Source organism: Dyadobacter luteus (assembly GCF_003383615.1).
GTDB lineage: Bacteria > Bacteroidota > Bacteroidia > Cytophagales > Spirosomataceae > Dyadobacter > Dyadobacter luteus.
The window spans coordinates 1-57,671 of record NZ_QNUL01000010.1 but is presented as its reverse complement, the minus strand read 5'-3'; the positions used below and the strand labels follow the sequence as shown (position 1 = coordinate 57,671).

General features: G+C 43.6%; 47 protein-coding genes and 3 riboswitches. Of the genes, 29 read left to right on the top strand and 18 right to left on the bottom strand.

Annotation, left to right across the window (positions count from 1 at the left end; translation table 11 throughout):
- Positions 1-96: 96 nt before the first annotated feature.
- From hemN to DSL64_RS13940, 9 genes are all read right to left on the bottom strand, one after another.
- Positions 97-1,461, bottom strand: coding sequence for an oxygen-independent coproporphyrinogen III oxidase (hemN, locus tag DSL64_RS13980; RefSeq protein WP_115831531.1), 1,365 nt, complete (start codon positions 1,459-1,461; stop codon positions 97-99).
- 218 nt (positions 1,462-1,679) lie between these two features.
- Positions 1,680-2,387, bottom strand: coding sequence for a sulfite exporter TauE/SafE family protein (locus tag DSL64_RS13975; protein ID WP_229217087.1), 708 nt, complete (start codon positions 2,385-2,387; stop codon positions 1,680-1,682).
- Positions 2,388-2,413: 26 nt separating this feature from the next.
- On the bottom strand, positions 2,414-2,857 hold the full coding sequence (locus DSL64_RS13970; protein WP_115831530.1) for a FixH family protein: 444 nt from the start codon (positions 2,855-2,857) through the stop codon (positions 2,414-2,416).
- 54 nt (positions 2,858-2,911) lie between these two features.
- Positions 2,912-4,318: a cytochrome c oxidase accessory protein CcoG gene (gene ccoG, locus DSL64_RS13965; RefSeq protein WP_115831529.1), complete on the bottom strand. Its 1,407-nt coding sequence runs from the start codon at positions 4,316-4,318 to the stop codon at positions 2,912-2,914.
- Positions 4,319-4,380: 62 nt separating this feature from the next.
- Positions 4,381-5,406, bottom strand: coding sequence for a cbb3-type cytochrome c oxidase N-terminal domain-containing protein (locus tag DSL64_RS13960; protein ID WP_115831528.1), 1,026 nt, complete (start codon positions 5,404-5,406; stop codon positions 4,381-4,383).
- A 39-nt stretch (positions 5,407-5,445) separates the two neighbouring features.
- On the bottom strand, positions 5,446-7,596 hold the full coding sequence (gene ccoN / locus DSL64_RS13955; protein ID WP_115831527.1) for a cytochrome-c oxidase, cbb3-type subunit I: 2,151 nt from the start codon (positions 7,594-7,596) through the stop codon (positions 5,446-5,448).
- 114 nt (positions 7,597-7,710) lie between these two features.
- The gene (gene ccoS, locus DSL64_RS13950) at positions 7,711-7,872 is read right to left on the bottom strand and encodes a cbb3-type cytochrome oxidase assembly protein CcoS (RefSeq protein ID WP_115831526.1); all 162 of its coding nucleotides are present in this window, start codon (positions 7,870-7,872) and stop codon (positions 7,711-7,713) included.
- A gap of 172 nt (positions 7,873-8,044) precedes the next feature.
- Positions 8,045-10,513, bottom strand: coding sequence for a heavy metal translocating P-type ATPase (locus DSL64_RS13945; protein ID WP_115831525.1), 2,469 nt, complete (start codon positions 10,511-10,513; stop codon positions 8,045-8,047).
- Between the two features lie 249 nt (positions 10,514-10,762).
- Entirely contained in the window at positions 10,763-11,359 is a 597-nt protein-coding gene (locus DSL64_RS13940) for an OmpH/Skp family outer membrane protein (RefSeq protein WP_115831524.1), read from the bottom strand.
- 280 nt (positions 11,360-11,639) lie between these two features.
- On the opposite strand from DSL64_RS13940, the gene DSL64_RS13935 reads away from it, so the two are divergent.
- Positions 11,640-12,077: a hypothetical protein gene (locus DSL64_RS13935; RefSeq protein WP_147300367.1), complete on the top strand. Its 438-nt coding sequence runs from the start codon at positions 11,640-11,642 to the stop codon at positions 12,075-12,077.
- A gap of 128 nt (positions 12,078-12,205) precedes the next feature.
- On the opposite strand, the gene DSL64_RS13930 is transcribed toward DSL64_RS13935, so the two are convergent.
- The gene (locus DSL64_RS13930) at positions 12,206-13,456 is read right to left on the bottom strand and encodes an asparagine synthetase B (RefSeq protein ID WP_115831522.1); all 1,251 of its coding nucleotides are present in this window, start codon (positions 13,454-13,456) and stop codon (positions 12,206-12,208) included.
- Between the two features lie 331 nt (positions 13,457-13,787).
- On the opposite strand from DSL64_RS13930, the gene DSL64_RS13925 reads away from it, so the two are divergent.
- On the top strand, positions 13,788-14,375 hold the full coding sequence (locus tag DSL64_RS13925; protein ID WP_115831521.1) for a Crp/Fnr family transcriptional regulator: 588 nt from the start codon (positions 13,788-13,790) through the stop codon (positions 14,373-14,375).
- Positions 14,376-14,398: 23 nt separating this feature from the next.
- On the opposite strand, the gene DSL64_RS13920 is transcribed toward DSL64_RS13925, so the two are convergent.
- Positions 14,399-16,111 (bottom strand): hypothetical protein, encoded by a 1,713-nt coding sequence (locus DSL64_RS13920; RefSeq protein ID WP_115831520.1) that lies wholly within the window; start codon positions 16,109-16,111, stop codon positions 14,399-14,401.
- Positions 16,112-16,189: 78 nt separating this feature from the next.
- Complete coding sequence (locus DSL64_RS29170) at positions 16,190-16,339, bottom strand: hypothetical protein (protein WP_199539395.1); 150 nt, start codon at positions 16,337-16,339, stop codon at positions 16,190-16,192.
- 131 nt (positions 16,340-16,470) lie between these two features.
- On the opposite strand from DSL64_RS29170, the gene DSL64_RS13915 reads away from it, so the two are divergent.
- The 3 genes from DSL64_RS13915 to DSL64_RS13905 all read left to right on the top strand — a co-directional run bounded on the left by DSL64_RS13915 (position 16,471) and on the right by DSL64_RS13905 (position 17,965).
- A complete protein-coding gene (locus DSL64_RS13915; RefSeq protein WP_115831519.1) occupies positions 16,471-16,659 on the top strand; it encodes a hypothetical protein in 189 nt (62 codons plus the stop codon).
- 155 nt (positions 16,660-16,814) lie between these two features.
- Complete coding sequence (locus tag DSL64_RS13910) at positions 16,815-17,192, top strand: ribosomal maturation YjgA family protein (RefSeq protein WP_115831518.1); 378 nt, start codon at positions 16,815-16,817, stop codon at positions 17,190-17,192.
- Positions 17,189-17,965, top strand: a complete 777-nt coding sequence (locus DSL64_RS13905) for an oxygenase MpaB family protein (protein ID WP_115831517.1) — start codon at positions 17,189-17,191, stop codon at positions 17,963-17,965. The genes DSL64_RS13910 and DSL64_RS13905 overlap by 4 nt, the downstream gene beginning before the upstream one ends.
- A 9-nt stretch (positions 17,966-17,974) precedes the next feature.
- On the opposite strand, the gene DSL64_RS13900 is transcribed toward DSL64_RS13905, so the two are convergent.
- Both DSL64_RS13900 and DSL64_RS13895 read right to left on the bottom strand, forming a co-directional pair.
- The gene (locus tag DSL64_RS13900) at positions 17,975-20,158 is read right to left on the bottom strand and encodes a TonB-dependent receptor plug domain-containing protein (RefSeq protein ID WP_115831516.1); all 2,184 of its coding nucleotides are present in this window, start codon (positions 20,156-20,158) and stop codon (positions 17,975-17,977) included.
- 44 nt (positions 20,159-20,202) lie between these two features.
- Complete coding sequence (locus tag DSL64_RS13895) at positions 20,203-20,835, bottom strand: cytochrome c biogenesis protein CcdA (protein WP_115831515.1); 633 nt, start codon at positions 20,833-20,835, stop codon at positions 20,203-20,205.
- Between the two features lie 135 nt (positions 20,836-20,970).
- A riboswitch (cobalamin riboswitch) is annotated at positions 20,971-21,236 on the bottom strand.
- Positions 21,237-21,289: 53 nt separating this feature from the next.
- A riboswitch (cobalamin riboswitch) is annotated at positions 21,290-21,564 on the top strand.
- Between the two features lie 177 nt (positions 21,565-21,741).
- Between DSL64_RS13895 and DSL64_RS13890 the strand changes: the two genes are divergently transcribed.
- The 8 genes from DSL64_RS13890 (at position 21,742) to cbiB (ending at position 36,730) form a co-directional block, all read left to right on the top strand.
- Complete coding sequence (locus tag DSL64_RS13890; RefSeq protein WP_115831514.1) at positions 21,742-24,147, top strand: TonB-dependent receptor; 2,406 nt, start codon at positions 21,742-21,744, stop codon at positions 24,145-24,147.
- Between the two features lie 72 nt (positions 24,148-24,219).
- Positions 24,220-25,719 (top strand): PepSY domain-containing protein, encoded by a 1,500-nt coding sequence (locus tag DSL64_RS13885; protein WP_115831513.1) that lies wholly within the window; start codon positions 24,220-24,222, stop codon positions 25,717-25,719.
- Between the two features lie 4 nt (positions 25,720-25,723).
- Complete coding sequence (locus DSL64_RS13880) at positions 25,724-27,064, top strand: cobyrinic acid a,c-diamide synthase CobB (protein ID WP_115831512.1); 1,341 nt, start codon at positions 25,724-25,726, stop codon at positions 27,062-27,064.
- Positions 27,061-31,347: a cobaltochelatase subunit CobN gene (locus DSL64_RS13875; RefSeq protein WP_115831511.1), complete on the top strand. Its 4,287-nt coding sequence runs from the start codon at positions 27,061-27,063 to the stop codon at positions 31,345-31,347. Before DSL64_RS13880 ends, DSL64_RS13875 begins: the two co-directional genes overlap by 4 nt.
- Positions 31,348-31,359: 12 nt before the next feature.
- The gene (locus DSL64_RS13870; RefSeq protein WP_115831625.1) at positions 31,360-33,234 is read left to right on the top strand and encodes a magnesium chelatase subunit D family protein; all 1,875 of its coding nucleotides are present in this window, start codon (positions 31,360-31,362) and stop codon (positions 33,232-33,234) included.
- A gap of 43 nt (positions 33,235-33,277) precedes the next feature.
- The gene (locus DSL64_RS13865; protein ID WP_199539394.1) at positions 33,278-34,753 is read left to right on the top strand and encodes a cobyric acid synthase; all 1,476 of its coding nucleotides are present in this window, start codon (positions 33,278-33,280) and stop codon (positions 34,751-34,753) included.
- A gap of 13 nt (positions 34,754-34,766) precedes the next feature.
- A complete protein-coding gene (locus DSL64_RS13860; RefSeq protein WP_115831510.1) occupies positions 34,767-35,789 on the top strand; it encodes a pyridoxal phosphate-dependent aminotransferase in 1,023 nt (340 codons plus the stop codon).
- Positions 35,768-36,730 carry an adenosylcobinamide-phosphate synthase CbiB gene (gene cbiB / locus DSL64_RS13855; protein ID WP_115831509.1) on the top strand — a complete coding sequence of 321 codons (963 nt, stop codon included), beginning with the start codon at positions 35,768-35,770 and terminating at the stop codon, positions 36,728-36,730. The genes DSL64_RS13860 and cbiB overlap by 22 nt, the downstream gene beginning before the upstream one ends.
- Here cbiB and DSL64_RS13850 read toward each other — a convergent pair.
- The gene (locus tag DSL64_RS13850; RefSeq protein WP_229217086.1) at positions 36,699-37,283 is read right to left on the bottom strand and encodes a hypothetical protein; all 585 of its coding nucleotides are present in this window, start codon (positions 37,281-37,283) and stop codon (positions 36,699-36,701) included. The two genes, cbiB and DSL64_RS13850, sit on opposite strands and share 32 nt — an antisense overlap.
- Before the next feature lie 122 nt (positions 37,284-37,405).
- Positions 37,406-37,585, bottom strand: a complete 180-nt coding sequence (locus DSL64_RS29285; protein WP_229217085.1) for a hypothetical protein — start codon at positions 37,583-37,585, stop codon at positions 37,406-37,408.
- Between the two features lie 56 nt (positions 37,586-37,641).
- On the opposite strand from DSL64_RS29285, the gene DSL64_RS13845 reads away from it, so the two are divergent.
- The 8 genes from DSL64_RS13845 to DSL64_RS13810 all read left to right on the top strand — a co-directional run bounded on the left by DSL64_RS13845 (position 37,642) and on the right by DSL64_RS13810 (position 43,706).
- A complete protein-coding gene (locus DSL64_RS13845) occupies positions 37,642-38,187 on the top strand; it encodes an AAA family ATPase (RefSeq protein WP_115831508.1) in 546 nt (181 codons plus the stop codon).
- Positions 38,186-38,446: riboswitch (cobalamin riboswitch) on the top strand. Its footprint overlaps the gene before it by 2 nt.
- Before the next feature lie 29 nt (positions 38,447-38,475).
- The gene (locus tag DSL64_RS13840; protein ID WP_115831507.1) at positions 38,476-39,672 is read left to right on the top strand and encodes an ABC transporter substrate-binding protein; all 1,197 of its coding nucleotides are present in this window, start codon (positions 38,476-38,478) and stop codon (positions 39,670-39,672) included.
- Positions 39,673-39,723: 51 nt separating this feature from the next.
- Positions 39,724-40,308, top strand: coding sequence for a cob(I)yrinic acid a,c-diamide adenosyltransferase (locus DSL64_RS13835; protein ID WP_115831506.1), 585 nt, complete (start codon positions 39,724-39,726; stop codon positions 40,306-40,308).
- Positions 40,305-40,805: a bifunctional adenosylcobinamide kinase/adenosylcobinamide-phosphate guanylyltransferase gene (locus tag DSL64_RS13830; protein WP_115831505.1), complete on the top strand. Its 501-nt coding sequence runs from the start codon at positions 40,305-40,307 to the stop codon at positions 40,803-40,805. The genes DSL64_RS13835 and DSL64_RS13830 overlap by 4 nt, the downstream gene beginning before the upstream one ends.
- 24 nt (positions 40,806-40,829) lie before the next feature.
- Positions 40,830-41,852 (top strand): nicotinate-nucleotide--dimethylbenzimidazole phosphoribosyltransferase, encoded by a 1,023-nt coding sequence (gene cobT / locus DSL64_RS13825; protein ID WP_115831504.1) that lies wholly within the window; start codon positions 40,830-40,832, stop codon positions 41,850-41,852.
- Positions 41,849-42,640: an adenosylcobinamide-GDP ribazoletransferase gene (locus tag DSL64_RS13820; protein ID WP_115831503.1), complete on the top strand. Its 792-nt coding sequence runs from the start codon at positions 41,849-41,851 to the stop codon at positions 42,638-42,640. The genes cobT and DSL64_RS13820 overlap by 4 nt, the downstream gene beginning before the upstream one ends.
- Positions 42,625-43,164, top strand: a complete 540-nt coding sequence (gene cobC / locus DSL64_RS13815) for an alpha-ribazole phosphatase (protein WP_115831502.1) — start codon at positions 42,625-42,627, stop codon at positions 43,162-43,164. The genes DSL64_RS13820 and cobC overlap by 16 nt, the downstream gene beginning before the upstream one ends.
- A 98-nt stretch (positions 43,165-43,262) precedes the next feature.
- Entirely contained in the window at positions 43,263-43,706 is a 444-nt protein-coding gene (locus DSL64_RS13810) for a hypothetical protein (protein ID WP_115831501.1), read from the top strand.
- A 167-nt stretch (positions 43,707-43,873) separates the two neighbouring features.
- Here the strand turns inward: DSL64_RS13810 and DSL64_RS13805 are convergent, their stop codons facing one another.
- Positions 43,874-46,321 (bottom strand): TonB-dependent receptor, encoded by a 2,448-nt coding sequence (locus tag DSL64_RS13805; RefSeq protein WP_115831500.1) that lies wholly within the window; start codon positions 46,319-46,321, stop codon positions 43,874-43,876.
- A 491-nt stretch (positions 46,322-46,812) separates the two neighbouring features.
- Between DSL64_RS13805 and DSL64_RS13800 the strand changes: the two genes are divergently transcribed.
- Both DSL64_RS13800 and DSL64_RS13795 read left to right on the top strand, forming a co-directional pair.
- A complete protein-coding gene (locus tag DSL64_RS13800) occupies positions 46,813-50,082 on the top strand; it encodes a SusC/RagA family TonB-linked outer membrane protein (protein WP_115831499.1) in 3,270 nt (1,089 codons plus the stop codon).
- A gap of 26 nt (positions 50,083-50,108) precedes the next feature.
- Positions 50,109-51,608, top strand: coding sequence for a SusD/RagB family nutrient-binding outer membrane lipoprotein (locus DSL64_RS13795; protein WP_115831623.1), 1,500 nt, complete (start codon positions 50,109-50,111; stop codon positions 51,606-51,608).
- A gap of 160 nt (positions 51,609-51,768) precedes the next feature.
- On the opposite strand, the gene DSL64_RS13790 is transcribed toward DSL64_RS13795, so the two are convergent.
- Positions 51,769-52,038 (bottom strand): helix-turn-helix domain-containing protein, encoded by a 270-nt coding sequence (locus DSL64_RS13790; RefSeq protein WP_115831498.1) that lies wholly within the window; start codon positions 52,036-52,038, stop codon positions 51,769-51,771.
- A 582-nt stretch (positions 52,039-52,620) separates the two neighbouring features.
- Between DSL64_RS13790 and DSL64_RS13785 the strand changes: the two genes are divergently transcribed.
- From DSL64_RS13785 to DSL64_RS28955, 6 genes are all read left to right on the top strand, one after another.
- Entirely contained in the window at positions 52,621-52,839 is a 219-nt protein-coding gene (locus DSL64_RS13785) for a hypothetical protein (RefSeq protein ID WP_115831622.1), read from the top strand.
- 167 nt (positions 52,840-53,006) lie between these two features.
- On the top strand, positions 53,007-53,225 hold the full coding sequence (locus tag DSL64_RS13780; protein ID WP_115831497.1) for a hypothetical protein: 219 nt from the start codon (positions 53,007-53,009) through the stop codon (positions 53,223-53,225).
- A gap of 166 nt (positions 53,226-53,391) precedes the next feature.
- Positions 53,392-53,610: a hypothetical protein gene (locus tag DSL64_RS13775; protein WP_115831496.1), complete on the top strand. Its 219-nt coding sequence runs from the start codon at positions 53,392-53,394 to the stop codon at positions 53,608-53,610.
- A 194-nt stretch (positions 53,611-53,804) separates the two neighbouring features.
- Positions 53,805-55,013 (top strand): HlyD family secretion protein, encoded by a 1,209-nt coding sequence (locus tag DSL64_RS13770; protein ID WP_115831495.1) that lies wholly within the window; start codon positions 53,805-53,807, stop codon positions 55,011-55,013.
- A 97-nt stretch (positions 55,014-55,110) separates the two neighbouring features.
- Positions 55,111-57,282: a peptidase domain-containing ABC transporter gene (locus DSL64_RS13765; RefSeq protein WP_115831621.1), complete on the top strand. Its 2,172-nt coding sequence runs from the start codon at positions 55,111-55,113 to the stop codon at positions 57,280-57,282.
- A 203-nt stretch (positions 57,283-57,485) separates the two neighbouring features.
- Positions 57,486-57,650, top strand: a complete 165-nt coding sequence (locus DSL64_RS28955) for a hypothetical protein (RefSeq protein WP_158547923.1) — start codon at positions 57,486-57,488, stop codon at positions 57,648-57,650.
- The last annotated feature ends 21 nt before the right edge of the window (positions 57,651-57,671 follow it).

Genomic DNA, 57,671 nt, shown 5'->3' with positions numbered 1-57,671 from the left:
CACCCATGGTAACTGATTGGTGCTTAAAGGTTAAAAAGTGTCAGAATTTGTTTTGGTTAAATCCTGGTATTCGGGAAGAAAACCAGGACTTGCCGATCATACGGTTTGGCTGAATAATGCTGACTGCGGAACGTCTTCCCACAAGCGCGCATCAAATGCCATACATACATTACGTACGAAAGCCTTTCCGGTTTCAGTGATGCGTAAACGATAGGGTTCTATACTTATGAGCTCGTCCATTTCCATTTCGGCAAGCCGCTCTATCGCCTTATATACTTCATCACAAACCTCTTCAGGCTGTCTCCATGAAGTTTCAAAGTTTGTCATCAGATTCAGAATGTGGCGTCGGAGTACCTGGTCATCTCGGGTTAGTTCGTGTCCTTTTGCAATAGGAAGTTCACCGGTTGCGATTCTTTTGTAATAATCCTCTACCCGTTTTTCATTTTGTATATATCCGTCCCAGGTGTCGCTGATAGAAGAGGCTCCAAGTCCTATCAGCAGTCGCGTGCGCGTGTCGGTATAGCCCATGAAATTCCGGTGAAGGCGCTTTTCGGTTTGAGCGATATACAATTCGTCGGTTTCAAGTGCGAAGTGATCCATGCCAATGTCCTTATAGCCTGCAAGTTCCAGCGCATTTCTACCGGTTTCATAAATTGCCATTTTTTTATCCGCATCCGGCAAATCCAATTCAGTATAACTTCTCTGACCGGGTTTGATCCAAGGCACATGCGCGTAACTGTAAAATGCGATACGATCAGGTTTTAGTTTAATCACCTTAAACATGGTTTCCATCATGTAACAGGTTTTTTGCTGCGGAAGCCCGTATACAATGTCATAATTGACAGAGGTATAGCCAATCTCGCGCGCTTTGTGCGTCAGATGCGCTACCTGCTCGTAGGTCTGGTGGCGGTTGATAATCGCCAGTACGATGGGGTTAAAATCCTGCACACCGATACTTATCCTGCGGAAACCTACTTCATAAAGTGCCATAAGGTGTTCATCCGTGGTGTTGCCGGGATGCGCTTCGAATCCGAATTGTGCTTTGGGGTGAATCTCTGCTTTTTCCGTCAGTCCTTTAATCAACCGCTGCAAGTTTTCCGGACTGAAGAAAGTAGGAGTGCCCCCACCCAGGTGGATTTCCCTTATTACAGGTTTTTCATTCCCAAAAATGGAAAAGTACAGGCTCCATTCTTTCAGAACGGCATTGATATATTTGGTTTCAACCGCATGGTTGATCGTGATACGCGTATTGCATCCGCAATAAGTACACAGACTTTCGCAGAAGGGTAAATGAACATACAGGCTGATTCCTTCTTTTTGATTGGAAATCGAAAAGGCATTTTTTACCAGATTTTGCCAGCTTGCCTGGGTAGGTGGTGTTTTTTGCCAGTAAGGAACCGTGGGATAGCTGGTATAGCGTGGACCCGGCGTGTTATATTTGAACAGCAAATCCTTATCCATAAGAAAAGTTGTTTTGATGTATGTTTATAAAGATCAAAACTAGCGATGTGCCGAACCGGAAAACATGATGCTCGTCATCTGAAAAACTTACTGTTGTGGGTATTGTAATCAGTGTTAAGCCGGTTGCAACAGGCAAGAAGCCCCACCTCCATAATTTTGGAGATGGGACTGATCATGGAGGTAAGGAATTGATTTATAGAGAGTCAGATGAGTAAATTTTATTTACCATGGCAGATCGTAATCTGCGATGATGCAGGGGCTGAGGAAGAAGGATATTGAATCATCACGCCACGAACTACCAGCCACACGCCGGCCACAGCAAGCATAATGGGAGTCAGTTTTCTGATGCGGGTACGAAGCGTGGGTGTAAACCATTGCTTGAAGAAACCTACAGCCATCATCATCGGCATGGTTCCGATTCCAAAAAGCAACATATACAGTCCGCCGCCTACCATACTTCCTGTTGCTACGGAACTGATCAGAGCCAGATAAACCATGCCACAGGGGAGGAGTCCGTTGAAACTTCCCAATAAAAACCAGCTGTACATTTTTCGGCTGCGCAGCATGTCGCCCATTTTCTTTTTTACAAACCCGACTGCTTTTTGCCAGAACAATGGTGGGTGGAAATACTTATCTAACGTGGCAGGCCAGAATACATAGATCAGCATTGCAAAACCTGCCAGTACAGATAAGTAACGTAAATAGCCGATCCAGGCGAGCGAAGCACCTACTGATCCTATCAGCATCCCCAGTAGGGCATAAGTGATTGCCCGTCCTGAATTGTAAACAATAAGTGCTGCGAATTGTTGTAAGCGGTTTCCTTTCTGAACGGGTAGTGCGAGTGCAATGGGCCCGCACATACCGATGCAATGAAAACTGCTCATCAGTCCCATTGTAAATGCCAGATATGGAAGAAAAGTGATCATGGGAATTGTAAACCCTGATTTGTTAACTATGGATTCATGACAATAACATCCTCATTCCAGTAGGTTTCGGTACCATTCTTCCAGTCAATCTGAAGACGGTAACGCCCAACAGGGATTTTAGAGGCAGGTATAAGCTGTTGATGACCACTGGCGATAACATCGAAACTGCGGTCGTTTTTTTCATTAGCCGGACAGTACAGTTTGATCGTTCCTGATAACTGCTGGTCTATGGTATTGTCAGGATAAGTGATGCTGAGTCCTTCCTCTTTCAATTCCCAAACCAATGGTTTTTCAAGCGCGTTGGCGCGATTTGTCTTATTGATCTTTTCCTGAAATTTGGTTTCTTCTTCGTAGTACTGGCTGGTAACGAGATCAATCTTCTGATTTGTACTCATGCTCACAAGTACAAGTATCATGGCTACAAAACCCAGATACAAAACGGCAATTCCGGTACCCCAATTGAATTTCATAATAGTAGTGGCCGTAAGCCTTTATGTTGAATAACTTATTGTGATGTGGTTTAATCAGTTTTGCGGAGCCATGAAGGTCGTTTCGAAGGTCTCCAGTTTTTCATTGTTCTGATAAACCGATAATTTCAGTTTGGTTTTTCTGCTGGTCAATTCTGATTTTGGAATAACAATGAACACGGTCCCCTGCGCCATTCCTGCTCCATCCAGCGTGAGATCTGGTGTTCCGGCAAAAATCAGTTTGCCTTGTGAATTCTCCAATACCAATTTCGGACGCACTACATGATTGGTTTTATTGAAAATCTTGAATGTATACAGATTGCTGATGGAGCCATCTTTATTCTCTACATACTGACTACCAGGAGCGCGGAACATCGTAGTTTGTGTATCTGTGCGCGAAGCGAGCATGAAACCCAGCCCCGACCACAGTAAGATCAGCACCACTACATAGCCGATAACTCTCGGTGTAATCAGTTTACTGGTTTTATTGACGATGGCATTTTCTGAGGTATAGCGGATGAGTCCACGGTCAAAACCGACTCTGTCCATGATCGAATCGCAGGCATCAATACAAGCAGTGCAGTTTACACATTCCATCTGCATACCGTTACGGATGTCGATCCCTGTCGGGCAAACTGCCACACATTGGTTACAGCTGATACAATCACCTTCAGTACGCTCTTTGCCTTTGTGTAATTTTCCTCTGGTTTCGCCACGTTTGTAGTCATATGCCACCACAATAGAGTTTCGATCCATCAGAACGCCTTGCAAACGGCCGTAGGGACAAACTACTGTACAAGCCTGGTCGCGCAGCCATGCAAAATTGAAATAAAAGATAGCCGTAAAACCTACAATACCGGAGAAAAGAGGAATATGTTCTCCAATGGGTTCACTGATGATTTTTCCCAATTCATCCACACCAATAACATAGGCAAGCAGCAAGTTGGCAATCAGAAACGATACCGCAAGAAAGAGAAAATACTTGGATCCTTTTTTGATGATTTTATCGGTATTCCAGGGTGCTTTGTTCAGTAGCTTTTGTTTTCCTGCATCACCCTCAATCGCATATTCAATCTTACGGAAAACCATTTCCATAAAAACAGTTTGAGGACAAGCCCAACCACACCATAATCTGCCGAAAACGGTAGTAAACAGAACAATAAATACCATGAAAGAAAGCATGGTGAGACCGAATAGCCAGTAATCCTGCGGACCTATAAAGATTCCGAAAATGATAAACTTACGTTCGAGAACATTGAACAGGAGAAGTGGCTGTCTGTTTAATTTGATGAAGGGCGCCGCGAAAAGTAAGCCAAGTAACACTACAGTAAACCAGACACGGCGGTTGTGCCAGTTACCTTTTGGTTTTTGAGGATAAAACCAGTTTCTCTTCCCATCCTCCGTTACCGCGTTGAAGTGATCGCGGAAGTACTCGTCCTGCTCGGGAATATCAAAGGTTTTCATTGTATTTGATATTTGTGGAATGCAGAGGCGGGCAATTTGTGCTCACCTCTGCATCCGGTTTACTATTTTGCACTCAACTGATCTCCTTCATAGAGTTCACCTTGTGCTTCTTTTGGTGTAGCTGGTTTGGTTCCTTTCAGCGACAGTACATAACTCGCCACTTTCTGAATATCCGGAGGAGATAGTTGTTTCTCCCATGAGATCATCCCTTTTTCAGGCACACCGTATTTAATTACTTTAAACACATCATGAATACTACCACCATGCAGCCAATAGGCATCGGTGAGGTTTGGTCCTACAGAACCTCCACCGTCAGGTCCATGGCAGGCAGTACATTTTTCCTGAAACAGCGCCTGACCTTCCGCAAGTATAGCAGCGTCTGTCAATGCGGTTACTGAATTTTCATCCAGACTCGCACCCACTTTTTCCATATAGGCTTTCTTCTCAATCTCCGCCTGTGCGATTTCTTTGTCGAGCTCGGCGATTTGCATATCACCCATTCCACTGAAGTAGTAGGCTGAATATCCGATGGCGATTACGATCGTTGCTACAAACAGCGATTGCAACCAGGGCGGCATGCGGTTGTCGAGTTCCTGGATCCCGTCGTAATCGTGTCCGTCGATCAGGATGTGTTTTTCGTCTTTCAGGGATACTCCTGCTCCTACAAACTTTTTCCACCAATGCTCGCTGAATACAGCGGTAGACTCTCCATCTGGTCCCTTTTTGCCCGACATTTGGTTTAGCAGATTAATTGCATTTACCAGAAGGATTACTACCAGAACTGTGATAAAGAACAAGATGCCTAATACAATGTAGAGGATCAGGTCGGTGCCGGTGATCGCTCTCACGGGCTCAGCCTCCTGCGCCATAGCAGAGAAGGAGACGAAACCGATCAGCAATAAGGACAATACTGATTTTTTTACAACGCCGTCGTTCAGCGGCAGACTGCTCATTTTGCCCAGCGATTTTTTATCAATGCGCAATACAAATATGATCAGAGAGGCAAAGAACAGAAAGAATATGACCAGCGAAATCAGAGGGAAGACTTCAATCCCCACAATGTTTTCAAGATATGTTCGAAATTTCATGATGATAAATTATAATGATGGAATACACGGACAGATCAACTATTTCTCGGTCTTGATATCTGTTCCCAATCGTTGCAGGTAAGCAATGAGCGCAATGATTTCTTTCTTCTCATCTGCTTTGATACCGCTTTGTTTGAGTCGCTCCTGAATTTCTTTAGACTGTATTGTCAGCTCCGCATTTGCAATTTTGTCGTAATCCTTTTCATAAGGAACGCCAAGCATTTGCATTGCTCTGATTTTCGCAGCAGTCGTCGTTGTATCCAGATCCTCCTCCAGCAACCATTCGTAGCGAGGCATAATAGAGCCCGGAGACATGCTGGTCGGGTCTTCCATGTGGTTGTAGTGCCATGAGTCGGGGTACTTGCCGCCTACACGGTGCAAATCCGGACCGGTACGTTTCGATCCCCACTGATGCGGGAAGTCATATACAAATTCACCTGATTTAGAATACTCTCCATAACGTTCAATCTCGGCACGGAACGGACGGATCATTTGGGTGTGACAAACGTAGCAGCCCTCACGAACGTAGATGTCGCGTCCTTGTAATTCAAGCGGAGAGTAAGGTTTCACTGCCGCAATGGTCGGAACGTTAGAGTCAATCATAAATGTCGGGATCATCTCAATCATACCACCAATAGCCACAGCGATCAGCGCGAATATTGTCAGTGCCAAAGGCTTGCGTTCAAACAGCCTCCGGTGCCAGTATTCGTTTTTGCTGGCGTGCCAGATTGCGCTCAGAGGCATCGCTTTTGCAGTTTCGTCCGGAACAAGTTTACCTTTTGCAGCGGTCATCCAGAGGTTATAGATCATCACTACAAATCCGATGATGTACAATGTTCCACCCACACTTCTCAGGAAGTACAGCGGTGCAAGTTGGGTAACGGTTTCAAGGAAGTTAGGATATTTCAAAAGGCCCTCTTTTGTGAATTCCTGCCACATTGAGCTTTGTACCCATCCTGCCCAGTACATCGGAACTGTATAGAAAATGATACCTAATGTGCCGATCCAGAAGTGGAAGCTTGCCGCTTTTTGAGAGTACAACGGGCGGTTGTATAAACGAGGGAACAACCAGTACAGTAAACCAAAAGTAAGGAACCCGTTCCAGCCTAACGCTCCTACGTGTACGTGCGCCACGATCCAGTCGGTATAGTGGGCTACGGCGTTCACATTTTTGAATGAAAGCATGGGTCCTTCAAAAGTAGCCATACCGTAAGCAGTGATAGCAACTACAAAGAATTTCAACACGATATCCTCACGAACACGATCCCATGCTCCGCGCAATGTCATCAAGCCGTTGATCATCCCACCCCATGACGGAGCGATCAGCATCACTGAGAAAACAGTTCCCAAAGTCTGCGCCCATTCCGGCAAAGCAGTGTACAGCAAGTGGTGAGGACCAGCCCAGATATAGAGGAAAATCAGTGCCCAAAAGTGTACGATAGAAAGTCTGTAAGAATATATCGGACGATTCGCTGCCTTAGGCAGGAAGTAGTACATCAGACCCAGATAGGGGGTTGTAAGGAAAAATGCAACCGCATTGTGTCCGTACCACCATTGCACAAGGGCATCCTGAACTCCGGCATACACTGAGTAGCTTTTAAATAAAGAGATAGGTAAAGCAATACTATTGACAACATGCAGCATAGCTACAGTGATGAAAGAAGCGAGGTAAAACCAAACAGCCGCGTAGATATGCTCAGTGCGTCGGTTGATGGTGGTCATAATCAGGTTGATGAGTGCAGAAACCCACACAACCGCGATCGCTACGTCCAATGGCCATTCCAGTTCAGCATATTCCTTGGAAGTAGTAAGTCCCATTGGCAGTGTGATAGCTGCTGCAAGAATGATGAACTGCCAGGCCCAGAAATGGAAACGGCTCAGAACAGGGCTCCACATCGGTGTACGCAATACACGTGGTGCAGAATAATACATACCTGTGAAGAAACCATTACCTACAAATGCGAAAATAACCGCGTTGGTATGTAGCGGTCTGATACGGCCGAAAGTCAGATATTGAATATCCATATTCAGATCTGGAAATACGAGCTGAAGTGCGGCCAGCAATCCAACAAGCATTCCGATGAGCCCGAACAAAATTGTCGCGATTGCGAAATTCCGTACAATACGGTTGTCGTATTTAAACTCGTCCAGCTCGACAGATGCAATACCCGGATGTGGAACGTTTGACATAATGTTAAATAAAATTTGGTGAATAGAGTTTTACTGATTTTACTGTGGCACCGGAGATTGAGGTGCCACAGGATTATTTATGGAAGGCAGAGGTTATTTATGCATACAAACGGGTTACTGATTGTTGGATTCATGGGTGGTGTCATCGAGTAAAATGCGGACGGAAGGTGTATAGTCATCGTCAAAATGTCCTTTTCTGACAGACCAGATGAAGGCGCTCAAAAAGCCGATTGCAACGAAAAGGCTGGCGATAATGAGGATATACAGGGCGCTCATGGTTGTATTGAATAAGGTTATATTGATGGGTCAAAACTACCGGGTTCGTGATCCGGGAACGATGATGTTATGCCTGTCGGAAACATGACCTTACTCAGTTTTTTACCCGGAGACAGCGCTAAGAATAAAGGCGAAATGCAATTGTGCAAAATAGGGGCGAAGTGCTTGCAGACTATGGTTTATGCTGACTCCGGGTGGATACCCATTTTCTTGCGGCCGCATTACTGGCAATGGTAGTAAAGGCTACAATCGTAATTGAACTGACCGGCATCAGGATTGCAGCTATCACAGGTGACAGATTTCCTGTAATGGCGAAGGCTAATCCGGTAATGTTATAGAACAGCGAAATCCCGAAACTCCACTTGATAATTTTTTGTCCTGATTTTGCCAGCCTCATATAGGCGGGTAATTTGGTCAGCTCGTTTCCTTCCACAATGGCGTCGCAGGAAGGCGAAAAATTATTGATGTCGTCAGACACGGCGAGTCCCACATTGCTTTGGCGAAGCGCACCGGCATCATTGAGCCCATCACCTACCATTAGCACATTTCTTCCTTCTGCTGTTTGCAGGGTTTCAATGAAGCGTAATTTCTCTTCTGGTTTTTGTTCAAACAGCAAGCTTGCACTGTCGCCGAAGATGGGAGTGAGTAAAGCTTTGTCCGTAGGTTTGTCGCCAGACAGCAGATAGGTGCGATATCCTTCACGTTGCAGAGCAGCAATGGTTTCGGGTAATTCTGAACGGTATTTACTCTTGATTGTGAAGAAACCAATTACCTCATGATTCACTGAGAAGTAGACGTGAGAGGCATCGTTCGCAATTTGATTCGTTGCTGTAGCTCCCACCCATTTGGCAGAACCCAGTCTGATTCGTTTTTTGCCCCACCAGGCTTCAATACCTGCCCCGCCGGTTTCGGAGTATTCACCCAGGCTCCTTTTGCTTGCGGTAGTATCAGCCAGTTTTTTAACAATCATACGGCTCAGCGGATGAGAAGATTGTGAAGCTACTGATTTTACGATAATCAGTTCTTCTTCAGATAAATCTCTTCCTATAAAATCAACTTCAGCATCATTGGCCTGCGTGATGGTTCCGGTTTTGTCAAAAACGACCGTATCGATATGAGAAAGTCTTTCGATGGTGTGCGCATTTTTGGGATAGAACTTGTTCTTGCCAAAAAGGGCGAGCATATTTCCGTTTGTGAAAGTGGACGAAAGCAGCAGCGCACATGGGCAGGCTACCAGCAGGCTGGTTGTAAAGGCGCGGAATGCCGTTTCCGGACTGTTCAGATAAAGAATCCATACAAGGAATGTAATGGTGGCGATGATCAGTACGATCGTTGAGAAATATTTATTGATTCTGGCGGCAAGCGTCTGATTCTGATCTTCCTTTTCTTTGGAGAAAGTGTCGTGATTCCAAAGTTGGGTCAGATAACTCTGAGATACTTTTCTGAGTACTTCCAGCTCAATAGCAGGGCCTGTTTGTTTGCCGCCGGCATAAATAGTATCACCTTTCTTGCGTTCCAGCGGCTCCGATTCGCCTGATACAAAACTGTAATCGATCATTGCAAGCGGGCTCATTAATACGGAGTCGGCCGGAATGAGTTCTTCATTTCTGACAATGATCTGGTCACCGGTGTTGAGTTCTGTGATGGGTGTGCGGATGTCTTTGTTGTCGTTCACCACCGAGACCGCCACCGGAAAATAGGATTTATAATCACGGTCGAAGGAAATGCCAGCGTAGGTTTTATCCTGAAAATAGCGACCGATCAGCATAAAAAACACCGCACCGGCAAGAGAGTCGAGGTAGCCCGGGCCCGTATCACTGAAAATCTGGTATAGACTGATCAGGAAAATGCAGGTCAGCGCCAATGCTATCGGAGCGTCAATATTCAGATATTTTCCTTTTAATGCACCCCAGGCCGATTTGAAAAAGTCTTCAGCACAGTAGAAAAATACCGGCAGGCTCAGTGCCAGATTGAGCATGCTGAACATGAAACGAAGGCTGTTGTCGGATGTAGATTGCCCAAGATCGAAGTATTCGGGAAAACTGAGCATCATGATATTACCAAATGCAAAGCCTGCTATCCCGATTTTGTAGAGACGCGTACGGTTCCATTTTTTGATCTGCTTGCCCTCTACATCATTGAGACTGATATAAGGTTCATAACCTAGTTTTGTAATCAAAGAAGCCAGTTCACTCAGCTTAATCTGATCGGCGTCGTAGGTGATCCGTACCTTTTTCTCCGGGAAATTGACAACCGAGCTACGTATAGCCGGGTTGATGAGGTAGAGTTGTTCGAGCAGCCAGATGCAGGAGCTGCAGTGCATTTTGGGAATCAGCCAGTTTACTCTGGACAAACGTCCGTCAGTAAATTCCAGCAACTTTGTTGAAATTTCGGGGAGATCAAGATAATCGTATTTCCCCTGAAAATAAGTTTTATCAGGTGATATGCCTTGCGCGCCATCAATGGCGTAGTATCGGCAGAGATCGTTTTCTTTCAGAAGGTCGTAGACGACAGCGCAGCCATCGCAACAGAATTCATGCTCATCCTGATGAATGATTTCATCTTTACATTCCTCTCCGCAATGGTAACAGGTTGGTTTGATCTGAATCTCGTTTTCAACGTCAAGTTTGTTTGCACTCATGGCCTCTTCTTCTTGTTTACGACTATCACCTGATGGTTTCTGATGATGATGAAATGCAGTTTGACACGAATGCGAAACTGTGATTCAAAATTGGTGCAATAGGTTGGGTAAGAAGATGACGAATGCCGGGTATGGAAGATGACTTTGGTCAGGAATGAGCGTGGGGAAGTGTTTTTGTTACAGGTGATCATTTAGTTGTTGTGCGCAGTTTTAGAAACTACGCACAACAAGCTGAAATATTTAACATGCTTACCGCTTATTCAACATCTGCGGAATGCCAATTTTTCTGTCGGAAGCGGCCGTACTGTCAACACCCAGATTTTTCAGAATATCCGAAGTTAGCGTGGAAGTCGTATCTCTGGCGTACAAAACAACCGGCCACAGGTCACCACCGTCGGGATTGAGATCCATTCGCAATATAAAGGCGTAACTATTTTTTCTTCCTGCAAATACGATTGCATCGTTTACTTTTTGTTTGATCGGTGTGAATTTTTTGTTGAAATAATTGCGAAGCTCATTCATGGAGCTGTTCTGGAATTCTTCATAGGAAGCTTTCAGGTTTTCGAGTTCGGTGGCTTTGTCTTTTAAAATTGCTTCGCTTGTTTGTGCAGAGGTAAGTTTTTCAAAAGCAATTCTTTTAGTTTCAAAATCATCAAATTTACCTTTCAGTATCTTGTCGTATTGCACACTTTTTTCATTGATTTCCTGATTCAATTTTTTGTATTCCGGAAGTGTGGAAATAATAAATTGCTGGTCTATATGACCAATCTTCATGTCCTGAGCAAAGCTGGCAAATGTGGAGAAGATTAAAGTAACAAATGTGAAAATGGAAGCAGATGTTTTCATTTTGTTTTGTCGGGTTAAAAAGTGGAAAACTGTAAGCCCAACGTAACCTTCTGATTTGTATTGTCTTAAAAAATGTTAAAATAGTTTAATCAGTAAAAGCCACGCATAACAATACATTGAGCGCCAGTTGGATAAATTTTCCCTTTTTGTATAAAGATGGGTGAGAAGTTCAATTGGGTGGGGCAATCTCTAAATCCGGATTTCCATTGATGCACTGCAAAGTGTAACATTCTGATTTAGTTTCCTATTTTTGTAACTCTAAGAAACCATGAAAATATCCATGAAAAAAAATATACAATCTACAGCCTTGATACTTTGTCTGGCAATTTGTTTCTCTTTGTTTGGCTGCTCAGATAAAGATAATGTAAATCCGGAATTACTTGAAATAACAACAGATTCTGTTAGTTACAATGATGGCTGGAACTTTAAAATTGAGGTTGATAAATTGGGCAATATACCCGTTGTTGAACACGGCATATTGCATTTATCCTTTTTTCGTAATTCGTCGGATAGAGATTATGTGCCCAGAATTGAGCATGGAGCTAGAATGAAATTTGACAAACCACTTGTTGCAGGAACAAATACCTATAATTACAAGGGTGATGCATTTGCGGGGAAATACTTTTATTACTACCGCGCTTATGCTATCAAAAGTGATGGTTCGGTAGTGTATGGTGAGGCCCGAAATTACACTTTCCCGCAGTTGCAGGATTTGTAGTAAATTTCGTAAGAACCTGTTGTATGCAGTCTAAAAAGTGCGAATGTTGGTAAATTTCTGTCTGAGATATTAGGCCAAGTTTGCAGTGTGAAAAACTACGAGCAACGTTGGTTTTACCGGAATATAACTCAAGTCTTTCTCTTTTTCTTCCTTGCCGAAGGAAACAACACATTATTCAGTATTAACCGATAGCCCGGAGAGTTGGGGTATAGGTTCAGGTCTGTGGGCAGGCGTCTGCCTCCGCCACGTCCTTCAGGATCATGGCCGCCATAAAAAGTCCATTGACCGCGACCAAGTTCGCCATAGATATATCTGTCCGATTGGCTGCTGGTTCCCATTACCAAAGCGCTGGGTTTGACGGTATGTTTGGAAAATGCGGTTGTTTGTCCGAAAAATTCCCTGACCAGGTTCTCATGGTTCTGTACCAGCATGGCAGGTATCACGTCCCATTTGGCTGAAAAATCGAACAGGGAAAAGTAAGCGTCATTGCCTCCATAGCCGCGAAACCGGCCTGCGGAGGAATTGATATCTGAAAAATTCATCCCATCGTATTCATCCAGTTGCAATTTGAAGTTTTGAAAGGCAAACGTCTTGCTGTAATCCAGCCTGGATTGCGCATCGGGATCTACTCCATCGCCATCCAGATTCTCCACTATGTCGATTCCTTCTGCTGCAAGTGCAATATCAAAGGTTTCGGCACCAGAGCACATGGCAAACAAAAAGCCACCTCCTGCGCAAAACTCTTTGATCAGTTTGGCTACCGCCAATTTCATATGTGATACTTTAGAATAGCCGAAACGATCTGCAATAGCTTCCTGTGCTTTCACATCAGCTGGAGATGTCCTTCTCAGACTTCTTCCATACTGACCCGTGAAATCTTCATGATGTAAGTGAAGCCAATCGTATTTCGGCAGATCTCCTCTCAAAATTTCTTCGTCATAAACGACTTCAAACGGAATTTCGGCATATTTAAGGACAAGCAATACTGCATCGGTATCTTCAAACTCGGCCGGACTGATCTTGATAGGGGAGTAGACTGCAATTTTAGCTGCCTTGTGAAGCTTTACTGCATCCATATTGACATCCGGCTGGCGCAGCTGAGCGAGTAGTCGCTGGTTGTCGGCGTCAGAAAGAATCTCGTATCGTATAGCCCTCAGCTTACATTCCTTTTCGATTGCCTTGCTATATTGTACCATAAAACTGCCTCCGCGGTAATTGAGGAGCCAGTCTACGTCAATCTCCTGCTTCAACAGCATATAGGATAGTCCGTACGCTTTGAGATGATTACTTTGTGCCTTATCCATCGGGATCAGGATGTAGTTGGCGAAACCAGTTTGAGAAGCCAGTAAGGCGAAGAGAAATATAAACCTGATCATCATACATCCGGATAGTTAGAAAGTGCAGGAATGATATTAGGGGTGGTCGGCCGCCGCCGCGCGGTTCCCAAATTTAATCAAATGCTACTGATTATTTACTTGATAATGAGTGATTTTTGAAATATTTTTAGCCGCAAATAATAAAGACCCATATGGCTTTTCTTAACTCATTAGTCATATACTGATCCGTGTATATTCGTGGCATCGGTGGCAAAAATGTGAGTAAGTATTTTGCCACCGATGCCACAGATGTACACGAATTGGAGATTTGATGACTTTTGTCTGGTATCTGTGCTATTCGCGGCAAAACAAAATAGGATTTAACATAATGACTATGACTGAAATTGAAATGCTTGGGCTGGCTTTGGGGGAGTTTGCCGGGATAGACAAGGACGCTTTCGCCAGATCTTACCCGTTCTGGCAGAAAAAGGAATATAAAAAAGGAGAGTTTTACAATGAATACAAGAACGTTTGTAAACATCTGGGCTTCATTCTGGATGGCGTTTTCAGGACCTATTACACCGATGAAGAAACAGCGGAGGAAAAAAATGTCTTCTTCTTTTCTAAGAATCAGATGGTTGTTTCGTATAAAAGTTTTGTGACACAAACTCCATGCAACTATTACACCGAATCCATGACAGAATCAACCATTCTGTATATCCATATCAACCAGTTGAATCAGCTATACCGTGAGTCACACCAATGGGAAAGGTTTGGCAGACTGGTTGCCGAAACCGCTTTCAATTTTGCCATGACCCGGGCAGAGCATTTCATGTTTATGTCGCCGGAAGAACGCTATCTGGAACTGATTCAAAAGCATCCGGATATCTTTAACAATGTTCCGCTTTATCACATCGCTTCTTATCTGGGCATACAGGGACCATCACTCAGCCGGATACGAAAGCGGATGTCAGAGCGGTGATGTAGCAATAGTGGCTTTGCTTTCTAACTAAACCTGATTGTATGTTTGAAAGGTGTAAAGCCTGTCAGGAAAACCGTAGGCGCATCCATAGGGGACAATGCGCCTCTTAAAGCAATGTTTTTATGCAGAGCCAATCCGGGGCCGAATGAGATGGTGTCGCTACCCACAGTGTAAGTGCCGGTATTCGCAGCCAGCAGCCAGGAATCCTTCGTTCCTTCTATCTTTGTTACGCCTTTCAATTCTCCGCCCGGCCGGAAAATAATTTCCAATGCAGCCGGAACACGTTCGGTCCCATTGGTACTGACTTCGATCTCCATGCCTTCCTTTGTCTCACGGATACGAACATTTGTTTCCAGGTGCTGAACTTCACTCTGAGGCCTGTTGGTTCTGGGCATTTTTTCCCAGTCTCCGTCCGGCGCTATGGCATCTTTAGGATACGGTTGCCAGTAAGGGCCTTCCAGTTTTTGTGTCAGTTCAAAATAAGCTCCGTTTGCTTTTACTTCCTCCGTTTGAAATTGCCCTTTACCAAAAAAAGAGGAAGCAAAGCGTACTCCCTGCACTACAGCATTGCCCTTCATGAATGTAAACCAGACCGGATTTTTAGCAATCAATGTGGAATCCCACCTGTTTCTGCGAATGCGAACCAAACCTGAAATCGGGAAGGCTTTTACATAATTCAGCGGAAGCGCTTTTACAGGTGGCAGAGCCTCCCACAAGGTAGAGTCGGCCAATAAATAATCCAGAAATCCACCGATTTTTCCTCCAGCAGTTTCCTCTATCATCTTACACATGGCCGAGTAGGAGCCATTTTTATCAAGCATCGCCAGATAGCGGTAGGGGTAATAGTAATTTTCGAGCGTACCAACCACTGCCTTGTCCTGGCGTCCGGATGCATCGGTCACAATCTCACCATTCGGATGTACATAATACATCGTCATATTCAGGTTTTTGCGAACACTTTCAAGCAGTTCGAGCTTATCCAGACCAGCGGCAATGGTAATGAGCAGCCTATCCGTAAGCGACGAATAAATGAACGTGCTTTTTTCATTGTATTGCCCGTCGGCGTCAATATCAATATGCTCTCCCAACCACTCGTTAGCTCTGTCCACATAGCGGGTATCCGGCCAGAGTCCGTTGAGCCGTGTGAGTGCGGCAGTAACCACCCACCGGTGATTAGGTGTGTGAATTCCACCTTTAACGAGTGCTTCGCCCGCATTGAGCAGAAACTTTTTTAGTTCTGTCAAAACAGATTGTGCGAATGTTGCCTGAGACCTGTCAATTAAAGTGTAGGCAATAGCCAGTCTTTTTACCAGAAATGCAGTGTCCGGTGTCGAATGGAAATTGGTGCTTAGCAAATCAATGGTACCATCGCTGTGCTGGATCTTCAAAAGATACAGAACGGCCAGCTTCATTTTTTCTAACAGCTCGTCGGATTTGTAAAATTTGGAATCAGGAGAAAAAACAGCATTGCCACCGACCTGCACGAGGGCGGAAGTACTATGCGGATTCAGTATCCCGAACCCATCTGCAACCCCTCCGAAATCCGGGCTTTTAGGATCACTTACCTGAAATTTAAGCAGGTTTTCAACACTGTTGTCATTGCGTTTAACCAGCTCTACCAGCCAGGGCGGCATTTTGCTATCATTTTTGTTAATAAATGTGAAAGCAGTAGATGTAAGTATAGGCAGAGCGCATAATGATGTGCCACCAAGCGTTATAAATCGTCGTCTGTGCATGGATATGAATGCAGTATGTTTCAGAACAAAAGAGAATTTGTTTGAAACACTACTCTGAAACGACTGGTTCGCGTAGGTCTAATGAAAGGATTTTAACAGCTCATCCAGGCGTTTGGAAATCCAGCGGAACAATATAAAAGGTCCCATAATCAGGGCGGTGAGTACGGTTGCAACAGAAAGAATGATAGCCATAATCATTCTGAGAATAAATTCGAGGAGTCGGCTCATGGGTCAGTAGATGCCCGAATAGGTTAAAAAACATGACAAAATGGATATTTAACGAATTGTTGAGCCTTGGTACGATCTTTTAAAAGATCATGTAAACAGTTTAATAAATTATTAAACAAAATTTAGAAATCATGAAACTGCTGACAAATATCTCATATAATATTGGTAAAATCTGGCTGGCTGTTATACTATTTTTAGCCATGATCATTTCCACCATAGTGTCACTGCCTTTCATTGTGATCGGTGGATTGATAGATTTCTTTCAAACACATAAGCTGAAGCCTGGTCATGATCATTTCAACGACTATTACAGCGGGTAAATTTAGTTTAACAGACAAAAGAGGGCGATCCCCATCGACAGGTACAAACTGTTGATGGGGATTTTTTATGAGCGTTAGGAGAAATCGTTTTTTTATTATTTACTTTGTATTGCAAAGTACTTTATTGTTAAGATAAGCGAAAACCATTGAACAGCATGCTTAGATTCAACAAGTCTTATTTCGTGAGGGCCATGCTTCTATTCCTGACAGAAATATACATCGCGCTTTGTATCAGTGATGATCTGATTCGTCCCTACGGAGGTGACTTTCTGGTTGTTATTTTTTTGTATTGTCTAGTCAGATCGATGATGAATATCGGTGTCAGGGAGGTTGCAGCAGGGGTTTTGTTATTCTCTTTTGTGATTGAATTCGTGCAATATCTCAATGTAATTGAAATGATAGGTTTGAAAAAATATACAGTAGCAAGGGTTGTACTGGGAACCAGTTTTGAGTGGGGCGACATGCTTGCCTATACATGTGGCATCGCTGCTGTAGTGATGTTTGAAAACAGAAAACGGTTATTAGCAGTATGAAATATTTCGTAAAAAAAGACTCCGTAGTGCGTCAGATTTGGGGAACTGCAGATACCGTACTTTTTATTTTTGCAGGTGCCTCGGCGGAGTTTGCGCTCAATAAGGCTGTAGATTGGCTTTACTTTACCGGTAAACTTCCGGCTGATCCCTTGGGAAGACTGTTTTCCACCGTAGCCTATGCCCGGCGGATCGTTTTTGCTGACGAATACGCTGCCTTTCAATCCATAGATAAAATTGCAGCAATACACCACGCTGTGGAACATGCCCGTGGCAGCCGAATCCCTGAATGGGCTTATCGTGATGTATTATTTATGCTGATTGACTATTCCATCAGATCGTTTGAGTTGCTGGAAAGAAAGCTTTCAGATAAAGAAAAAACCGAGGTTTTTGATGTTTTCTTCCGGGTGGGGGATAGGATGGGCATTGTGGGTTTACCGCAAACTTTTGAGCAGTGGGAGAAAATGCGTGAGGAGCATTTGCGTGAAAACATGTTAAATGGGCATTTCACGGAAGATTTATACAGACAGTACAGAAAGCATCTGGGCGCTTTGCGTTTCGTGATGCTAAAAGAAGTGCAGTCGATGGTGGCACCGGATGGTGTAATAGCGATGTTAGGATTAAAGAAATTCTCCTATCTCACTCCTGTACTTGGCTTATATAAAATATTGCGCTGGATGGGGATAGAGAAGTTTTTCAGGGATGCGTTGCTGCCACCGGATTATAAGCAGCAGGTAGTAGCACTGGATCAGCCGGAGGTATATGCACACGGCTGATCCGGCGAATTAGAATTGGATATTATATCTTACCGAAATCGCCCTTCCAGGCAGATTGTAGCCTCTTTTTTCGTAATAATTTTCGTCAGTCAGGTTGTTCACTCTCAGCGAAATCTGGTGCGCGGCTGACAAGCGGAAAGAAGCTGTAAAATCAGCGACCATGTAAGCAGGATATTCAATTTCAGGGTTGATAGGATCGGTGTAGTCAATATCTGTACGCGTACCAACTGATCTGCCGGAAAGTCTCAACTTCAGCCATTTCAGGTTATCGTATTCCAAACCATAATTGAAAGTATTCTTTGCAACATTCTGGATATTACGTGTTACCGAGGAGGCGTCTGTTCCTACGATTTGTTCTTTAGCATTCAGGATTGAAGTTCCGTTCCAGAAGGCGCGGAGCATATAGCTGTAATTGTTTAGAGCACCAAAATCATAGCTGATCTCTGTTTCCAGTCCGTTGATTTCTGCATCGGCAGCGTTCACAAAGCTGGCTCTTGAAGTAATGACGTCACCATTTGTCAGAGGCTCATTCACGGTAGTAATGATCTTCGCAATACGATTTTCAACCTGTGTAGAGAAATACGTTACACTCGCCGAAAGTCCGGTTTGGGGTTTATTGAAACTCAATCCCAGATCCCAGCTTACACTACTTTCATTTTTCAAGTCGGGGTTTCCTGCTGTTACAGCAATACGTCCGCGTGAATCCCGTATTTCATTATAACCCGCAACACTATAGGCATCTGTAGTTACGAAAGCGCGACCGATAGCTGCTTTTGCACGCAGACCTGTGATTAATTCGTAAGTCAATCCCAAACTTGGACTTGTAAATGCATTTGTTTTTTTGCCTGATTTATAGGTCGGAAGTAATGCCGTTTCCTTCACGTCAAATGTGATATTGTCGTAGCGGATTCCGGGTTGAACTGTCAGTTTTCCAAAATTCAGTAATGCCTGAGCGAAGAAAGCAGATGAAACAATTGCATAAGCAGGCTGCGTAGGCGCACGTTCTGTTGTGTCGTTGGTCCAGCGCCGGCTATTGGTGGAGGCATTCAGATAATCGTATCCGAAAGTAATTGCATGTTGGCCAACTTTCCAGACATCTTTAATCTGCAATCCTTTCCATACATTGTGACCCTGTGCGGAACGGAAGGGTATCACAGGTTTTCCGGAAACATTGAGTGTATAGTTTTTGGTATTTTCTTCTGAACCGAAAACCTTCACAGAAGGGCTGTGATTGCCGATGGAGCCTGTCAATGCCACATCTAACGCGGATCGATCCACATTTTTCTTGCTTGCTTCTGTACTTCCCGAGGAGATTTCTCCCGGTGATTCTACATCCTTTGCCTGGAAGCGTTCACCTCTTACATCCACTCTCCATCTATCTGAAATCTGGTAACCGAGCCTTGCCGATCCGGAAAAATAATGGAGCTGTGTAAAGGGTCTTCGCTGACCATCGTTAATGGTTTCGTCCACTGATTGAACGGGTTGGGCTGTATAGTTTTTCTGAGCGTGGGTATACCCCAATGCATCTCTGAAAACATTATTTTTCCCGATTTTGTAATCTTTTGCTCTTTCGAAATAGGAGAATGAAGCATCATAATCGAGCTTTTTTGTCAGATTTCCTCCCGCGTTGAACCCGGCTTGCAGCGTTTGAAAACTGCCATATTCCAGAAATGCGTTACCTGTAGTCGGGCCTTTGGACCTTTTGGTAATCACGTTGATCACTCCGCCCATGGCCTGTGAACCATATAGCGAAGAGGCAGGGCCCTTCAGTACTTCAATCCTTTCAATTCCGCTGAGGTTGATTTGAGATAAATTGGTAGCTCCGGCAGCACGTCCGTCTATAAGCAATAGCGTGCGCTGATTCAATCCTGAAAACTGAGGACGAAACCCGCGGATACCGATGCCCGAAGAAAGATTGGGGTATTGAATCACATCTACAGCCGCTGTTTTTCTTACAATATCTGTCAGATCTACAGCCGGAGTCATCTGTATATCTTCCTTTGAAATCAGGGTGATTTTCTGGGCTAACTGATCTTTTCTGGTCTCAAATCTGGTGGCTGTAACTACCACGGGATTCAGCAGATTTTCTCTGGTTGAATCAGCAGAAATCTGCTGTGCATTGGAAACAACGGGCACTGCCATCAGGCCGACTAGTCCGTTGATAAAGGTAAATTTGTACAGTTTTATTTTCATAGATTAATTGGTGTTCTTCTGAACGGATAGTAGTGTTTTTATCGCTATCCCTGTATTGCTTCGTACAGTGTGATAAGGCCGATCATAATTGAGAATGAGCCTACTATATAGTTGACGATGGTCAGGAATAACTCTTTTCTTCGCGCAAATTTGTTAATTGAAAAAGCGAAAAAATAACCATAAACTGACATAGACAGAATGATTCCGACACTTTGTAATACAATGATCCATACCGCTGTGGTGGCATCACTGGCCGCGAGCGTAAGTGCTACCGCGCAAGCGCCGCCGGTTCCCGCCAATCCATGAAACATACCTACAAAGAAGGAACGGCTCCAGGTTGTATTGTCTGATGTGGTATGTTCCGGCGTTTCCTTTTTGAAGTTTCTTCTGATCGCCATCACACCCAGCCAGATCATCAGCGGTCCCACCAGCGTCTCCACTTTGTCGGAGATATCAAGGGTAAGCGACGACTTCAGCAATAGTACAAGAATGGCGAAAAGAATCAGCGTAAAAGAATGACCGAGTGCCCAATGCGACGAACGCCATATCAGTTTCCAGCGATGCGTGGGTGTTTTGTTTTCGTCGGTGGCCAGTACGGATACCGCCGCCATATGATCGGGTTCAAAAGAATGCTGAACACCAAGCAACAGGGAGTCTACCAGTAAGAGATTGATCATTTTGATGTAGATAAAATATTACTTGCATTTTGCAAGATGAAATGTTTTATCCGCGAAGCGATAGGGAAACAGAGGAAAAGACCGAGCAGGATATTGCCAGTCTTATGCCACTTGCTTTTCTTCCCGAAAGCAAAACGGAAATATGGTAAACTGGCAGGTCTTCTGGCTCGTTCAGATCATGGCGCCTTCCCGGTAGGGATGATAAATGAAAAATGATGAATGAAGAGTTAAAAGTTTAACTGCTGGCATTCATTCTTAATTCTTCACTTTTAATTCCTTTTCAGTGGCTGTTTATACCAGGATCTTTTTTATGAACTTACAGCAGCGGGTACTGCTCCGGATTTTCACCGGATTCCCTATTAATCGCACCAGAGGTGCAAACCAATCAACGCGCAAAACTAGTCATTTCACAAATTATAATCCTACCTTTGCGCGCTGAAAAGTTCTTTACAATATTTTTCCAACAATCAGGGGTTTTACCTTGCGGTGAATTAATAGGGAATCGTGTGTGAATCACGAACTGTCGCGCAACTGTAAGTAACACCAGGGTTTGCATCAGAAGATGTACACTGGATACAATGAGGGAATGATGAATGAAGAGTTGAGAATGAATAGTTATCCATGTGGATATTCTATCATTGACTCATTCTATCATTCAAAATTAACTCTTCCGGGAAGTACGATGTAAATGTTACAAGTCAGGAGACCTGCCTTTTTTTGTTGACAATGCTTTCGCGGATTAAAGCTGAGTCTGGTATGGAAATGCCGGTGATGGTAAGTGCTGCCATGTGCCACGGAAAACTTACGCCCTTGTAAGTGCTCCGTTCCATTTATTCTTCTGCCTCTTCGTGTCTGCATGTTAAATCTGCAAAGGGCTTTTAACTCATTTATAACTAAGTTAAAAGTATGCAAAACGAACAAAGCTGCTATCCGCGAACTGATAGTGGTAAACAAATCATCCCAACAGTCAATGGTAAATTTTTACTGAATTTTACACTTCTTATCTGTCTTATTTTTTCAACAGCCGGTGCATTTGCTGACGTTCCCGGAAGTGTTTCAGGATTCATCAGAACGGAATCCGGAGAACCGCTGACCGGCATTCACGTACAGCTTGAAAATACCACATTTGCTTCTGTTACCGACGAAAAAGGCCATTTTGAGTTTAGAAATGTACCAGCCGGACGATATACTTTTCTGGCAAGCGGAGTAGGATATGATGCCCGTAAGGAAAACATTGAGGTGCGGAACAACAATGAAACGAATCTGGAATATCAGCTCAACAGCGGCACGAACGAATTGTCGGAAGTGGTGGTGAGTACGGCCAGAGCGCAGGCGTTTTCATCAGTGAATAAAATTGATGTACCGTTGCGTGATATGCCCATCACAACATCGTCAATATCGGTGAAAACCATCGAACAGCGCGGTATTGATGATTTGGGTGAAGCCATGAAAAACACTACCGGTGTGCGTGCCAACAACACTTATGGTGGCTTTCAGCATTTTACAATTCGCGGATTTTCCAACTTCGTCCTTTTGGTGGACGGAGTACGTGACGAGCGCCACAACATTTCAACCAGTGCTCCGAATACGAATCTTGCTAATGTGGAAAGCATAGAAGTACTTAAAGGGCCTGCATCTGTTCTGTTTGGTCACTCGGCGCTGGGAGGTATCATTAATATTGTACGTAAGCGCCCGACGGCAGGTTTGAAAGCCGATTTTTCTGCAAGTTACGGTAGTTTCAATACACGTCGTATTCGTGCCGGAGCTGGTGGTTCTATCAATGATAAATTGCGTTACCGTGTCGATTTTGGTATGTCAGATACGGACGGTTACCGCAAGTCAGGTTCGAATACCAATAATGGTTATCTGGCCCTGGAATACACGCCAACTGAAAAGGATCTTTTTTATCTGACGATCGGTGCCAACAAGGACATTTACGATACAGAAACAGGCATTCCTATGCTGACAGGAAGCAAACTGGCGCCTGGCCTCAATGTGAATACTCGCTACAATGATCCTCAGGATTTTCTGAAACATACCCGTTACGATTTTCAATTGAAGTACGTTCGTCAGATCAATTCGAGGCTGCGACTGTCAAACCAACTTTCGTATTATGATGACAACATCGACTACTTCTCTACAGAGGAACTGACCTTTAACTCAACACTTGATTCGATGACACGTTCCTTCCCATATTACTTTAACCACCTGACTAAGCCTTTGCAGAATCAGCTTGAATTGACTTATGATTTCAATACAGCACGGGTTCAGCATAAACTGCTGGGCGGTTACTCATTGAGCATCATGGATCGCAAAACTTACAATGCCAATGTGTATGGCCCGGGATCTTATGCGACCATTCCTGTGAATAATCCGGTTGAGAATCAGGGATTCCGCGGATACAAAACCACTAACTACCGTGCTACGATGGAAAATGTACATGGTATATATGTACAGGATTTCCTGACGATTTCTGAAAAACTGAAAGCGCTTGCAGGACTTCGTTATGACATTTTTGATGGAAGATATTACACTGATAAAGTGGATGAAAACAGAAATGTAACAGAGGAAGGAGCTGAATCAACGATCTCTAAATCAGCACTGACCTATCGTTTAGGATTGGTGTACCAGCCGATTGAAGTACTGTCCGTATATGCTTCCTACTCAACTTATTTCAAGCCATCCCGCCGTGTGGCTCCAAACGGAGAAACCTTTGATCCTGAAACAGGTTATCAGGGAGAAGTGGGTAGCAGACTGGAAATTTCTAACAAGTGGTCGGGGAACTTGTCGTTCTATTACATGCGCAAAGACAATCAGCTGGAAAGTTTGCCTGGTGGTGTGTTAAAGCGTGTTGGTTCTGCGGAATCGAAAGGATTTGAAGCTGAAATTCACGGAAATCCGGTTGCTGGTCTGGACGTGACGGCAGGCTATACCTTTGCCAATGCCAAATACCTTCCTTTTGCCGGTGGTGAAGTGAACAGTGTAGCAGGAAAACAAACTGCTTTTGCACCTAAAAATCTTGTAAATGTTTGGGTGAATTACGAATTCCAGACTTCAGCATTAAAAGGTCTGAATTTCGGTGCAGGAGCTAATTACATGGACGAAACTTTTACCAACAGTGCCAACACGTTCGTATTGCCTGCCTACACATTGGCGGATCTGGCTGTAGGTTACCGTTTCGGCAAAGTGGGACTGCGTCTGAATGTCAATAACGTATTCAACGAAAAGTATTTTGCAAATGCCATTTTTGCCAATCAGTTCTCGCCTGGGCCAACAAGGAATTTTCTGGTGAGTATCAGATACAGTTTATAAGAGAAACACATCATTGGTGAGCGGGAATTATCTGCTCACCAATTGTTTTTTATCCCATTTGCAGGGAACACCATGAAACAACTCATTAAATTTTTTCTGCTCGTTCACAGGTATCTGGGGTTGGCGTTGAGCCTGCTTTTTGTGATCTGGTTTTTTTCAGGATTTGCGATGATGTATGTCAAATATCCGACCATGCGGCAAAACGAGCGTCTGCAGAATTTGCCTGTTGCTGATTTTCAGCACGTAAAATTCAGTTTGCAACAAGCTGTTGAGCGGGCTGGCGTCACCGATACATTCAGAGTTGTGCGATTGGGTATGATGCTCGACCGCCCTGTGTACAGGCTTACAACGACTAAAGGAGATTACAAAGCTGTTTTGGCAGATACAGGAGAACTGTTTGCAGGGACAGATTCAACGCTTGCAGTTCAGCTGGCAACTGCATTTGAAAAACATAAAAGCAAACCTGCCAAAATTGAAGTATTGACAGAAATTGATCAGTGGATGGCGGCGGCACGGTCGATGGGGTATAGCGTTCCTGTGTATCGCCTCACGATGGACGATCCTGCTGGAACTTACATTTATGTCTCAACCCAAACCGGTGAAGTGGTACAACGTGTGAATGCCAAACAGCGATTCCTGGCCTGGCTCGGCCCGATTCCGCACTGGATTTACCCGACTATTTTATTGAGAAACCGACCACTCTGGAACGACATCATCATCTGGACATCCACACTGGGTTCGATCATGTGTATTGCCGGAATTGTGATGGGATTTGTGCGTTACAGAAGGAAAGATCCAAAATCGCTGGTATTTAGTCCGTACAAAAAACGCTGGTTTCGCTGGCATCATTACACCGGTTTTGTATTCGGGATTTTCGTTTTTACCTGGGTTTTCAGTGGCTTACTTTCTATGACACCCTGGGATTGGGCTCCTTTTACAAAACTTAATCCTGAGGAATCAGAAAAATGGACAGGAGGTATTATGCAGCCCGTTTCTTTTTCAGCATCCATATCACAGGCTGAAATGAAACTCAAAAGTGAATTGGATACCAGGGAATTACACTATACACACATTCTTGGAAAACCCTATTGGCTGGCCTATCAGGATGAATTCAATACCAGATTACTGGCTGCAGATGATTCGCTGGCGACACCGATAACCGCTTTGGAGCCTGATAAATTACTAACCGGGATCAAGAACCTGAATCCGGAAAATGAGGTTCTTGAATCAACCTTACTGACGGAATACGACAATTATTACTATTCCAAAAACAACGAAAAAAGACTACCCGTGCTGAGAGTTAGCATGGATACGCCGGATAATACCTGGTATTATGCTGATCTGAAAACGGGACAAATTGTACTGAAACATGAACGACTAAGCAGACTGGAACGCTGGTTGTATCATGGTCTGCATAGTTTTGATTTCAGGTTTCTATTATATAAACGTCCTTTGTGGGATATTACGGTTATTTTCTTCATGCTTGGAGGACTGCTTGTCAGTGTTACCGGAGTAGTACTCTCCTGGAAGTGGCTGAAAAGATGGAAGAAAAGAAATATTTCAAAAGGTTGATCATATGAAGACTTCTTCGCATTTTCTGATTGCAGCACCGTCGAGTAATTCAGGTAAGACCACACTTACGCTGGGTTTGCTCCGTGCTTTGAAAAATAAGGGAATGCATGTGCAGCCTTTTAAATGTGGTCCTGATTATATTGATCCGATCCACCATACACAGGCAGCAGGAAATGCGAGTGTCAACCTGGATACATTTATGGCTTCGCAAGATCATGTATCAGAGCTGTATTTGAAATATGGAAAAGCTGCCGATGCATGTGTGACAGAAGGTGTAATGGGGCTTTTTGATGGCGCGGACAGAATGCAAGGAAGTAGTGCAGCCATTGCCGGATTGCTGGATATTCCCGTGATACTGGTAATCAATGCCAAATCGATGGCTTACTCTGCTGCGCCTTTGTTATATGGTTTTAAAAATTTTTATCCGGGAATTCGTGTGGTTGGCGCGATTTTCAATTTTGTGAATTCCGAAAGTCATTATCGGTTTTTACAGGAAGCATGTGAAGATGTAGGGATTGAAGCACTGGGTTATTTGCCTAAAAATGAAAACATCGCGATCGCGTCGCGCCATCTCGGATTACATTTTTCCTCTAAAACAGATTATGAATCGATTATTGCAAACCTGGCGCTTGCAGTGTCTGATACGATTGATATCGACAGAGTACTGGAAATTACGCGGAGAAAACAAACCGAAAGTGGAGAATTTAAAAATATTCCTTGTGAGGGAAAACTGAGGATAACTATTGCAAAAGACGAAGCATTTTCATTTACCTATCATCAGAATATTGAAATACTTTCCCGGTTCGGAACGATCACCTGGTTTAGCCCGATACATGACTCTGCTTTACCTGACACCGACTTTCTATACCTTCCCGGCGGTTATCCCGAATTGTTTGCAGAAAAATTAAGTGCGAATCAATCCATGTTGAGTGATATTAAGCGCTATTGTGATGGTGGGGGACTTGCCTATGCTGAATGTGGTGGCATGATGTATCTCGGAAATGAACTTACAGATAAAGAGAATAACACTTTCAAAATGGCTGGTGTGCTCGATTTAGCCACGACAATGTCCGGAGTTAAAATGACTTTGGGATACCGTGTTGCCCGTTGGAACAATTTGGAATTCAGAGGACATGAATTTCACTATTCGGCATTTGCAGAGCAAAATGAAAATGCTGTTGAGATAAAGGTAAGTGGTGCAAAAGGCGTAGAAGTAGCCACGCCTTTTTACAGAAAAAATAACACCTTCGCCACCTACATGCATGTATACTGGGGCGAACAAGCCGGATTTATTGAGGAGTTGATACAAGAGTGTTTTGGGAAACCGGAAACTAAGACTTTATGAAAGAGATTAAAAGACAGCGGGTTACGCGTTCGGATGGTAAAGCGATTAACCTTGTACAGCGACGCGGACATTTGTCGTATTGCTACAACGCTTGTTGCTGCGGACGGGTGGATCGCGGTTATGCTGCGATTCCTGTTGAGCTATACAAAAATGAATGGCTGAGGCGAAAGCTGCGAAACGTGGTGCATATGACCAAAGGCGGTTGTCTGGGGCCTTGCACGCTGGCAAATGTAGTTACGCTTTTGTTTGATGGGCATTCGGTTTGGTTTCATTCCATCAATGCCGACTGGCAGATCATCGCCATTTTCGATTATATTGAAAGTATGGTCAAGGCGAATCGCTATCTGGTGCCGCCGGCTGATCTGGCTGAATATGTATTTCAATTCTATACCTGGAAAGGTTCAGAAACTTCCACCATTGCTGGTGAAGTTCCACTGCCCAATGAAGGGATTGTGTTCCTGACGCATGCAGACACGGATTTGCTGACGCTGAACAGGGCGATGGAAATATTGCCTGAAGAGTTTCCAAAGACACTGGGAATGAGTTTGCTGGCTATCAAAAGTGAAGCGCAGATGGCGCAGTTACTCGAAAGAGAAATTGCTGAAGCCAAAATCATTGTTGTAAGAATTCATGGCCGGCTAAGCAGTATACCTGGTTTTGGAGAATTGGTGAATAAAGCAAAGCAGCGTCAGCAGCATCTGATTGTGGTGAGTGGTGCGGGCGATCTGAACCCTGAATTTGCCGCAGTGTCCACCGTGTCTCCAGCGGTTTTACATGAAACATTGGCCTATTTACAAGCAGGTGGTCATGTTAATTTCAGCGCTTTGCTACATTATTTATCCGATCATTTTCTGATGACCGGCTTTGGTGCAGAAGCACCAGCCAATTTACCGGAACACGGAATTTATCATCCTGATCTGCCTGAAAATGCTGATTTGAATGACTGGTTGAAATATGCTGATTCTTCCCGGGCAACTGTCGGCATTACGTTTTACCGTGCCCATTGGCTGAGCGGAAATACAGGTTTTATAGATGCGATGATCCGGGCATTGGAGGATAAAAAGGTGAATGTGTTGCCTGTATTTACTTCGTCACTCAAATCTGTGAATCCTGAAACCGGAGCGCCGTATGCCTTTGAGTTGTTGCAGTCAGAAGGCGTAGAAACCGATGTGCTGATCAATACCATTTCCTTCGCCATTACCGATATTAAGCCTGCGGGTACAGCCAGCCAATCTTCCGAAGCACTTACAGGATTAGACATCCCGATTATTCAGGCCATCACAAGTGGAATGGGAAAAGGCCCGTGGGAAGCTTCGGCACGTGGATTGAATCCGTTGGATACGGCTATGAATGTCGCAATTCCCGAGTTTGACGGACGCATCATTTCCGTTCCGGTTTCATTTAAGGAGAAAGGTTTAGAAGCCAAGGGATATCAGGCAGTGGAAGACCGTGTGGAACGTGTAGCTGGTTTGGCGATAAGATTTGCGAGATTGAAACATTTACCCAATTCTCAAAAACGGATTGCTTTTATTTTTACGAATTCCAATACCAAAGCATCCCAGGTAGGAAATGCGGTGGGACTGGATGCACCGGAGTCGCTCATGAATATCATGCGGGCGATGCAGGCGGAAGGATATGCGATTGATCAGTTACCGGCAACAGGTACGGCGCTTATTCATGAACTGATTGACAGATGCTCCTACGATGAAACTTACCTGACAAAGGAGCAATTGCAAAATGCTGCCGGACGTGTTCCTGCGCATTTGTATAAGCAATGGTTTTCAGAATTACCGGCGATTTTGCAGGAAAAAATAAATAAACAATGGGGATCCGCACCGGGAGAAACTTATGTCCATGACGGGTATATTGCGTTGGCCGGACTCAGTCTTGGCAATGCCTTTGTGGCACTTCAGCCGCCACGTGGGTATGGTATGGATCCTGATGCGATTTACCATCAGCCGGATTTGCCGCCTACGCATCACTACTATGCCCTGTACCGCTGGCTGCGCGACAGCTGGGAGGCTGATGCGATCGTGCATGTCGGGAAACATGGAACGCTTGAATGGCTCCCTGGCAAGGGTTTAGGTTTGTCGGAAAATTGCTTTCCTGATGCGATTCTGGGAGATATGCCGCTTTTTTATCCGTTTATCATCAATGATCCCGGAGAAGGTTCGCAGGCTAAACGTCGCGCTCATGCTGTGGTGATTGATCACCTGACGCCTCCGATGACTTCGGCAGATACGTATGGTGAATTGGCGCAACTTACACAGTTGGTAGATGAATATTACCAAGTAGAAAGTATGGATCCTTCAAAGTTACCGCTTTTGCAGAGGCAGATCTGGGAGCTGATTCAGCAGACAAACCTGGATGCTGATTTGTCTGCTATGCTGAGCCGTGATCATGGCGATCATAAGCACGATTGGGATGATGAAATGACACCCGAAGGTGTGCCGGTGAGTCTGACAGAAATGGATGGAAAAGATGTGGCGCACCTGATTGAAGATATAGATGGTTACCTGTGTGAACTGGGTGCAGCGCAGATCAGAAATGGTTTGCATACTTTGGGACAAATGCCGGCTGGCAAAGCCCTGGTTGATATGTTGCAGTCACTCACAAGACTTGCGAATGCATCTATTCCCGGAATGCAGCAGGAAATGGCCGCTTTATTTGGGTTTGACGCACGTGAATTGCTTGATGATCAGGGTAAGAAACTGAATGTTATTTCGGAAGATTTCAGGGAGTTGGCAGGAAGAAATATAGTGTCTGCTGCCGATGTGCTGGAGTCAATCAATGAATTGACAAACCATTTATTCCGATTGCTCGAATCGCGTGGTTTCCAGCTTTCAATGGTGGATCAGGTGTTGTTTGAAACGTTTAATATCCTTCCTGAGGATGAGCGTTTGGATGGCGTCAGGAGCATACTTGCATTCGTTTGTGCTGATTTACTGCCGAATTTGGTAAGAACAGACGAAGAAATTTCCAATCTGCTTCATGGGCTGTCAGGAGGATATGTGCCTGCCGGACCGAGTGGTGCGCCTACGCGGGGGATGGCGCATATTCTGCCCACAGGAAGAAATTTTTACGCTGTAGATCCACGGGTGTTGCCATCGCAGGCTGCCTGGGAAGTGGGCCAGCAACTGGCAAGAGAGGTTTTGGAAAGACATCAAAAAGAAACCGGCCGATATCCGGAGAGTGTTGGAATCAGTATTTGGGGAACCAGCGCAATGCGAACACATGGTGATGATGTAGCAGAGGTGCTCGCTTTACTCGGTGTACGGCCGGTATGGCAGGCAGAAAGTCGGCGCATTGTAGGTGTGGAGGTGATTCCTATTGAGGAACTAGGTCGGCCAAGAATAGATGTGACGACCCGAATCAGCGGATTTTTCAGAGATGCATTCCCGCATTTGATTGAATTGCTGGACGAAGCGGTGCAAATGGTGATTGCGCTGGACGAGCCTTTGGAAGAGAATTTTGTAAAAAAACATTTTTTGAAAGATCTCGCAGAGCTGCAAAAGGATACGGAATTATCGGTAGAAGAAGCAGAAGAAAGGGCTGGGTACCGTATTTTTGGTGCTGCACCAGGCACTTATGGAGCCGGAATTTTGCCGCTGATTGATGCACAGAATTGGCAGGATGACACGGATTTTGCACAGGCATATGTAAACTGGGGCGGTTATGCCTATACCAGAAGTGTGCAGGGAGCGGATGCCAGAACGGAGTTTCAGCAACGGCTTTCCGGTGTGGAAATCGCATTGCACAATCAGGATAACAGGGAGCACGACCTATTCGATAGTGATGATTATCTGCAATTCCATGGCGGAATGATCGCTACGATAAGAAGCCTCACCGGCCAGCAACCGAAACATTATTTTGGTGATTCTCAGGATCCCGCGCGACCCGTTGTAAGAGATTTGAAAGAAGAAACCTTACGTGTTTTCAGATCGCGGGTAGTGAATCCTAAATGGATTGAGAGTATTAAAAAGCATGGCTACAAAGGTGGATTGGAATTGACGGCCACGGTTGATTATATCTTTGGCTACGATGCGACTGCACATGTGGTGGACGACTGGATGTATGAGAAAGTTGCCGAGACTTACGCGTTGGATCCGAACATGCAGCAGTTCTTTGAAGAGAGTAATCCGTGGGCGCTCAATGCGATCAGCGAAAGATTGCTGGAAGCAGTGCAGAGAGGCTTATGGGAGGAACCTTCACCGGAAGTTTTGGAAAAATTGAAAGACTTGTATTTGAAAAGTGAAGCTTTGCTTGAAGTAAGAAGCGAATAGATTTGAATGAATATGACAAACCAATATCCCTTCACTGCGATTGTGGGGCAAGAAAAATTGAAAAAGGCCCTTTTGCTCTGTGCGGTTAATCCTGCTATAGGCGGGGTGTTGATCAAAGGAGAAAAGGGGACGGCGAAGACTACTGCTGTACGTGGATTATCGGAGGTGATGCCTTTGATAGTGAGGGAAAGTAATTCACTTTTTGATAGCGACCAGTACACTGATGACCAACTTCAAACTGTACCCTTTGTGGATCTGCCGTTAGGCGCTTCCGAGGATCGGGTGTTGGGAAGTCTTGATTTGCAGGCGATTGTAGCTGAGAAGAAAAAGAAGTTCTTACCGGGTTTGCTTGCAGCGGCGCACAAAGGGATTGTGTATATCGACGAAGTCAATCTTTTGCAGGATCATCTGGTGGATATATTGCTGGATGTATCGGTATCGGGCGTAAATACCGTACAGCGTGAAGGTATGTCGGTGAGTCATCCTTCAAAGTTTATTCTGATAGGAACCATGAATCCGGAAGAAGGTAATCTGCGTCCGCAGTTTCTGGACAGGTTTGGACTGATGGTGGAAGTGGAGTCACAAATGGAAGTGAGTGAGAGAACAGAAGTGGTACGCCGACGAATTGCTTTTGAAAATAATCAGGAAACATTTTCTGCAAAGTGGGAAGCAGCTCAGCTGAATCAGCAGAAACAAATTGCCCGCGCTCAGCAGCTTCTACCTGAGGTCACAATGCCCGACGGACTTCTTAATCTGATTAGTCAGCTTTGTATAGAATGGTCTGTTTTTAGTCTTCGGGCGGATATTGTGATGTATAAAACTGCGATTACACTCGCTGCTATGGCTGGTAGGAAAGAGGTTATCTCCGGCGATATACGGGAGGCAGCGGAGTTGGTTTTACTACATCGACGCGGTAAAAAGCCAGCTGGTCAACCGAAGCCACAATCTGATACAGATGCTGGAAATCAGGAATTTAAGAATACGCAATCTCAGAATAAAAACGAATTGTCTCAATCTGCCGACGATTCAGACTCAAAGGAAAGCAGCGACTGTGGCGAGCCTGATCATTGTGCTCCCACACAAATTTTTGCAGTAGGGCAGGAGACGGAAGTGCCGGAGCTGAAAAGTATATTGCCAACCGAAAATCCGGTAGCGGGAAGGAGAAGTAAAGTGGTTGATTCGCCCAAAGGTTTTCAGGTAAGATCAGAACGAAAGGAATCAGCAACAAATATTGATTATTCACAAACCATCCAGCAGGCCATAGTCCGAAATGCAGATGAGTTATCGATTCAAAAAGAAGATATACATCAGAAAATCAGGCAAGGAAAATCTGGTAATCTGATTTTGTTTGTCGTCGACGCATCGGGCTCTATGGCAGCTGCACAACGTATGGAAGCTGTGAAAGGAAGCGTACTTTCTTTGCTGAAAGATGCTTATCAGAAGAGAGATATGGTTGGAGTGATCGCATTCCGGGGTGTGGAAGCTGAGGTCATTCTTGAACCCACATTCAGTATAGATTTGGCTGAAAGAGCATTGGAAAGTTTACCGACCGGTGGAAGAACGCCACTGGCACATGCATTACAATTGACTGTTCAGGTTTTGAACCAAAATAAAAATAGTATCACGCCGCTTTTGGTCATACTAAGTGATGGAAAAGCAAATGTACCATTGCCGGGTGGAGGCGATGCATGGAAGCAAGTGATTCAGCTTTCAGGAGAAATACTTACAAAAGAAGTCTCCTCTCTGGTGCTGGATACCGAACAGGGTTATCTGAAGTTTGGTCGTGCTGCAGAGCTTGCGGCTGCGCTGGGTGGAGAATGTATGGCACTGGATAGTTTGTCAGCTGAGGTATTGACAAGCACCGTGTTGGATCGCATGGAAGTATAAGATTCCTGAAATTATTATTGATGATGAGTAAGCCAATTGATATATGATTGAAAAATCACTAAAGCCGATCATGTTTGTAGGTACGGGCTCTGACGTTGGCAAAAGTGTAATTGCGGCAGGATTTTGCCGGATTTTCCTGCAGGATGGATATACACCTGCTCCGTTCAAAGCGCAGAATATGTCTCTGAACAGTTACGTTACACCGGACGGGTTGGAGATAGGACGTGCACAGGCGGTACAGGCTGAGGCTGCCGGCATTCCCTGTAGTACTGATATGAATCCAGTGTTACTGAAGCCAACCAGCGACAAGTCTTCACAAGTTGTACTGAACGGCAAACCTGTAGGAAACCAGTCGGCCTATGCGTACTTCATGGAAAACGACCGGCGTGAATTATTTGCGGCAGTAAAGCAGGCTTTCGACCGGCTGTCGGGACGCTTCTCACCTATTGTGATGGAAGGCGCCGGAAGCATTTCAGAATTAAACCTCAAACATCGGGACATTACCAATATGCGCATGGCAGCTCATGCCGGTGCTGCTACTTATTTGGTTGCGGATATTGATAAAGGTGGCGTTTTTGGTAGTGTGTATGGAACAATCGCTTTGCTTACGCCTGAAGAAAGGGCGTGTATGAAAGGTATTATTATCAATAAGTTCAGAGGAGATAGCAGGCTTTTTGAAGAAGGAAGACTACTTCTGGAAAAGCTGACGGACTTGCCGGTGGTTGGCGTGTTGCCTTATTTCCGAGATATTCATATTGAAGAGGAAGATTCGGTGTCGCTGGAGTCTAAGTACAAGTCTTCGGTAGAAGGCAAGGTAAATGTGGCTGTAATCTTACTGAAACGACTATCCAATTTTACAGATTTTGATCGTCTGGAACGGGATTCGAGAGTAAATCTATATTATACTGCCGATGTTGTTGAGGTCGCAAAAGCCGATATTGTCATCATTCCCGGAAGCAAAAATACGATAGGAGATATGTTGGCGATCAAGAATAATGGCTTGGCAAAAACAATCGTGGATGCACATAAAGCGGGGAAAACAGTCATCGGCATATGCGGCGGATTTCAGATGATGGGTGAAATGATTGAAGACCCTGAGCATGTGGAAGGTGCTATTGAACAGATTCCAGGACTGGGTATATTGCCGGTTAAAACCATCCTGCGTGCTGATAAAAAAACGGTACAGTGTCAGTTTTCATTTTTAGGCAATAGTGATATTTGTGAAGGCTATGAAATTCACATGGGCGAAACCAGCGTGCAAGGTAAGGAGCAACCGGTTGCGGTTTTAAGTGATGGAAGTAACGATGGATATTTGCTGAATAGTAAAACCTGGGGATCTTATCTGCACGGAATTTTGGATAATCAGGTGGTTTTGGAACAGTTATTAGCTCCATATACTAATGAAGTTGCGAAAGATGACTACAGCTTTCAGGATTTCAAGAACGATCAATACAACCGGCTGGCGGATGTAATTCGAAAGCATGTTGATATGGACAAAATTTACAACAGTTTAAAGTGATAGCAAGAGAAGAATGCTTTTAGGACACGGAGATGATGGTTACAGGTATGGGCAAAATATCGTTGCAGACTTCAGTACGAACGTCTGGTATGGTGGTGAACCTGCGGGTTTGAAGGAGTATGTGATCAATTCGTGGGAGGGAGTAAACCGTTATCCTGAAGTGGTTTCAGAAAGTTTACAGCATCTGATCGCGACGCATCATCAACTTCCTGATTCATATATTCAAATCAGCAGTGGCACTACCGAAAGTATTTACCAGCTCGCTCAATTATTTGCTACCAAGCGGACAACGATCGTCATTCCTGCATTTTCTGAATATGAAGATGCTTGCAGCATATTTGATCATCAGCTCGAATTCCTGAGCTGGGAAGATAGTTTACGTTTACCCAGACTGCGCTCGGAAGTAGTTTTTATCTGTAATCCTAACAATCCGACAGGCCAACATTTTCCTGATCTGGAACAGTGGGTGCGGAAAAATCCGGCTTGCCTTTTTATTGTCGACGAGGCTTTTATCGATTTTGCACCATATGCGGTATCGCTAATTGATCAGATCGAAAGGTATGATAATCTGGTGATTCTGCGTAGTCTCACCAAGGCTTATGCGATTCCGGGATTGAGACTGGGATATATCGTTTCTCAGCCTTACAATATCGAACAACTGTTACGGATTAAGCAGCCGTGGACCGTCAATTCGTTGGCTCTGGCAGCTGGGAAGTTCATTTTTGAGAATTATACATCCGTTCAACCGCCTGTTTTTCAGTTGCTAAATGATAGAGATATATTTTTATCCCAGTTGAAAATGAATGATTCCTGTGCTTTGCTGGATACATCAACGCATTTTTTTCTGGGTAAAACAAATGTCAGAAATGCTGCGCACCTCAAAACATTTTTGATAGAGAAACATGGCATATTAATTCGTGATGCGGGAAATTTCAGAGGTTTATCCCGACAGCATTTTCGTGTAGCTACACTCAGTGCGGAGAAAAATTCTTTGTTGGTTAACGCACTTTTAGAATGGAAGAATCTCTACTATTAATCTTGCCCCTCATCATTGGCTATGTTCTGGATCTCGTTGTGGGAGATCCTCAGGATTGGCCGCATCCGATCCGGGTTTTTGGAAATTTGATAGCCTTCGGGGAACGTCTGCTCAATAAAAGTAGTGCACGTTTTGCGAAAGGTGTCATGCTGTCAATCTCATTGGTCGCTGGTACTTTTCTGTTTTTTCTAATATTGAATTACCTTCTTCTACAGATTTCTGACTGGCTGTTCATTCTTATAAACAGCATCTTTGTCTGGTACGGGTTAGCCAATCACAACCTGATCAGTGAGGGGAGAGCTGTTTTTAAAGTATTGAATGAAGAGGGAATAAAATCCGGCAGAACTCAGTTATCTCGGATTGTTGGTAGAGATACCTCACAATTGTCTGCTCAGCAAATCCGGATTGCAGTATTGGAAACGATGTCCGAAAATCTCAGTGATGGAGTGGTGGCTCCCTTATTTTTTTATGCGATAGGAGGGGTTCCGGGTATGATGGCTTACAAGATGATCAATACACTGGATTCCATGATCGGATACCGTAGCGAGAGATATGAGCAATTCGGGAAGTTTGCAGCCAGACTTGATGATGTTGCTAATTTTATTCCGGCACGACTTACTGCAATTCTCATGGTATTGGTAGTGCTAAGTAAAAGAGGGCTGCGATTTATGTTGCAATATGGAAGTAATCACAAGAGTCCGAACTCAGGTTATCCTGAAGCAACGTTGGCAGGAATACTAAATTGTCGTTTTGGTGGACCCAATATGTATCATGGAAAGCTGGTTGAAAAGCCATTTATCGGAGAAGTTGACAGGGAAATACATCCGGATGAGATCAGAGAAGTAGCATGGATCAATCATAAGGTTTGTTTTATGGTTGTACTATTGATTGCTATCTTTTTCCTGATTTCTAATTTTTCATTTCTGCCTTCAGCTTATTGACAAAATCTACCGATACGCCCACAAGACTGGCAATTTTTTCAACTGAGAAAGTAGTTTCTTTAATGAGGGTATTTACAAATTTGACGGCACTCTCCCGTTCACCTTCCTTTTTGGCTCGGTCCAGCAAAAATTCTTCAATTCCCATGGTCTTTCTTTTTTCAGTGATGAAATCTAATTCTTCTTCAAATTTAACTTCCGTTTCCTTGTTTTCAAAACGAATGTAGTATTTGAGAAAGTTTAGTAATTGTCTGATTTTGGTTTTACTTATCTCTTTGGCTAACAGTCTTTTGGTGAGTTCGATTTTTAGCGGGAAGATCTGGTTATCATTTAGTTTTTTAGCATGAATAGCGGTATGAACCACGAGAATCACTATGGCAAAAGGATTATTGCTGGCCAGCAATTCTTCCGGATTCTGATTCAGAACCTTATATGAATTGAACTCGTACAGCACTCTTGTCCCTAGAAACGAGCTTTCATAACGGTCAGGATGATACTTTTTGTTTGCATCCGTCAATATTGCAAAAGCAGTGATTGGCTTTTGATACTTATCCAAAATACGGTAGTAGTATGTGAACATCCTTTCTGCAAAATACTCGTCCGCATAGCCTTGGACTTCTACGTGAACCAGAATCCATTGTTCAGTTCCTTGTCGGGTATAAATCTTAACTAATTTATCTACAAAACGCAGTGCATAAATATCTTCCTCCGGTGGAAAAAGCTGCTCCAGCTCTTTGTCGAGGTATTCAAATCCTTTGTCAAGATCAAATAGTTGACCTGAATCCGGGTAGAAAATGTCAGAAAGTCATCAAATACGTCTTCCAGAATCGCTTTCCATAAATTGTCATCCCGTTTCATTTTAAGCCGGTTTAGAATTAGGTTTGCAGCTTGGACGTGAGGAATCGTAAAATGTAATGAACAGTATTATTATTACCGGTGGCCCGGGATCTGGTAAATCCACATTGATTGATCAACTGTCTTTAAAAGGACATCACTGCGTACCCGAGGTTTCACGGGTTCTTATTCAGGAAGAAGTGGCAAATGGTGGATCTTGTCTGCCCTGGATTAACCTGAAGTGTTTTGCGGATCTGGTTTTGGAAAGAATGGTTTTTGATTACAATTGCAATTTGCAAGTTGGTGCTGCTTCGTTTTTTGACCGTGGCATTCCTGATATTATCGCGTATCTGCAGGTGGGAGGTATTCCTGTGGGTAAGAACTTCTATCAGGCATCTGAAAATTATCGCTACCACGATATTGTATTTGTTGGTCCTCCGTGGAAGGAAATATATGTCAATGATGAGGAGCGTTGGCAGACTTTCGAAGAATCAACAATCCTGCACAATGCAATAGTTTCGATATATCAGAAACTTGGATATAATACAATAGCACTTCCAAAGACAAGTGTTTCTTCACGTTGCGATTTTATTCTGTCGTACCTGAAATCCCTGCCTAATTCTTAGTAACTTTGTTTTCAAGAGGTTTACACTTCGGTGTAATGAAAAGGGAATCCCGGTGTAAGTCCGGAACAGTCTCCGCTGCTGTAAGTTCGAAAAAGAGATTGTGGTAATAGAAGCCACTGGAAGAAAATTAAGAGTGAAGAATTAAGAATGAGTTTCGGTAGTTAAATTTTTAACTCTTCATTCATAACTCATCATTACCTTCCGGGAAGGCGCCGCAATCTGAACAAGTCAGAAGACCTGCCTTAAAACATAATCCTATGGCTTTCGGAAGAAAAGCCCGAGACAAATATGCTCAAATCTTATTTTGCCGCTGGCAGACAGATTGTTACGTTCTGTCAGTTTATTTCTTTTATCTGGCTTTTTACTGCTTGCAGTTCCTCTTCTTCGCTTTATGATAAAACGGAAGAAGCGTTTTCCAGGGATCTCTTTCCTGAGAAACTCAAAATTAAGCACGCCAGAGGATTTACAATTACTTACCGAAATCACTATAAGATTGTAAAGATCATGAGTCCGTTCGAAAACAGAACGGATACAATTTCTTACGTACTGGTACAGCGTGGCACACCGCATCCCAAAGGTTTTGCTGAAAGTCAGGTGATAGAAATCCCTGTTCGGAGTCTGGTTGCTATGTCTTCACTACATATAGGACTTTTGGGTTTTCTCAATGCTGAATCAGTATTGACAGGAATGGGTAATGTGAAATACGTTTCCAATATTAAAGTGATGGACCGTATAAAGGCTGGTAAGGTAGCTGAAGTGGGTAAAGATCAGGGATTGAATGAAGAGTTACTGATTAGTATGCGTCCGGATCTGATCATGGCTGTGGGAAGTCCTGTATCAAAAATAAACCGTTATCAGTCATTGCGGCAGGCTGGAATACCTGTTTTGATCAACTCCGAGTGGGTGGAGACAACGCCGCTTGCCAGGGCGGAATGGGTGAAATTACTGGCTGCATTAATGAACAGGGAAGCGGACGTGAATAAGAAGTTTTCCAGTGTAGAGAAAGAGTATTCGAGACTGGCTGCATTGACCCGAAAAGTGAAGAACAGGCCGGGTATCATCACAGGTATGCATTCCCGCGACGCCTGGTTTGTACCCAATGGGAACAGCTATGTGGCCCGCTTTCTTGAAGATGCCGGTGCCAATTATCATTGGGCAAAAACAAGTGCGACAGGAAGTTTACCTCTTGCCTTTGAAGCTGTATACCCTGTAGCGCTTAAGGCTGATTTCTGGTTGAATGTGAGTATTACCAATATTGATTCGAAGGCCGATATGTTGGCGAAAGATGCTCGTTACGGAGATTTTCAGGCTTTTAAAACGGGTAGGATTTTCAATTATAACAAACGGTTCAATGCCCAGGGAGCCAATGACTATTGGGAATCCGGTGCTGTAAATCCGCATCTGGTATTGGCCGACCTGATCAGTATCATTCATCCCGAGTTACTCCCAAAGCACCAACTATTCTATTACAAACAACTAAAATAAGATTTCGATCTCAGCTAACAGCTCATTGCTGATAGCTCTAAGCTAAACAACATGAAAATATATACAAAAAAAGGAGATAAAGGAACTACAGGTTTATTCGGAGGAAGCAGGGTAGATAAGGATGATGTTCGTATAGAATGCATCGGAACTTTGGATGAAGCCAATTCTACAATTGGATTGCTGCGTGTGAAGTTAGGAAGCGATCATTCCTGGCAGCCCAACCTGCATAAAATTCAGAAGGATCTGATGGACATGATGTCGCATCTTGCCCGACCTTCTGATGCCAAAAAGGAAAATAAGAATCCAATGCCAGTGGATGGAGCGCAGTTTTGCGAAGAGTGGATAGATGCGTTGGAAACGGCTATGACGTCTCCTTCGGATTATTTCCTCTTACCCGGCGGCAATGAAGTTTCGGCCTTGTGTCATGTTGCGCGTACACAAATGCGAAGGGGCGAACGCAGACTGGTTTCTCTGATCAAAAACGATCAGGTCCATGAGGCAATTCCTGCGTACATCAACCGTTTGTCTGATTTGTTTTTTACACTGGCCAGAGCAGAAATGGATAAGGCAGGTGTCGCAGAGGAAAAGTGGCAGCTCTTTTTATACAAACGCTTCAAAAGTGCAGAGGAGAAATGATAGTTTATATAACGGGCGGTGTTCGTAGTGGTAAGAGCCGGTTTGCACAGGAAAAAGCATTAGAACTAAGCGCCAATCCTGTGTATGTGGCTACGGCCAAAATTTGGGATGATGATTTTTCCCGGAGAGTTGAAAGGCACAAGCAGGAAAGGGGGGCGCAATGGACTTCGTTTGAAAGTGAGATGAATATTCATTTGCTGCCTATCGGAGGAAAAGTAGTTGTGATTGATTGCGTTACACTCTGGCTGACGAATATTTTCATGCAGTTTGAGAATATTGAAGATTGTCTTGCTGTCTTTCGGAAGGAAATCGATGGTTTGGCGTCGCTTGACGGTACATTCATTATTGTTTCCAATGAAATAGGAATGGGTCTACACGGCGAAACTGACCTCGGTAGGAAATTTACAGATCTGCAGGGATGGGCAAACCAGTATGTCGCTTCTGTGGCCAGCGAAGCCATACTGATGGTTTCCGGAATTCCATTGACATTGAAATAAGCATTACGACTATAATATTCAAAAATGAGCACAACCTTTCAGGAGCAATTGCAGTACAAAATTGATCATAAAACCAAACCTTTGCTAGCTTTGGGTATGCTTGAAGACATCGCCTTTCGGATAGCTACGATACAACAGACATTAACTCCCGAACTGAAAGAACCACATATCATTGTTTTTGCAGCAAGTCATGGTATTGCCGAGAGTGGAGTGAGTGCATATCCATCTGAAGTAACGCCCCAGATGGTGCTCAATTTTATAGCTGGTGGTGCCGCAATTAATGTTTTTACAAGACAGCACGGGATTAAACTTTTACTTGCCGATGCTGGTGTCGATTATGAGTTTGAACCCAATGAACAGCTGATCGACCTGAAAGTGAACAGGGGTACAAGAAATATGCTCCATGAACCAGCCATGACCAGACAGGAAGGTGAACTATGTCTTGAAAGAGGAGCATTATTGGTGGATAGAGTAAAAGAAACCGGATGTAATGTAATCGGTTTTGGGGAAATGGGTATCGGAAATACGTCATCCGCTTCTCTGATTATGAGTAAGTTACTGAAAATATCTATTGCCGATTGTGTAGGAAGAGGTACCGGTTTGGACGATGAGCAATTGCTTAAAAAACAAGCTATTCTACAACAGGTATTGGATCAATACACTGTTTCTGAAAATGATATAATCGGAATTCTGACTGTGTTCGGAGGTTTTGAAATCGCGATGATGTGTGGCGCGATGATTGCTGCAGCAAACACGAAAATGATTGTTCTGGTAGATGGCTTTATTGCGAGCGTGGCCTTTTTGTGTGCTTCTAAATTGAATCCTTCGGTAAAAGATTTTGCAGTTTTCTGCCACCAGTCCGACGAGAAAGGGCATGCTCTTTTAATGCAGAAACTGGATGCCAAACCCGTTCTGACGTTAGGTTTGAGGTTAGGAGAAGGCACAGGTTGTGCGCTTGCTTATCCATTGCTGCAAAGTGCAGTCGCTTTTCTGAATGAAATGGCTAGTTTTGATGAAGCTGGTGTGAGTAAAAAAACAACTTCATGAAAAAACAGTTGTCTTTATTCTTTATTGCACTGCAATTTTATACCCGTCTCCCTATCCCGTCCTGGGTTACTTATTCGCAGGATAGTCTCAGTAAGGCAACCCGCTTTCTGCCACTGATTGGTTGGATCACAGGCATGGTAAATGGAGTAATATGGTTTGTGGGTTATTATCTTCTCAATGTTGAAATCGGCTTACTATTATCCATGATTGTTTCTGTGCTCATGACGGGTGCCTTTCATGAAGATGGCTTTGCGGATGTGTGCGACGGTTTCGGAGGCGGCTGGACAAAGGAAAAGATATTGGAAATCATGAAAGACAGCCGCCTCGGAACCTACGGAGCCTCGGGATTGATTTTCATGTTAGCGTTTAAATATTTGTTACTCCAACATCTCGCTACATTTAATAATATAGATTTTTATACACTGACAGTCGTATTCATTGCTGGTCATTCTTTAAGCCGATTCATGGCCGCAACTGTCATTTTTACGCAGTCTTATGCGCGGGATACTGAAGACAGCAAAGCAAAACCTGTAGCAGTTGCTACGCATAGGAATACATTTGTAATTGCAGGGGTTTTGACCATTATCCCACTTCTGGCTCTTGTGTACATCCTGCAGCAACCTGAATTGCTGTTGGTATTACCGGTTCTATATGTCGTAACTATCCGGATGAGCAGCTATTTTAAAAAGTGGATAGGCGGATATACAGGCGATTGCCTGGGTGCCGTGCAGCAGGTTACAGAAGTAGTTTTTTATCTTTTTCTAGCCATATCATGGAAGTTTATCTGATAAGGCATACAACTCCGCTTCTATCACCCGGACTCATTTACGGCCGAACCGATGTTCCCCTTGCTGATACTTTTCAGGAGGAATGTAAAGCTGTCTTGGCCGGTTTACCCGCTGACTTTGATATTGTCTATTCCAGTCCAGCTACAAGGTGCGTTGCTTTGGCTGAGCTGATCACGGATAACTACATGATCGAACATAGGTTACAGGAGTTTGATTTCGGAGAATGGGAAGGAAAAACCTGGGATACTGTAGATCAGGCGCAGTTACACATTTGGATGGACGATTTCGTGAACGTCACAGTTCCGGGAGGTGAAAGTATGAAACTGATGTTTGCGAGGTTGCAGGAATTTTGGGCTGAAGTGCGCGAGCTATCTCACAAACGTGTAATTATAGTAAGTCATGCAGGGGTGATCAGGCAAATATTGGCCATGATCAGGCACATACCTCTTAATCAGATATTTGACATACAAGTGAATTACGGTCAGACTATTGTGGAATTGGTGACAGAAAGTGATTGTGATTAAACGTCTCTTCGCCCCGAATTGAGCCTTGTAGAGATAGTTTTGGGAAGGCATGGTTTTTGCGTATATTGAAATAATTAAATCACTAAGTAAACAAACTCATGAAAAAGTATTGGATCATAAGTACTCTGACAATCATGCTATTTTCGCTGTCTGTCTCGGCACAAGTTGTATCAAAAGATTCTATCAACATCTTAAAACAGCAAAAAAATACACTTGAAGTCAGCAAAAAACTAAATGAAAACAGATTGGAACTTGCGAAGCTGGAAAATGAAATAGCTTCGAAAACTTCTGACGTTGCCAAAACGGCAGAACGTGCGCAGAAATCTGCAGATGAAAACGGACGTGCTGCAGAGAAACTGGCTGGAAATGCCCAGGATAAAGGACTATCGCGCAAGGCGAGCAAAGCCGCAAGCAGGGCCCGTAAGGATGCTAAAAGCGCCAGAAAAGCTTCGGATAATCTGGATAAGCTTAATAAAAATATCGAATCGCTGAAGAAGAAAATCGCTGATGATGAAGCTAAGCTTGCATCTTCTCAGGGATAATCAACGATCTCAACTCGTTTTCCGGACCCCGATTTATGTCGGGGTTTTTTGTTACCAGGCATGTCAGAAAATAAGAAATCCATCACGAAATACGTGATGGATTTTCTGCATAACAAACCTAACTAATTTATGAATAAAGCCTTTTCAGACTGATATTCCTTACTTGATTAATTGTTGCCTCCGGCTCTTCTTTGCAGATCATCTGAACCGGTATTGCGCTGGCGTGCGCCTTTCACATTTTGGTTGCCAAAGTTGTAAGTGAAAGTAATTCTGGCCTGTCTGCTTGGCCATTGCGACTTCACATGGAAGTCAATGTCTTTGTAAATGGCACGTCCACGAAACTGGTTAGTCCAGAACAAGTCGTTTAGATTGAGTCTGATTGTGGCTTTTTTGTTCCATAGGCTTTTCTGTACACCTACATTCACCATTCCCATAGGTCGCGCTGCATACAATCCGTAAAAAGCACGGCTGTTGTACCATCCTGACAACTCTGCCGACCAGCCATTTTTGATTGTAAACTGGTTGTTCGCATACATGTTCCACGATACCTGCTTAATTTCTAGTACTTCTTCCAGATAGAAAGAGTTATAGTGGTTATATACTCCCGTGAAATTGGTTTGTAGTGTCCACCATTTTCTGATGGGAATAGGCGCTGAGATCGTTAGACTGATGTTATCCTGATTGTCAAGGTTATCGGAAGTAACAAAGGTTTTGTTCTCGGATGCAATCTGCTGAGGCAATTCGTCGGCGATCATATCTTTAATCCTACTGTAGGCCAGTGTGGTATTCAGGAAGTTTTTGTAAACATGTACCAGTTGAAATGAATTGGTATACTGTGGTTTCAGGTTCGGATTTCCTTTCTGGAAAGTATAGGGATCAAGATAGAACTCGAACGGATTTAAAGACTGGTAATTGGGTCGGTCTATCCTGCGGCTATATGAAAGGTTCAGCACGTTGTTTGTATCAAGCTGTTGTGATAAAAACATACTCGGGAACAGATTGATATAGTTACGATCCAGCTTTTGATTCAGTGTTACCGAGTTCCCTATTGAATGTGTATGTTCTCCACGGAAGCCCAGTTGGTATGTCAGTTTTTTAGAGATCTTACCGCTGTAGTTAATGTAAGCAGCATTCACATTTTCAGTGTATTTGAATTGGTTGGAGCGTGATGGATCAAGTGTCCAGTCGTCTGCTTTGGTCTCGAATACCATGTTGTTGTCCGAAGCCACATAACTTGCTTTCAAACCTGTTTCAAATTTTCCTTTCCAAAGTGGCTGTGTATAGTCAAGCTTGGCAACGCCAATGTTAATTTCAGAAGGCATTTTGTTACGCACAATTTCCGGTGCTCCGTCTGCTTCGCCGTTTGGTTTGCTGTAGCGGGTGTCCAGCTCGCTTCTATTTTCTCCTTGGTATTTGACGTAATCCACATCGAAAGTCAGTTCCTTACCATTATCATCAAACTGGTGCTTGAAGTTCAGGTTCGTACTGAAATTGTTCATTTTAGAGCCATTGAACACATCCGTACGGAATGTACGTTGCAGACTGAGGTCTTCATTCAGGATGCGGGTGTTGGTTTGCCCGAAAGGATTGCTGAAGGTATTTCTGAAGCCGGAGACCAGCACTCCGAAGGTCGATTTTTTAGTAGCGAAAAAATCAACTCCTGCTCTTATGTTGTGATATTGAGACTTGTTGATCCTTTCCGTTTTTTGATCAAAAATGGTTACTTTATCTTCAAATGGGATAGATCTGTAAATTTGGTTATTATTAAATCCTTTATTGACGAAAGTGCCGGCGCTGACGAAAGTGCTGATTTTCCCTGCCCGGTGGTTGATCGTTCCCGTAGCGTTGGTACGTCCGTGGCGGGCATAACCTGCACCCAGATTGATATTCCCATTCGTGCCGTAATTCTTATTGCGTTTCATCTTAATATTGATGATCCCGGAATTACCTGCCGCATCGTATTTAGCAGATGGGTTAGTGATCAATTCGATTTTTTCAATATTGTCGCTAGGCGTGTTTCTCAGCAAATTCATAAGCTCCTGTTGAGAAAGGAAAGTTTGTTTCCCGTCAATCTGTACGATTACTCCTTCTTTTCCACGTAGTTTGAGCTGATCGTTTTGCTGATCCACAGTAACGCCCGGTGCTCTTTCGAGTACTTCCAGAGCCGTGGATCCGGCAGAAACAATACTGTTTTCAACGTTCAGAACTGTGCGGTCTATCTGCTGTTCTATAAATGGTTTCTTTGCTACTACCGTAACTTCATTCAATGATTTCGTATCAGTTTTCAGTGCGGTAGCCGGAAGCGTAACCAGTGCGTTGGCAACTCTAAAAACATTGCTATACTCTTTTTGGTATCCTACCATAGAAACCAGTGTGATGTACTGACCTTCGGCAACTTGTTCAAAAAGGAATTTGCCGTTTTCATCAGATGCCAATCCTTTGGCCAGCGTAGAGTCTTTGGCGTGCAGAAGCAGCACGTTTACAAACGGGAATGCAGCAGACTTTTCGTCCAGGATTGCTCCGGCTACTTTTCCCGTTGGGGCGGTTGATGTTTGAGCAAAGGCAAAGCTTGCGCTAAGCACGAATGCTGCTGTTAGGTTTGTAAAGAATTTCATGGCTAATAGATATATGGCTGTCTGAAAGTATAAATGACTTCTTTATCTTTCAGTACATTGCAAAGATAAGTACTTGGTATAACATAGAACCATTAATATTATGAATGGTTTGAATCTGTGTTAAGCGGATATCTCTTCTTTGCAGCACCGAATCATAGATACAAATTGAAACAGGAAAGTTGCATGAAACCAGAAAAAAAGTTTGAGCGGTTAATAATATGGGTTGAGTGTTTTGAGCTGATAAGGAAGGTTAGTTCATATTCTTGTATTTAAATTGTTGTTTTTCAGTATGTTGATTTTTGATCCTGAATTTGAATGATTTTTTATATTTTATTTTCTGAAAGAAGAGGACAAACTGACGATTGTATAAAGCGAAGATTTTTTTGTAACGCTCAGAAGGCTGTTCTGTTAAAAGCTACGTATCTTTCATTAGGGCATAATCGTCCTAATGCATTATAGTCTATTTCTTTTACTTACCTAAATCACCAATTATGAGAAAAAGTTACTGTTATCTTATTTACAGGCAACTGGCATTTTTGATTTTGCTATGCTGCCTGACCAACCTGGCCTTTGCGCAAAAGACAGTGCGGGGTACTGTTATGGATGCAAAAGGCGAAGCGCTTATCGGAGTAAGTGTAATGGTGAAAGGAACCACCAGAGGAACGGCTACCGACGTTGCGGGCAAGTACGAAATTGATACGGAAGGAGCCGGGGCAACACTGGTATTTTCATTTGTCGGATATGTGAGAAAGGAGGCTGCTGTAGGCAATCAGTCAGAGATTAATACAACGCTCGCAGAGGATACACAGAATCTTTCAGAAGTAGTAGTAACGGCGCTTGGTATCAAAAGGGATAAACGTGCGCTTGGTTATTCTGTTCAGGAGATAGGCGGCGAAGCCATTTCTACCGCAAAGGAGGCTAACCTTGCGACTACACTAGCAGGTAAAATGGCCGGCGTGCAGGTAACACGGTCTGCAAATGGAGCAGGAGGATCTTCACGTGTAGTGATAAGAGGCTCCAACTCGTTGGTAGGAAATAGCCAGCCTTTGTATGTGATTGATGGCATTCCAATGGACAACAGTAATCCTAATTCTCCGGGAAGCAGCGGTGGTATTGACTATGGCGATGGTATTTCCAATATCAATCCTGAAGATGTAGAATCCATGTCTGTGCTGAAAGGACCGAACGCAGCAGCGCTCTATGGCCAACGGGGAAGTAATGGTGTAATTCTGATCACCACCAAATCAGGTAAGTCGAGAAAAGGAATCGGAATTAAATACGGCATTGACTATTCGCATGGAAACGCCCTGGTACTGCCCGATTTTCAGGATGAATACGGACAGGGGCTTGATGGTACATTCACACATTTTCGTGGCAACGATGGGAAAATTTATACCTGGGCGGCAGCTCAGGCTGCGGGCGTTCAGGGGGTGCCCAAAACAAGCGGTGGACGCGATCGCTTCACAAGGGCTAGCTGGGGCGCGAAGATGGATGGGCAGCAATATGAAGACCAATGGGGTAATGCGCTAAACTTTACACCGCAACCCAACACTTTTCAGGAGTTTTTTAATACAGAAAGACAGGTTGTAAATAACATCAGCCTGGAAGGAGGAAATGACAATGTAAATTATCGGTTGTCGTACGGGAATACGAATATCAACGGATATACTCCGGGTAATACGCTGAAGCGTAATAATGTAAACCTGAGAACAATTGCCAAGCTAACCAGTAAACTTGAACTGGACGTAAAAGCCAACTATATAGGCCAGGCCGGGAAAAACAGACCTACTGTTTCCGATGCCAGTGATAACCCTGCTTACATTTTTATCAGCCAACCGAGGAGTATTCCGATGAGCATATTAGCCAATTCTGCCTGGACTGCCAACGATGTAAACCGGCAGCTAGGGTACGGTACGGTGCCGTTTGTAGGCATGGAGAAAACATATGCAACGAATTCTTCCACAGCCAATCCCTACTGGACACGCGACCATACGGTGAACTCAGACGACCGTCAGCGTCTGATAGGGCTTATTAAACTGAGCTATCAATTCAACGACTGGATCAGACTTACGGCAAAAACAGGAACAGACTTCTATACTGACCAACGATTCCGATCGCGGGAGAAGGGGACCTATCAAAGTGCCAACCGTAACGGGGATATATCAGAACAGGTTACACGCGTGCGTGAAGACAATAGCGATATCCTGCTTTCTCTTACTCCTCAGTTAACTAAGGACATATCTCTGGGATTAAATTTCGGAGCCAACCATCAAAAGTTTTTCTCCAGAACTACAGGGAATGCAGGAGTAGAGTTCATAGCTCCGAATCTCTACACTATTACCAATACACTCACTCAGACTTCCGTTTTTGGTTTGACGGAATCTTCCATTAATTCTGTCTATATGTCGGGACAGCTCGGGTTTAAGGAGTGGCTATTTCTGGATTTTTCTGCCCGAAATGACTGGTCTTCAACATTATCTCCGGCCAATAATTCATTTTTTTATCCGGCAGTTAGTGCCAGTTTTGTAGTGACTGATGCGTTTAATATACAAAGCGATGTACTCAGCTTTTTGAAACTACGTGCATCTGTGGCTCAGGCTGGTAGTTCGGGTTCTCCATACCAGCTAACAGGAAATTATTCAATTGATGCTGTGTCTCATGGTGGTATTCCGCTTTCGAGCTATACCTCTACAATTCCTGATCCGAATCTTAAAAACGAACTGACCACATCTTCGGAATTTGGTGTAGAAGCACGTTTCTTTAAAAATCGGGCTGGGCTAGCATTTGCCTATTACAACGCATCTACTAAAAATCAGATTCTGGATGTGCCGCTTCCTCCTTCAAGCACCTTTGCTTCACGAAGAATTAATGCAGGCGAAATCCGAAATCACGGAATTGAGCTTACACTCAATGGCACACCTTTGAAAACTGAAAGCGGATTTACATGGGAATCAACTTTTAACTTTTCGAGAAACAGGAATGAGGTCGTTTCTCTGGCAGATGGAGTAGACCTGTACACCCTGGGAACCGACCGTGGAGTAAATGTGATTGCATCGCCGGGAAAACCATTTGGTACAATCATAGGAAACGGATTTCAATGGCTCCGTGATAATGAAGGGAATCGTTTAATTGATCCGACGACGGGTCTTCCTTTGAAGTCCAATGGAAAGGTACTGTATGAGTTGGGCAATGCGCTTCCCAAGTGGATCGGTGGTTTCAATAACAGCTTCCGTTATAAAGGAGTTGCACTTTCGGGGCTGATAGATATCAGTCAGGGGGGCAAAATCTATTCGCAAAGCATGCGTGAGGAGTTGGTTTATGGTACCATCAAAAAGACGCTCCCAGGGCGTGACGGAACCTACGTAGCCGATGGGGTGGTGGCTTCAAAATCTGCTGATGGAAACTGGGCCGGTACAGGTGTTGCGAATACAAAGCAGGTTCGCGCTCAGGATTATTGGAATGTGGTGGCGCCCGATAAGGACAATGTTGTTCCTGAGGAAATGCTCAACGATGCAAGTTATGTGATGTTCAGGGAGCTTACACTCAATTACTCTCTTCCTGCCAAAGTTGTAAACCGAACTCCTTTCAAAGGAATCCGTGCTGGGATTTATGGCCGAAACCTTTTCTATCTGCAACGGAGGACAGAAGGGTTTGCTCCGGAAGCATCCTCTTTCAATGTGAGTAATTCATCAATCGGTCTGGAATCTACGGCTTTACCGTTGCTGAGATATTTTGGAGCAAGTTTGAATGTGGAGTTGTAATTGTATTAAACATGACTTTTTTAGAGATGAAACATATATTTAAATCAATTTTAGCAGCGGGTGGTATTTGCTTACTGCAGGCATGTACAGGTGATTTTGAAAAACTCAATACACCACCCAACTCCGTTACCACCATTGATCCGGGCTTACAGCTCTCCCGTGTACAGCGCGACGGAGCATTTGCAGAAGGTGTGGAATACCCGAATAACCAATATGGTTCGTGGATACAGCAATGGGCGGGAGGTGTGCTGATTTCAAGCTCGCGGTATATTGAACAACCGGATAATAATACATGGGATGCTCATTATACTTTAATCAAAAACATAAGCCAGATCAGAAATGAAATTTTGAAAGGACAGGAAAATGAACCTTCCGGAAGAACCAAACTGGCTATTGCAAGGGTGGTGGAAATTGCTGTATGGCAGCGTTTGACAGATTTATTTGGTGATATCCCTTATTCTCAGAGTGCGCTGGGAACTGCGGAGGTCAATAATAAGCCTGCTTTCGATACCCAGGAGTCTGTTTATAAATCGCTGATCGCTGACATTAATACGGCGCTCGCTCAATTAACAGTAGGTGATGTAAGTTACGGCACTGCAGATTTCTATTACAAAGGAGATGTAGCAAAATGGAAGAAGTATGCTAATTCTTTAAAACTACGGTTGGGGATGAGAATCAGGTATGCTGATCCTGCACTGGCCCAGAAAACCGTAACGGAAGCTATGGCGCAACCACTACTGGAAAGTAATGCCGACAATGCAACTGTTCCTACTTTTAACAATGCAACTAATGCGAATGTGCATCCGATCCTAAACCATTTTCTGGCCGGAAGCCCGGACTTGAAATATTTGGCAGATGCTTTTGTAAACCAGCTTGTTACCAGTAATGATCCGCGACTACCCCGGATTGCACAGCCTAGTGTGAATTCTGTGAAGGCAGGAGCTCCTGCTTATAAAGGAATCGGAGTTGCGCTTACCGACGAAATTCTTAAAACAATCATTAAGGATGACTATTCAACGGCATCGACAACCACTTTCTTTAACCGTGCGTACAGCCCCGCTATTCCATGTATTGTGATGTCGTTTTCGGATGTATCTTTTTATAAAGCCGAAGCAGCACTGGAAGGATGGGGAGCAACAGCAGAGCAGGCTGAGAAATTCTATCAGGACGGAGTAACTGCCGCGTTAGCTCAGGAACCTTATAATGTCACAACCATTCCTGCCAATTTCGCCTCTCAGTTGTCTTTTGCCGGATTGACAAAGGAACAGAAGCTTGAAAAAATTGGTACGCAAAAATGGATTCAGCTTTTCGGACGCTCCTATGAAGCTTATATTGAATGGAGAAGGATGGGTTATCCAACCTTGAAAGCAGGACCATTTGCAGGATCAACGAATGGAACTATTCCTCGCCGCACAGTATATTCTTCGAGAGAAGCATTGCTCAATGAGGATAACTATAAGCTGGCGGTAGCGAGGCTGCCCCAGGGTGACACGTATATTTCCAAAGTATGGTGGGATAAACGATAAGACTTGAAATGTTATCATTTTAAAAGCGGAAGTCAGTTACACTGGTTTCCGCTTTTTTGTGCAGATGCGTATGTGTTGAGAAAGGAAGGCGGTAAGGAAAGAGGAGGGTGGAAAGACTTTCGGTCAATCCATCAACCGATAAGAGCAGGATTAAGAAATGTTAGTAGGTTTTAGAGTGGCCGGCATGCAGACGAATCAGTTCATCACTTGTACTTTGAAGCAGATCTACCGAATCGACTTCCAGAATTTGGGAGATTTGGATGAGGCGCTCCACTGTTATACGTGTATAAGCTAGCTCTATTTTACTGTAGGCATTTTGTGAAATACCAAGTTTCATTGCCAGATACTCCTGTGTGTAGTCTCTGTACTCCCTGATCTTCCTGATGTTTGCAGCTACGGTTCTGATTCTCTCTTCTATCGTTTGGTTCATAACACACAATGTTTTGACGGAGTCATTTAATTGAAATCATATACGGTCAGCAGGCATCTTAAGATCAGTTAAATTACAACAAGTACGAATATTTTTCATGTTCACATGTACTTATCAGGTACATCACTGATCCATTCCGGAAAATTAACATTATACGTTTTATTATATTCCCTATATGCTCTCGCTACACCTGAGGGCATGAAATCGTCTAAAAAATATACTAATGGTGAGTGGTTTTCTCCAATTGTAGAAAAATGGGACACACCCCGTAATTGGCTTAAAACAGGAGGGTTGTACGAGTAAAAAAATAGTTACAATTGCTGATTGTACCACTTATTTTTTTGAAACGCAATTCATAGTTTATATAAGGAAACCGCGCATGTGATACGACAGCAAGTTTCTTTTAGATCGCACTTCATACTCCCTGAAGTTTTGTTTGACTCTTTTTAGTTGTTTGTTTATCAGTGTGTTATGTTTTTTATGGCATGGATGTTTAAAAAACTATTTCGAACGCAACGTTCAACAGGGGTAGCCGAAAACCTGAAAAAGAGTAAGCAATTTTTAACAAAACCATTTGTGTGTATGAAACTTCAGGAATTAAATCACGAGGAAGCAAAAGAAATCAATGGTGGTCTTTTAGGCCTTTTTGGAAACAACGATTCTCAGTCGTCAGGAAGTTTGATTGGTAAATTAGGAATCAATTTCAGCAATCAATCTGTAGATGATGACGGATCATCAGAATCTACAAATTTCGGAACCAACCTTGACTTGGGCGGTATCTTCAATTCTTTAAATAGCTAATGAGAATGAATAGTTTTTCAGGCTGATCGGCGAGAGCAGAGAAGGCTTCTGAAATAACGATATTCCGATTTCCCTTCAGCGTTATGAGCAGTTGCTCAAAAGAAAATCAGGGATAGCCGAAAACCTGCAATAGAGTAAGCGATGTCTAATTTAACTATTTGTCAATTATGAAACTTCAGGAATTAAATCACGAAGAAGCAAGAGAGATTAATGGTGGTCTTTTAGGCCTTTTTGGAAATAACGATTCGCAGTCATCCGGTGGATTGGTTGGAGGATTGGGTATCAACTTCAGTAATGAATCCAGAGATGAAGATGGCTCATGGGATAAATCGAGCTTCGGTTTAAATCTTGACTTGGGTGGTATTTTCAACTCAATAAACAGCTAGTGAATTGTCGACTCAGATTTTAGAAAGGCTTCACTATACTACTTTTCTAAAGTCTCAGACATTTTGATTTCACTTCAATGTTATCACACGCTTCGGCACTGAAAATACAGGGGTTGCCGAAAACCTGAAACAGAGTAGGCAATTTTTCAATAAAACCATTTATGTTATGAAACTTCAGGAATTAAATCACACTGAAATGCAAGAGATCAATGGTGGTCTTTTAGGTCTGTTCGGAAACAATGATTCACAGTCGTCAGGTGGCTTGTTTGGCGGACTAGGTATTAACTTTAGCAATGAATCCAAAGATGAAGACGGATCCTGGGATAAATCAAGCTTCGGTTTGAACCTCGATTTGGGTGGAATCTTTAACTCTATCTCGAACTAATTTCGGGGTACATAAAAATCGCGGGAGTGGCATGCGTCATTCCCGCTTTTTTATATCCTGTATGCAAGAAGCTCTGTTATTCTTATTAGTTGTGGATTACTCAACTAAGGTTTGATTCTACCTAGTTTGTGTATATACGTTGGTACGTTAATTGGATGTGACGTATACATATTTAAGGCCTACTCTTCTAATTTATGGAAACAAAAGATACGTCCGGAAAAATTTTCCCACCTGAAATTCTGGAGTTTACTTCAGATTATCATTTTCATCAACATCACACCAGATCTCAGCTCATCTACCAACTGCTGATGCTGTTGGTTATAATAGCTTTCATATCTCTGTTCGTCATTGCAGTAGATGTCAGCGTCCGCAGTACCGGTATTATCAGATCTCAGGACGATCGTAATGAGATCAAAGCCCTTGTCAGCGGACGACTAGACTCGGTTTTTGTCTCGGAGAACCAGCGGGTTAAAAAAGGGCAGGTGCTTTTAAAGATAGAAGCCGATATACTCAGGGAACAGAATCAGTTGGTTAAAGCACAGAAGAATGACTATGAAAATCAAATCCAAGATCTGAACAAGCTCCTGCACCTGAGCCGAACTAACAATTGGAGTAAAAAGCCTGGTCTTTCGAGTGGGTTGTATAAGCAGGATTTTGCGCTTTTCTGGCAAAAGATTACTGACGCCAAAACAACATTGGTTACTGTTGAGAAGGATTATGCCAGAAACAAAACGCTTTACAATGTAAAGGCGATTTCTGAAGCTGAATACGACAGAGCGGTGTTACTGCACAGCACGGCTACCAACAGGATCAAAACTATTATGGAAGAAGAGGAGGCCCGTTGGGAAGCTGCGCTTACACAATTGCAGATGAAAACGCGGGAGTTGAATTCTCAGGATCAGCAATATCTGCGGGAGAAAGACTTTTACGTGGTGAAAGCGCCAATAAGTGGCACCGTTCAGCAGCTTAAAGGCTTGCAGCCGGGTAGCATTGTATCTGCGAATGAATTTCTTGCCGAAATTTCGCCTGATGAATCCATGATTGCCGAGATGTATGTATTGCCAAAGGATATAGGCTTGATTCGCCCCGGCACGCTAACCAGGCTACAGGTCGATGCCTACAATTATAACCAGTGGGGATTGGTAACGGGGAAGGTGGTATCAATCTCTAACGATGTGTATACCAACGGTAAAGAACCTCCGTTTTTCAAGGTTCGTTGCAAACTGGATAAAAATTCGTTGACGTTGCCGAGCGGTTTTGAGGGGAAACTGAAAAAGGGGATGACGTTGCAGGCGCGTTTTCTGGTTACCGAACGTACACTCTTCCAGTTACTTTACGACAAAGCCGACGACTGGCTGAATCCTAACCTCATTGCAACAAACGATACTCCGTCCCTGAACTAACCACACTATGAACCCAACTAAGCCGAACCCGATACTGGCACGTTTACGATCCCTCTATCTATGGATTGTGAAGGCTCTTCCTTTTTTGAATACCAAAATGCGTCTTAAACATGTCATTATCAAACAGCACGATCTTACGGATTGTGGCGCCACCTGCCTCGCTTCTATTGCCGCCTATTATGAGCTGACAATTCCTGTCGCGAGAATCAGGCAGTATGCTTCTACCGATAAAAAGGGAACAAATGTGCTCGGCTTGCTGGAAGCCGCCAATAAGCTTGGGTTCAATGCAAAAGGTGTAAAAGCCGATTTCGAACAATTGCCGCACGTACCTTCGCCGGTGATTGCGCACGTCATCATCAATAAAGTGCTACATCACTACGTGGTGGTATATCGAGTAGGCGATAGGGATGTAGATGTGATGGATCCGGCACGTGGTGAGATGCTCACACTTACCTATGAGCAGTTTAAAAGTATATGGACGGGCGTATTGATTCTGGTGCAACCCGGAGATTCTTTTGTGGCAGGGAACGAGACAGTATCTGTCAATAAACGCTTTTGGTATTTATTGAAGCCACATAAGTCTATCTTGTTGCAGGTGCTGCTTGGGGCGGTTATTTATACATTGCTTGGACTTTCAACATCCATTTTTCTGCAAAAAATTGTAGATAACGTATTGCCGGAAGGCAACCGGAACCTGCTTAATCTGATGGGAGTAGTGATGATCGGTATTCTGTTATTCAGGGTGGTGATTAATCATGCAAAAAGCTTACTGACGATCAAAACCGGTCAGCAAATTGACGCGCGGCTCATTCTTGGTTATTACAAACACCTGCTCAGGCTGCCTCAGCAGTTTTTTGATAACATGCGCGTCGGGGAAATTATCTCGCGGATCAATGACGCAGTGAAGATCAGGGTGTTTATCAATGATGTGTTGATTGGCTTTGCTGTCAATATGTTTATCCTCGTGTTTTCGTTCGGGTTAATGTTTACCTATTACTGGAAGCTGGCGGTGATTATGATGGGGGTCGTGCCGCTGTATGCCATCATCTATTATTTCTCCAACAAAGTCAATAAGTCGACGCAACGGAAGCTAATGGAGAGTTCTGCTGAGCTGGAGGCGCAATTGGTTGAGTCGATCAATTCGGTGAGTACTATCAAACGTTTCGGGCTGGAAGATTTCACAAATATGCGTACTGAAACGCGTTTCGTTGGCATGTTGCGATCGGTATATGAATCCAATACCAACTCCCTGTGGATCGGAGATTTCAGTGGTTTTGTGTCGAGCGCGTTTACTATTATTCTATTATGGGCGGGATCATTATTTGTACTTAACAGCATTATTACTCCGGGAGAGCTTCTTTCATTTTATGCAATCATTGGCTATTTCACTGGCCCGGTAGCAAGTCTTATCGGAATGAATAAAACCATTCAGGATGCGTCGATTGCGGCAGACAGGCTTTTTGAAATCATGGATATTGAGCGGGAATCCATGGAAAATAAGGCGGTGATGACGAGCGATATGATCGGGGATATTCATTTCAGGAATGTACATTTCCGCTATGGCACGCGCGTTACAGTCTTTGAAGATCTGAATCTGGTAATACCGAAGGGGAAAATAACAGCCGTTGTAGGAGAGAGTGGTTCTGGGAAAACGACATTACTTTCACTTCTTCAAAATATATACACCGTTGAGTCAGGCAACATACAGATAGGCGGATTTGATATTAAATACCTTACCAACGACAGTCTGAGGCAAATGGTGAGTGCCGTGCCTCAGGATGTACATCTGTTTGCAGGTAATGTGATCAATAACATTGCGGTGGGTGAATTTGAACCGGATATGAAAAAGGTGGTTTCTATTTGTCAGGAACTGGATATTATGAGATTTATTGAGAACCTGCCCAATGGTTTTAATACATACATCGGTGAGAATGGGACGAGTTTGTCGGGCGGACAAAGACAGCGCCTCGCTATTGCCCGGGCATTATACAGAGATCCTGAAATTCTGATTCTGGATGAAGCAACATCTTCATTAGATTCTAAATCTGAGCAGTATATACAAGTGGCCGTGCAGGCAATGAGAAAAAAAGATAAGACGATTATCATCATTGCACACAGATTGAGTACTGTCATGAATGCTGATAAAATTGTGGTGCTGGAGCAGGGTAAACTGATCGAAGAAGGAAGTCACAAAAAGCTGCTGACCAAAAAAGGTAAATATTATGATATGTGGAGGCAGCAGTTTCCATCGCTTGAAAGTGTGAATTGAAATGATCCGCTCTGATTTGAATTCAGAGCGTTTTTTTGTTAAAGAAATATGCTTCGTATAACGAAACTTTCACAAATTACAGAATCAATGACTGTGGAAAACCTTGACGACTGGATATAGCTTTAACAACAATAAGATAAATGATAAGCTTAAATGGATATAATTACGAAGGTTGGAGGGATTTTTTCAAAAGAAGATTCGCAATGTCAAAAAAGTATTCCTGTATTGAAGTAGGAACTACAGGCGAAACCGTTACAGAAAAATATGTACCACTTGATGCAGTTGATAAGACAGCAATTAAGGTAAGATATTATACTAATTACAATTTAAATGGACGTATTCTTAATATATGGAAAACAGGTAAGTGAAATTACGTTGTCAACTGATGA

Excerpts from the sequence above, each read along its gene's own strand:
- hemN (WP_115831531.1), bottom strand. The coding sequence starts at position 1,461 with ATGGATAAGGATTTGCTGTTCAAATATAACACGCCGGGTCCACGCTAT.
- DSL64_RS13975 (WP_229217087.1), bottom strand. The coding sequence starts at position 2,387 with ATGATCACTTTTCTTCCATATCTGGCATTTACAATGGGACTGATGAGC.
- DSL64_RS13970 (WP_115831530.1), bottom strand. The coding sequence starts at position 2,857 with ATGAAATTCAATTGGGGTACCGGAATTGCCGTTTTGTATCTGGGTTTT.
- ccoG (WP_115831529.1), bottom strand. The coding sequence starts at position 4,318 with ATGAAAACCTTTGATATTCCCGAGCAGGACGAGTACTTCCGCGATCAC.
- DSL64_RS13960 (WP_115831528.1), bottom strand. The coding sequence starts at position 5,406 with ATGAAATTTCGAACATATCTTGAAAACATTGTGGGGATTGAAGTCTTC.
- ccoN (WP_115831527.1), bottom strand. The coding sequence starts at position 7,596 with ATGTCAAACGTTCCACATCCGGGTATTGCATCTGTCGAGCTGGACGAG.
- ccoS (WP_115831526.1), bottom strand. The coding sequence starts at position 7,872 with ATGAGCGCCCTGTATATCCTCATTATCGCCAGCCTTTTCGTTGCAATC.
- DSL64_RS13945 (WP_115831525.1), bottom strand. The coding sequence starts at position 10,513 with ATGAGTGCAAACAAACTTGACGTTGAAAACGAGATTCAGATCAAACCA.
- DSL64_RS13940 (WP_115831524.1), bottom strand. The coding sequence starts at position 11,359 with ATGAAAACATCTGCTTCCATTTTCACATTTGTTACTTTAATCTTCTCC.
- DSL64_RS13935 (WP_147300367.1), top strand. The coding sequence starts at position 11,640 with ATGAAAAAAAATATACAATCTACAGCCTTGATACTTTGTCTGGCAATT.
- DSL64_RS13930 (WP_115831522.1), bottom strand. The coding sequence starts at position 13,456 with ATGATGATCAGGTTTATATTTCTCTTCGCCTTACTGGCTTCTCAAACT.
- DSL64_RS13925 (WP_115831521.1), top strand. The coding sequence starts at position 13,788 with ATGACTGAAATTGAAATGCTTGGGCTGGCTTTGGGGGAGTTTGCCGGG.
- DSL64_RS13920 (WP_115831520.1), bottom strand. The coding sequence starts at position 16,111 with ATGCACAGACGACGATTTATAACGCTTGGTGGCACATCATTATGCGCT.
- DSL64_RS29170 (WP_199539395.1), bottom strand. The coding sequence starts at position 16,339 with ATGAGCCGACTCCTCGAATTTATTCTCAGAATGATTATGGCTATCATT.
- DSL64_RS13915 (WP_115831519.1), top strand. The coding sequence starts at position 16,471 with ATGAAACTGCTGACAAATATCTCATATAATATTGGTAAAATCTGGCTG.
- DSL64_RS13910 (WP_115831518.1), top strand. The coding sequence starts at position 16,815 with ATGCTTAGATTCAACAAGTCTTATTTCGTGAGGGCCATGCTTCTATTC.
- DSL64_RS13905 (WP_115831517.1), top strand. The coding sequence starts at position 17,189 with ATGAAATATTTCGTAAAAAAAGACTCCGTAGTGCGTCAGATTTGGGGA.
- DSL64_RS13900 (WP_115831516.1), bottom strand. The coding sequence starts at position 20,158 with ATGAAAATAAAACTGTACAAATTTACCTTTATCAACGGACTAGTCGGC.
- DSL64_RS13895 (WP_115831515.1), bottom strand. The coding sequence starts at position 20,835 with ATGATCAATCTCTTACTGGTAGACTCCCTGTTGCTTGGTGTTCAGCAT.
- DSL64_RS13890 (WP_115831514.1), top strand. The coding sequence starts at position 21,742 with ATGCAAAACGAACAAAGCTGCTATCCGCGAACTGATAGTGGTAAACAA.
- DSL64_RS13885 (WP_115831513.1), top strand. The coding sequence starts at position 24,220 with ATGAAACAACTCATTAAATTTTTTCTGCTCGTTCACAGGTATCTGGGG.
- DSL64_RS13880 (WP_115831512.1), top strand. The coding sequence starts at position 25,724 with ATGAAGACTTCTTCGCATTTTCTGATTGCAGCACCGTCGAGTAATTCA.
- DSL64_RS13875 (WP_115831511.1), top strand. The coding sequence starts at position 27,061 with ATGAAAGAGATTAAAAGACAGCGGGTTACGCGTTCGGATGGTAAAGCG.
- DSL64_RS13870 (WP_115831625.1), top strand. The coding sequence starts at position 31,360 with ATGACAAACCAATATCCCTTCACTGCGATTGTGGGGCAAGAAAAATTG.
- DSL64_RS13865 (WP_199539394.1), top strand. The coding sequence starts at position 33,278 with ATGATTGAAAAATCACTAAAGCCGATCATGTTTGTAGGTACGGGCTCT.
- DSL64_RS13860 (WP_115831510.1), top strand. The coding sequence starts at position 34,767 with ATGCTTTTAGGACACGGAGATGATGGTTACAGGTATGGGCAAAATATC.
- cbiB (WP_115831509.1), top strand. The coding sequence starts at position 35,768 with ATGGAAGAATCTCTACTATTAATCTTGCCCCTCATCATTGGCTATGTT.
- DSL64_RS29285 (WP_229217085.1), bottom strand. The coding sequence starts at position 37,585 with ATGAAACGGGATGACAATTTATGGAAAGCGATTCTGGAAGACGTATTT.
- DSL64_RS13845 (WP_115831508.1), top strand. The coding sequence starts at position 37,642 with ATGAACAGTATTATTATTACCGGTGGCCCGGGATCTGGTAAATCCACA.
- DSL64_RS13840 (WP_115831507.1), top strand. The coding sequence starts at position 38,476 with ATGCTCAAATCTTATTTTGCCGCTGGCAGACAGATTGTTACGTTCTGT.
- DSL64_RS13835 (WP_115831506.1), top strand. The coding sequence starts at position 39,724 with ATGAAAATATATACAAAAAAAGGAGATAAAGGAACTACAGGTTTATTC.
- DSL64_RS13830 (WP_115831505.1), top strand. The coding sequence starts at position 40,305 with ATGATAGTTTATATAACGGGCGGTGTTCGTAGTGGTAAGAGCCGGTTT.
- cobT (WP_115831504.1), top strand. The coding sequence starts at position 40,830 with ATGAGCACAACCTTTCAGGAGCAATTGCAGTACAAAATTGATCATAAA.
- DSL64_RS13820 (WP_115831503.1), top strand. The coding sequence starts at position 41,849 with ATGAAAAAACAGTTGTCTTTATTCTTTATTGCACTGCAATTTTATACC.
- cobC (WP_115831502.1), top strand. The coding sequence starts at position 42,625 with ATGGAAGTTTATCTGATAAGGCATACAACTCCGCTTCTATCACCCGGA.
- DSL64_RS13810 (WP_115831501.1), top strand. The coding sequence starts at position 43,263 with ATGAAAAAGTATTGGATCATAAGTACTCTGACAATCATGCTATTTTCG.
- DSL64_RS13805 (WP_115831500.1), bottom strand. The coding sequence starts at position 46,321 with ATGAAATTCTTTACAAACCTAACAGCAGCATTCGTGCTTAGCGCAAGC.
- DSL64_RS13800 (WP_115831499.1), top strand. The coding sequence starts at position 46,813 with ATGAGAAAAAGTTACTGTTATCTTATTTACAGGCAACTGGCATTTTTG.
- DSL64_RS13795 (WP_115831623.1), top strand. The coding sequence starts at position 50,109 with ATGAAACATATATTTAAATCAATTTTAGCAGCGGGTGGTATTTGCTTA.
- DSL64_RS13790 (WP_115831498.1), bottom strand. The coding sequence starts at position 52,038 with ATGAACCAAACGATAGAAGAGAGAATCAGAACCGTAGCTGCAAACATC.
- DSL64_RS13785 (WP_115831622.1), top strand. The coding sequence starts at position 52,621 with ATGAAACTTCAGGAATTAAATCACGAGGAAGCAAAAGAAATCAATGGT.
- DSL64_RS13780 (WP_115831497.1), top strand. The coding sequence starts at position 53,007 with ATGAAACTTCAGGAATTAAATCACGAAGAAGCAAGAGAGATTAATGGT.
- DSL64_RS13775 (WP_115831496.1), top strand. The coding sequence starts at position 53,392 with ATGAAACTTCAGGAATTAAATCACACTGAAATGCAAGAGATCAATGGT.
- DSL64_RS13770 (WP_115831495.1), top strand. The coding sequence starts at position 53,805 with ATGGAAACAAAAGATACGTCCGGAAAAATTTTCCCACCTGAAATTCTG.
- DSL64_RS13765 (WP_115831621.1), top strand. The coding sequence starts at position 55,111 with ATGCGTCTTAAACATGTCATTATCAAACAGCACGATCTTACGGATTGT.
- DSL64_RS28955 (WP_158547923.1), top strand. The coding sequence starts at position 57,486 with ATGTCAAAAAAGTATTCCTGTATTGAAGTAGGAACTACAGGCGAAACC.